Source organism: Okeania sp. KiyG1 (genome assembly GCF_014132355.1).
Lineage (GTDB): Bacteria > Cyanobacteriota > Cyanobacteriia > Cyanobacteriales > Microcoleaceae > Okeania.
Genome location: NZ_BLZO01000198.1, coordinates 1 through 57671 on the forward strand (window position 1 = coordinate 1; position 57671 = coordinate 57671).

A 57671-nucleotide genomic window follows, 5' to 3' on the forward strand; every position below is an offset into this window, starting at 1 on the left:
TGGTTCAACGATGGTAGTGGCAAATTTACTGACTCTGGGCAATCTTTGGGGAGGTCCCAGGGCAGAGGAGTGAGTTTAGTAGATTTGGATGGAGATGGCGATCTGGATGCTTTTGTTGCTAATTGGAGTAATCAGCCAAACAAAATTTGGTTAAACGATGGTAGTGGCAAATTCACTGACTCTGGCCAAGCTTTGGGGAACTCCAGTAGCCAAGATGTAAGTGTAGCAGATGTGGATGGAGACGGTGATCTTGATGCTTTTGTTGCTAATCAAGGTAAGCCAAACAAAGTGTGGTTAAACGATGGTAGTGGCAAATTCACTAACTCTGGGCAATCTTTGGGGAATTCCAAGAGCTTAAGTGTAAGTTTAGCAGATGTAGATGGAGACGGTGATTTAGATGCTTTTGTTGCTAATTATAATCAGCCAAACAAAGTGTGGTTCAACGATGGTAGTGGCAAATTCACTAACTCTGGGCAATCTTTGGGGAATTCTGCAAGCTGGGATGTGAGTTTAGCAGATCTGGATGGAGATGGCGATCTGGATGCTTTTATTCCTAATGATGCTAATCAGCCAAACAAAGTGTGGTTCAACGATGGTAGTGGCAAATTCACTGACTCTGGGCAATCTTTGGGGAGGTTCTATAGCCATGGTTCGAGTTTAGCAGATGTGGATGGAGACGGTGATCTGGATGCTTTTGTTGCTAATAGGAATAAGCAGCCAAACAAAGTGTGGTTAAACGATGGTAGTGGCAAATTCACTGACTCTGGGCAATCTTTGGGGAATGTCACTAGCTTAGGTGTAACTTTAGGAGATGTAGATGGAGACGGTGACTTTGATGCTTTTGTTGCCAATTATAATCAACCCAACAAAGTTTGGTTAAACAACCTAGATCAGTATATCAAGACTTGTGAGAATACAGCACCGAACAACTTAGTAATCAATGGCAGCTTTGAAACACCAAAAACCCCTAAAGAAGAAGATTATGTTTTTGTAACTCCTTATGGTTCGTATCCCAAATTAGTTCCTCCTGTGAAAGGATTGGATAATTGGGAATTAGTGGAAGGGCCTGGTATCATAGTTTATAACGATAATCTGTTTGTATACGATGGCTACAAATACTTCCAAGCCTACGATGGTTCACAATTGGTGCAGCTAGATAGTGACAATGCCACAACTAAAATTTCTCAGAAAATAGCGACCCAACCAGGGGATATCTACAAGCTAACTTTTGGATTTGCAGGCAGTGGCAAATCAACGACAGAACATGACAAACTGAATGTAAATTGGGGTTCGGAATTAGTGGAAGCACTGGATAAACTTGACAGTGATACTGAATGGGAGGTGAAAACCTACAACCTGCAAGCGAAAAGCACTGAAACTGTTCTCAGCTTTGATAATCTGAATGAGACAGCTAATGGTTATGGTGCTAATCTTGATGGAATAAGCGTGAACTTATGTCAGTAGTGATATCATGTCCGGTAGCATCGGTCTTGTATAGCAAAGGTAAGGAAGAAGGAAGAAGGAAGACGGAAGAGGAAGGAAGGCTACCCTCGCAAGAAAAAAACCATTATTTCCTGTAGATATTCACCTTTGGGTTTACACAAATGATATAAACGGACATGATATGATATTTGGCTAAAGTTTTGGAGCGATCGCCTTAGCTAGATCAAACAGGGCGATCGCTCTGCTCTACTGGTGTAACGCAGGTGATTTTGTGATATCAAATCCGGTAGCATCGGTGTAATTAGATGGGGAGATGGGGAGATGGGGAGTGTGGGAGATGGGGAGTGTGGGAGATGGGGAGATGGGGAGATGGGGAGTGTGGGAGATGGGGAGATGGGGAGATGGAGGGATGGGGAGATGGAGGGATGGGGAGATGGGGAGATGGGGAGATGGGGAGATGGGGAGATGGGGAGATGGGGAGATTAAGAAATATTTGGTAATGGTTGAAGATGGAACATTTTTTACGTGCCGAATTAAACGGATTTGATATGATATCATGTCCGGTTGAATAATTAGACTTTGCTGGAAGGAAGGCAGAAGGCAGAGAGAGGGTAGGAGGCAGAAGGTTTTCTCCCATTGTCACCTTAATTTTATACACGCTCCGATGCTACCGGACATGATATGAATTAGATTTTGTAGCGTGCATTATATTATGTCAGGTTGAATAGTTATAAATAAATGACGGAGGAGTCAGGAGTCAGGAGTCATATCATGTCCGGTTGAATACTTACACTTTGGAGGAGGTAATACCAATTTGATAAATGTTTGCTACAAATAGTTAGGCTATTTCTTAGGAGTCAACCCACCCCTCGCCCCTCCCCTCCCAACCCACCCCTAACCCCGACCGTGGAGGGGAGGGGAAGAAAGAAGAACAACTGGAGTTGAAGGAGAAAGTTTTTTTTATAACTAATTATCCGGACATGATATAAGAAATAATAAATAAGAAGTAATATCATGTCCGAACGCAATCGTTTGTGTAAACCCAAGGGTGAATATCTACAGGAAATTTAGATTTTTTTCTTGCGAGGGTAGCCTTCTTCCCTCTTCTTTCCTCTTCCCTCTTCCCTCTTCCAACTTTGGTCTTCCTTACCTTTGCTATACAAGACCGATGCTACCGGACATGATATAAGGAGTAAGAAGTAAATTCTAGTGGTCAATAGGAGTCAAGGATTCAGTCGGTAGACTACAGTAAGGAAGTTCCATGGAACCTCCCTAATAAAAGTAAAGATTTGTCTCTACTACTTGACAGATGTTACCTTCTTACCTGATTTGGAAATTATCCTCAGTAATAGTAGGCGCACCGTCAAGGATAGCAAACTGAGTAGAATCATCACCTGTATTGTAGAACAGACCGCCAGACTCTTCACTGTAAACAATGAAAGCACTAGAACTATCTACATCATCATCGTCGGTGACTATCACGAAATCACTATCAACGCTGAACCCAATTCCAGCAGCACTGTCAAGAGCAGTAAAGGTTGACTTATCTAAGAGGATCAGGTCGATCTCTTGAAACTCTAGAATAGTGTCAACACCAAAATCATCGGTGTCAAATTCCTGATTACTATTGTAGATAAAACGGTCAATACTAGCTCCACCAGTAATAGTATCGTCTCCGGGACCACCATTAATGCGATCGCGACCTTGACCACCATTCAGCACATCATTTCCATCACCACCAAACAAGAAGTCAAAACCAGGACGACCTTGTAGTGTATCATCTCCATCTTGCCCATATAGGAAGTCATTGCCACGACCACCAATTATTTCATCGTCACCAACACCACCTACTAAGGTATCCGCACCATTCAATCCCGAAATAGTATCGTCACCAGTACCACCATTGAGAGTGTCTGGTTGAGGAGTACCTACAATTAACTGGTCATTACCAACAGAGGTATCTTGAATAACGACTTCAGCTACTCGATTTTGGGCATCAACAATATAACCATCTCCTGGTGCTGGTGCCAACCAAGCCGTTATAGTTTCATCTCCTTCCAATTGATTATCAGGAATAGTTGTCCAAGTCACAGTTGCTGTAGTTGCTCCTGCGTCAATAGTAATGGTAGAAAGGAGTCCACTGCCTAATACATCGAAGTCTAGGTTAGAAGCATTAGTTAGCTCAGGAGGAAATAATACATCACCAAAATCATTAATTAGCTCAGGAGGAAATAATGCATCACCAAAATCATTATCAGTATTCGTTTCTAACCAATTCACTTGTAAACCTCCACTCGGAGCAGCTCTAGTTAAATTGAAGGTTAAGGTGTATTGGTCTTCATCTTCAGTTAGAGGTTGATCCCCCTGTCCAAACTCGATACTTACTATGGTAGGTGGGTTCAATACTGTTAAGTTCAGAAGTTCATCTAGGTCTATCTGGATAATCTCGTTATTATCAATATCTGGTCCCCGACCAATGGAGAAAGGATAGTTATTGTCATTGGCAACTAGAATAGTATCTTCATCAAGAACTAACACATTTTCAATGGTGACAAACGGGAAGTCAAAGGTAGTTTCGCCATCATCGTTGAGGTCATTGGGGTCGTCAATATTTAGTAAGTCTACAACTTCCTCTTTGGCAACAAAACCTTCGTCATCAACTTCAGAAATGTCAATCTTAAAGATTTTCTTGAACTGAGCGTCGTCCCCTTGCTCGCCATCCCTTTCAATGACTAAAAATTCAGTTTCATTGATGGGAGTAAAATCACCAATAGCATGACCAGCAACATCTGTGGGGTAGAAACCGACTAGACCTTCAAAAGAACTAGACTCAGGATCGAATTCATAGATCCGGAGGGCATTTTCTGGATCGCCTGCAACTGCACCCTCTAATAAAGGATAGAAAGTTTCGCGATCGGGACTGAATGCCATACCTTCATAACCACGGGTACGAGGTAAGTTAGGTTCATCAATAAATTGGTCTACAACTATACTACCTGTGGCAGGGAAGTCAGTAAAGAAACCATCTGCACCTATTTCGATGAGTTGCTCAAATTCTTCTCCTGGAGTCTGGGGTGTACCGTCTTCGGTCAGAGTTAGAAAACGCTCTTCATCCCGCAAGGTATAGGGGTGAACTTGTAAACCTGCATCGTGAGCATCCTCAATAAAGGAAGTAATTTCTCCTGTCAACTGCTCATCAATTTCTGCTTCTCCGTCTCCATCACCATCAACTGGAGTATCTAAAGAGTTGCGCAACAGAATATTATTTTTCCAAGGTCCTGCACCTTCTGCGTACAACTCGCCGATCGCTTCTAGAAGTTCTGGACTGTCAAGGTCTGCATAAACTGTATTTTCAGACAGAGGAGTATCTAGTGCATCTAGGAATTCTTGACCGTAAATATCTACTAAGTCGTTACCTTCAGCAACATTAAACCGGATGTCGAATGGGAAGGAGAAGGTATCAGTTGGATCTGCTTCATCAGTTGTATCCCCATAGAGTTGAACTAAAGGAATATCTCCGAGTTCTGCATTATCCAACTGTTCTTGTAAGTCAATTAAGTTGGCAAACTCAAATGACTGAATAAAAATACGGTCGGGGTCAGTGAAACCTGTATCTTGCAGGGTTTCAATTAGTGCTTCTTCTAAAGATAAGTCCTGCTCATCAAAGAAGGTGGGGTGTTTGGTTTCAGGATAGATACCAACCTCAAACCCAAAACCTTCCATTTCTTGTACCAACTCAATAACTTCCTCGAAAGTGGGAATTTCAAACTCACCATTGAAAGATTGGTCGCGGAAGTCACGAGGTTGAACGGCACGCAGTTGCTTAATTTCTTCCAGAGTAAAGTCTTCAGCAAAATAAGCAGTAGTTTCTACACCATCAAGGAGCTTTGTACTTTGACGTTCTGGACCGAATACTTCAGCAACGTTGGTGGTATCGTCCAACATGGGTTCGTGTCGGGCAATGAGAACACCATCGAAAGTCGTTACGAGGTCTGGTTCAACGAAGTCTGCACCTTGAACGATCGCTAGACGATATGCTTCTAAAGTATGTTCTGGGAAGTCACCACTTGCACCCCTGTGTCCGATAACTATTGGTGCGCTACCGTCGAGAGTATTAAAGCGGAAGTCAGGATTTTGAGGCGATCGTACTTCGTCGGTAACTATAACATCTCGAACGGGGTCCCCTGTGCGTGCGAAGTCGGTAAAGAAACCATCTGCTCCAATTTCGATGAGTTGTTCAAATTCTTCTTCAGGAGTCTGGGGTGTTCCTGTTCCTAAAGCTTCAAAGGAAATACTACCCTCAGCAACATAAGCTCCTCCTGTTGGAATAAGTAACCCTGTATCTGGGTCTGTTATAAAACGGACGTCAGAATCTTCTGAGAGAGGAAAACCAAATCCCACGAAACCAGAAGTATCAACTTCAGTATCAATTGGATCGACTGTACCACTTCCCTCAACAATATCTAGATCGTTATCATTCAAAAAGTCTTCTGATATAAACACACTGTTGAAGCTACCTGAGTCTGAACCACCAACTATTACAAACTCACCTGTTTCCTCATTCTCTTCTAACAAAAAGTTGTCAATGAAAAAACCTGCTTCTGTACCTGCTAAGTCAGGTTCACCTATTTCTTCTGCAAGTTCGGGAGCAACAAACAAGGGAATTGGTGGCGTAGTAACTATTCCTGTATTCTCGTCTAAGATTAAGTCTGCTGGAGTGAATGTAAAGTCAAAGAATGGTTCTAGATTATTACCTTGTTCGTCAGTTTGAGTGTTATCAATACGACTATAAAGAGCAGCATTTCCACCGGGACGCTCTATACCTATTAAGGCGTTGACAATTAATTGCGGACTATCAAATTCCTCAGTATTATTAGGGTTAAGAGTTAGAAAACGTTCTTCATCCCGTAAAGTGTAGGGGTGAACTTGTAAACCTGCATCGTGAGCATCCTCAATAAATGAGGTAATTTCTCCGGTTAACTGATCGTCAATTTCTGCTTCTCCGTCTCCGTCTCCATCAACATCTGTCTCTAGAGATTCGCGCAACAGAATGTTATTTTTCCAAGGTCCTGCACCTTCTGCATACAACTCGCTGATCGCTTCTAAAAGTTCTGCACTGTCGAGGTCTGCATAAACTGTATTTTCAGATAGAGGAGTATCTAGTGCGTCTAGGAATTCTTGACCGTAAATATCTACTAAGTCATTACCTTCAGCGACATTAAAACGGATATCGAAGGGGAAGGAGAACCCAGCTTCAGGATTAGCTCCTTCGGTAGTATTTCCATAGAGTTGAACTAAAGGGATATCTCCAAGTTCTGCACTGTCTAACTGTTCTTGTAAGTCAATTAAGTTAGCAAATTCAAAGGATTGAATGAAAATGCGATTTGGATCGGTGAAATTTGTATCTTGGAGGGTTTGAATTAAGGGTTCTTCTAAAGATAAATCTTGTTCATCAAAGAATGTAGGGTGTTTGGTTTCAGGATAGATGCCAACTTCAACTCCTGTTTCTGCTTCTACTTTTTGAACGAGTTCGATGACTTCTTCTAATGTCGGAATCTCAAATAACCCATCAAAACCAGGGTCGCGGGAGTCACGAGATTGAACAGCACGCAGTTGTTTGATTTCTTCTAGAGTAAAGTCTTCTGCAAAATAAGCTGTAGTTTCTACACCATCAAGTAACTTAGTACTTTGACGCTCTGGACCGAATACTTCAGCAACATTCGTAGTATTGTCCAACATGGGTTCGTGTCGGGCAATGAGAAAGCCATCAGAAGTAGTTACCAAGTCGGGTTCGATGAAGTCTGCACCTGCGGCGATCGCTGCTTCATAAGCTGCTAGGGTATGTTCGGGTAAGTCTCCACTTGCACCTCTATGGGCAATAACTAGAGGTTCTTGACTGTTAAGGGTGTTGAGTTCAATAGGGTTGGGTGTGGCAATTGGAGCTTCTAATAAAGTTCCGGTACTATCGAAGTGTAAGATATAAGGTCCGAATTCTTCTCCGATCCAAATATCGCCATTATTATCAATAACAAAAGACTCTATATCAAAGTCTGCTCCTGTTAAGAGGCGATCGTTTGTATCTTCATTGACAATATCAAAGGGTATAAGATTATCAGGATCTGCTAGTTGAATAAAGTCTTGAACCTCAACAGTAGCATCACCATCTTCTGTTCCAGCAAAGTCGGGGTCAACTTGATATAGTCTGAGTAAATAATCTGCACTATTTCCTTGAGAACCGAAACCGTTATCAGAGAGAAACCAATAACTGCTGCCATCTTCGCTATCGGGAGCAAATTGAACGCCACTAAAACCTTGGACTGGTTGACTGTCAAATGGTGTGGGTCGATTATTTGTATTAATGAAGTTCCCTGATGGGGGACCGTCTGCAAATGTGTCTGCTGGTAATACAGCAAATCCTGTTAATTCTGCCATTTGATTCTCCTCTCACCTTAAAATTGATGTTTTAGATTGATTTTCTATTTGGAAATTCGATAAAAAAAAAGTTTTATCTGAGGCATAAAAATACAGTCAAGAAATATGCCTTGTAGTTGATTTTTAGGAATCAATCTAAATCCAAATTTCTGAACAAGCTGAAATGTCTATTTGACTCTTTAAGCTTTGCTCTATAAAAATCAATTGGAAATTTTTACTAATTCCCAGCACATTTTATTGGGTGAAGATTAAATCAATATTTCAAAGAGGTTAAGAAAATATTTTTTTCGGTTAAAGAAATAAAATAAATAGTTTAAGTTACAAAAAAAACGTTTACCGAAATATTGTGGTTTAATACCATTTATCAAAAACTTTTCTACATTTTATTGAGCAGGGGACCCACCCTCGCCCCTCCCCCTCCTGGGAGGGGAAGTAGGGGAGTGGGGGAGTGGGGGAGAAGTAAAAAATAAGAATAATTAACATTAACTGGGCTATTTTTAGCAAAAAAGTAACTCTACCTGTTTTGATTAATTAAAAACTGAAATCTTACCCAAGTATAGCGTTACTTTTAGGAATTGGTTTAAAGCCTCCCCTTGATCGGGGATAATAAATAAAAATGTTCATGATTAGTCAATCAATTCCGTTTTAAAGGAGAGGTAATTCTAAATTCTAAATTCTAAATTCTAAATTCTTGAAAGAGGAAGTTATATACAAATTTTTAGCACTACTACTTAACTTAGTTATGAAAATTAAGTTATATAATGTCCGCTGGGGCGCGTTTGTGTAAAATCAAGGGTGAATATCTACAGGAAATTTACGTTTTTTCACACTTTTAAGCCTTCTTCCCTCTTCCCTCTTCCCTCTTCCTTCTTCCTTCTTCCTTCTTCCTTCTTCCTTACTTCACTATACAATACCGATGCTACCGGACATGATATTAGTCACTTAACATCACAATTTTTTTGCTAATTTTCATGGAAATACTAAATGATTTTTGTGGATTGAAATAATGACTGATTTTATAAATATTGATTTTTATAAATCAAGAAAAATCAGTATTTCAGGTGAATTTATATCAACCTACTGCCATAGTAGAGAAATTTTTTAATGTCTGACTATAGAAATTTGCACTTCAACTATCAGTCTGATTTTTTCTATCTTGAAAAACATAGAGATAACTTAACTTTTACCATTTCGGTTTGTACCAATCGTCACGAAAAAGTATACTCTTATATTTTAACTTATTGCCATCAATGAGTAAGTATTAAAAGAAACAATTTTCAATCTAATATAGTGTTTTTATTTGAGATATAAATCTAGATTGAGGTTTTTTCTAAGAAAAAAATAACGCCGAGTGAATACCTTATATCCTTGTGTTTACTACTATTTAATGCTGTTTTACCTCCTTTACTATTCCCTCCATACCTTTTTCATAGAACTTAGTCTCCACATCCCAGATAAAAACGCTATATTTGAAATTATTAGTAAATACATTTGTAAGCATTTCCTGCGGAATGCTGCCCAAACAGCTATTAGCAGTCAGCTCGAGGGCAATAAGACCTTACTTTTAAGGACATAGTTTAAATGAATATAGACTTTAACGACTTTTGTAGTAAGATTAATTCTAGCTCAATTAATACAGCTTTAAATCCACACGAAAAGCAATAGCTGATAGCTGACGGCTGAATGCTTACATACATTTTGGTATAAGAATATAGAAATCTTTATTACTAGAATAAAATTAGATTATTATAAACCATATTTTTCTAAAAGCGCAGCACCAAAAAAAATGCGTACCAAAAAAAATCCCTAAACCCCTATGCTTAACTAACGGCGCTACAGAATTTATAGAACTACATAAATATTCGTCTATTTCCTATTCCCCACTCCCCACTCCCTACTCCCTTTTCACTCAAATTTATTGTCAAACGCCAAAGAACATACTGCTATATTTATCAGAATTTTCTGATTCCCTGCTTCTTCTCTTGATGCACTACCAGGTACTTCTAAGTTCTTACAAAGGAGCTAACGTAGTTCGCTGACCCTAGGTGGTAAAACTATTCCATATTCCCTTCTTATAGCGGTTTTCAAATAGATAGACTACAGTGGCCAAAGTATTCTCCTACTGCCTACTCCCTGCTCCCTACTCCCTGCTCCCTAACTCAAAAGAATTGTGTCGTCTACTTAAATGAATTGCTATGAAAATAGAGAAAAAACGTAAATCTTTGAAAGAGCAAATTTACTATATTTTTGAACATTCAGACCATAAAAATCTTTTAAGTTTGCTAGATGATTTGCTAATTACTATTCTAACAAGCATTAGTATCAGTGCGTTTATTTTGGAAACTTCTCCCAGCTTTTCAGATATTTATTCTGAAGATTTAAAATTAGTCGAAATAATTATAACAGGATTGTTTACTTTAGAATATTTTCTTAGAATCTGGGTATGTACAATTAATCCTAAATATCGTCATCCCATTAGTGGTAGACTAAAATATATAATTACCCCATTATCATTGATAGATTTGATCGCTATTTTACCGTTTTATTTGCAAGTATTATTTCCCAGCTTGGAATTTATAAAATTTACATTGTTACTGCGTTTATTTCGCTTATTCAAAATCAGTAGATACTCTGAGTCACTGCGGACTATTATTAAAGTTATAGTTCTAAAAAGAGGAATTAATAGCTACATTGCTGGTAGTAATTTTTGTGTTAGTCTTTGTTTCAAGTCTCATGTTTTTTGCAGAACATGAAGCACAACCAGAAAAATTTTCTAGCATTTTAGAGACTATGTGGTGGGGAGTAGTAACTTTAACAACTGTGGGTTATGGAGATGTTTATCCTACGACGAATGTAGGCAAATTATTAAGTGCTGCTGTAGCATTTTTAGGTATCGGAATTTTTGGTCTACCAGCAGGTATAATTGCATCTGGTTTTGCAGAAGAAGTTCAAAAAAGAAGGGGAAAAAAAATAGTTCATCCAGTAGGAAAAGATATTAAAATAACGGCAGAAACTACATTTCCCTTAAACTCAGATGTCAGACATCATATACACCCAGACTTCAGACATCATCATACAAAACAAGAGCAAAAGCAGGCGATCGCTGACTATATTGAAGAATCATCCGAAATTATGAAACTTTGCATCGAAACAGCAAAGAAAAAGTACGGAAATTATTTTCAAAATGAGGAAATTATTAAAGATTTTGCTATGGTTCTTTATCAGGAAACAATGCGCAAATTTCATCGTTAAAAGTCAGGAAGGAGATGGGGAGATGGGGAGATGGGGGGATGGGGAGATGGGGAGATGGGGAGATGGGGGGATGGGGAGATGGGGAGTAGGACACGGGGACGCACCAGACGCGGGGACGGGTCGATTTGTGGGCGAACAGGCAAAGGTTTCGGCCATTTTATCTAAATAAATTTTCTTGAATTTCAGCAGAAAATTTCAGTATTTTGAGGCAAATAAGAGCAAATAACTAGGAGTTAACGAAGTCAGAAGTCAGAAGTCAGAAGCGAGTGTGTAATTCTGAGGGGAACTCAGAATGTAAGACACACTCAAGACAGTCAGAAGTTATTTTTGTAACGGGGATGCGTGAGCAACTCTCCAAAAATATTGCGCCTTAAAAGGCGGGGTTTTAGACCCATATTATTTTGATAAACTGAATATAAAAAGCTCCATTACCGTAAGCTATACTGACTTTTAGCTTTATGAGCGCAAACCCTAAATATTGAAGTAATTATAAACATATATTATGTAACTGGATTCTATGTGCAATTAACCGGATTTGATATAAGATCTACGACCTACGACCTATCACCTACCACCTTGTTAATAGACATCTCCAATAATAAAAAGAAAATCAATTATCCCACAGAAATTATCAATTCTTCCCTCCTGGGAGGGGCGAGGGGTGGGTCCCTACTCCCTCTTTTCTGGAGATGTCTAATAATCAATGGGTAAACCATAATATTCAAGAGTTGAAGTATCTTGAATAATATTTTGAGTAGAAGTATCTACTTGAATTTGACCAGATTGCAAAATCAAAGCACGTTGAGTTACTTTAGCAACCCAGTTTAAATCATGGGAAGCAATTAATATAATTTTTACTGGTAATTGTAAGATAATTTTAGCTAAATTTTTTCGCCATAAAGGGTCTAGACCATTAGTGGGTTCATCTAAGATTAAAATTTCTGGTTTTAATGCTAAAACAGCAGCTAAAGCAGCCAATTTTTTTTGACCTCCTGAAAGTTCATATACAGATCTATCTGCATACTTTTCTAAACCAAATTTTACTAACAAATCATTAGCAATTTCTGTAGCAATTTCTGGAGATAAACCATAGTTAAGCGGACCAAAAGTTATATCCTCTAAAATTGTAGGCATAAACAGTTGGTCATCAGGATTTTGGAAACAAAAACCTATTTGACGACGTACTTGAGATAAAGTTTTTTCTTCTAGGAGAATTCCTTGAATCCAAATTTCACCAGATACAGGTTTTTTTAAGCCGACCAAAGTTTCCATAAAAGTGCTTTTTCCTGTACCTGTAGGTCCTAACAAAGCGACTCTTTCTCCAGGCTTAATTGTCAATGAAAGACTCCGTAAAATCGGTTCATTTTGTGGATATTCAAACAATAAATCCTTAACATAGACACCAGCTTGTGGATAATCCTCTTGCATTTTATCGATGACTAATTATTAACAGTAAAAAATATATTTCTGCAATTACAAAACTAGCAGCAATTATTAAAGATAAGAATAGATATATTAAGTCTGGTCTATATTTAAGATTGTTTGTAGAACCAGAATATATTCTATTATTTTCATTATGCAACACATTGCCATAACCGCGCAACAACATTGCCTGATAAACTCGTTCTGCTTGTTGATAACTTCGCACTAAAAGACTACCTGTAAGAGCAGCATAAACTGATAAGTTTCTCCAACTAAATTTGTTTCGTTTAAAGCCTCTTAATCTAGTAGCTTTAAACATCATACTCAGTTGATTAGATATTTCAAAAATATAACGATAAGATAACAACAGTATATCGGTAATAATGGAAGAAATTCCCAACTGCCTCATCCCTTTTATTGTTGTTAAAAATGAACTTGTACCGAATAAAATTAAACAAGTAGTCATAATGGCAAAAAAACGACTAACAATTAATATAACTGCCAGACATCCTTCCTGGCGAATTGCCAAAAATCCGTATTGCCAAATAATTGTTTGACCAGACAAAAAAGGTAATAATACGATTACTCCTAACAAAAAAAATCCTGGATAACGTAATCGACTAATTAAAAATGATAAAGGTAGCTTTGAAACTCCATAAAGCAGAATAGTTACTAAAAGCATTAATGGAATTAAATACCAATTTTTAACAGTAGCAAAAGCAAACATTAATGCCATTAAACCAATAAGTTTATATCTCACATCCCACTGATGTATTGGAGAGTTTAAATTGGCATATTCATCTAGGGCAAATTTCATTACTATAAATAGGTGCTAGGTGTTATATTATGTCCGCTTGAATATTTATAAATAAGTAGGGGCAAAAGGCAGTTTGCTTGCTCATAACTATCGTTAACGCCCGTACAGGAGTAGGTATTCATTAATTGATAATGGATAATGGATAATTGATAATTACCTCTGGTTAAAACCTAGAGGATTGAAAATAAGGAAATATTATTTCTTTTTTTTCCCCTTAAAAGGGTCGGCTTTAAACCAGAATTATTTAATTATTAATTATTAATTATTCAGTAAGGATAATAGAGATATTTTTCCTGTGTCAGAGCATAGGTTTTTCCAAATTCCTATTATCAAAATAATTGGGTCGCGCAACCCCACCTTTTAAGGCGAAATATTTTTGGAAAGTTGCTCACGCATCCCCTACTTCCCTCCCTCCTGGGAGGGGTTAGGGTGGGTTGGGAGGGGTTAGGGGTGGGTTAACTTCTGACTTCTGACTTCTGACTTCTGACTTAGTTAACCAGACTTGATATTAGGTAGTACATTTTCAACAATTAATAGGACTCCTTTCATTAATGGATAATGGATAATGGATAATGGATAATGGATAATTACCTCTGGTTAAAACCGTTACGGAATTTAATATAAGGAAATATTATTTCTTTTTTACCCTTGAAAGGGTCGGCTAATCAAGCTGAATAATTATTAATTATTAATTATTCGGTAAAAATAACCTAAACAGTTTTTTGATGGAAGCTATATTTCACAATTTATTCCAGATAAAATTTGTACAACTGATTTTTACATAGCTCCATAATTAATTGTTACCGATAAATTATGGTCTAAAGCCTCCCTTTTTAAGGAGATAAAAAAAGAGAATATTCCATATTTTAAGCCTCCTTATTGCAAGAGGTATTGATAACTTATAACTGATAACTGATAACTGAAATGACCTCTCCTTAAAATAGATAATATTGGCATAATTGTTATTTTTCTTGATTTCTTTTTTAAAGAAGAGGGCTTAAATCTTACAGCAAATTCTAGCAAGGGAGAGGTACACCTAGAAGCGGGCAAGATGCTCGCACTAGAAACATTAAATTGTTAATTTATGTACTTCATAACTTCGGAAAATGCTGTAATTATTCGGTAACTTTTAAAAAATTTTCCTCACTTACCTAATACTTTATGTTAACTCTTATTTGCTGTAGACGAGAAAAGTTTACTGCTCTATCTAACACCTAACTTTGAAAGCAAAGAAACAAATAACAAAAGAAGGAAAAATTTGTAGTTAAAAATTTGACTAACTAATAGTTATTCAAGATTAATTTGAAGGATATAGTAGTCCAAGGAAAAGCGAGGAAATATCAAAAGCTTAAAACTCAGACAATGCCAGATTTTTCTTTCTTCCTTCTATCTTCTTCCTTCTTCCTTCTGCGTATAACCTATCAAATTTCCTCCCTCACCTATTTTCCATCACGATATTTCCTAATAAGAGTTTCATATAGAATCCGGTTATAATAGCTTATATATATGTTTATAACTCTATAATTACTTCAATCTCCCCTACTCCCTTACTCCCCTACTCCCTTACTCCCCTACTCCCTTACTCCCTTACTCCCCTACTTCCCTACTCCCCACCCCCAACTATACAAAAGTTCTAAGAAGGTAAAAGCTCTGGCATAACTCGACGCAAAAAACTGATAATCATTGCAGTTAAAATACCTTCTATTCCCATCAAAGGAATATGAGAAATCATTAATCCATAAATTACTCTCTGCTCTAAGACACTATCAAACCCAGAAGGTACATTTGTAATAATTATCGTAAAAAATATTAAACTAGAAACTCCAATAGCACTAGCTCCAGCAATAAATCCAAAAATACTCATAGATAAACTTTCCTTAATTCCATTTCCTAAAAGATGACGTAGCTGAAATATTTGATAAGCCAAAAGCGCAGGTATTCCCATAATTAAACCATTAATTCCTAAAGTAGTTAAACCACCATGTCCGAACATTATTGCTTGAAAAAATAGACCAACCAATATAGCTGGAAAAGCATAATAACCCAAAACAGTTCCTAACAAACCATTTAATACTAAATGAACACTAGCTGGTGGAATAGGAATATGAATACTAGAAGCTACAAAAAAAGCTGCTGTTAATAAAGAAGCTTTAGGAATGCTAGCTTGAGGATTTGGTAAACGATTAATTTGGCGTAGAGAATACCAGGTAATTAAAGAAGTAATCCCATAGCCACTAATACAGAGTTGAGCAGGTAAAATACCTTCTGAAATGTGCATTATTGAAGATTTAAAATTATCCCGATATAAGGTCAAATAATAATTAATAATTAATAATTAATAATTAATAATTAATAATTAAAGAATTCTGGTTTAAAGCCTCCCCTTTAAGGGAAAAAAGCGGTTGAGGGATGGATGGGTTTCCTAACCATATCCAATCAACCAAGACAGCGGTCGTTTTGCTTCGCATAACTACGTTAACGGCTGTCGCCGACATGTTTGCGAGCGCATTCCGCACCGAAAAAGCGCAGCTTCCCGAAGGGTGAGATGGATGGGTCTCCTGCTCTTATCAGAGCCGCTCCGCTAACGCCATATCCATGAGACCAAGAGAAGAAATAATATTTCCTTATATTCAATTCCGTAACGGTTTTAACCAGAGGTAATTATCAATTATCAATTATCCATTATCAATTAATGAACATTATTCTAATGTTCTTCTTGTGGTCGATCTTGAGTTTTAAATCGCCAAAAAAATAAACCAGTTCCCACAAAACCCCACATAGTACAACCGATCATTAATCCCTTTTGTAGCGGGTTATAATCATTAGAAATATTGCCTAAATACTTGTGATTGTTGCTGACATTATGATTATGATAATTGTTAGATTCATCTACTTGAAAAGGGATACTGACCAACCCACCATGACCAGCTTGACGCACCTTAATTTCCCAAGTTCCAGACTGAGAAGAATCAGGGGAAAAAATAAAATTTCCTTGCTCATCAGTTGTGTCTTTTAACCATACTTTACTTGGATCGACCGGAGCATAAACAGTGACAGAAGCATTAGCTAAAGGAGTGCCAGTATCGTAAGTAGCATTAATCTTAATTGCCTGAGTAATTTGATGTTGAATTTTCACTCCATGAGCTATGGCTTTTCCCTGTAAACCTACTGAAGATAAAAATATTAAAGGAATAACAAATTGCCATTTCATATTTTACCTATGGATAATTTTTACTTTAGCAATCTTGCCATTATTTACAATGAAATAGGATTTATTTTATAGAAAATCCCAAATTACTAAATTACCCAATTTAATTAGACATCTCCAGAAAAGAGTCAGTAGGAAGTAGGCAGTAGGGACGTTCCATGCAACGTCCGTACAGAGAAATAATTGATATATTAGTGTGAGAATTGATTTGATTTTTGATTTTTGGAGATGTCTATTGATTAGATTTCTTACAAGGCTGAAAGTCCAATAAATTATTAGTGCAGGATGGCAGAAATAACTAACCAGTTACAAAATCCGAAAAGCCTTACCAATCAATACTTTTGAGGGTGCCATTCGGAGCTTGGCGCTAGCCAATGCCATTTGCTTCGCATAACTATCGTTAACGCCCCTACGACTTTTGACTTCCGCGTAGCGGCACTAGACAAAAATTATCTTTGACTTTTTAATTTTTACTTACCAATGACTCATGGCAATGACCTTCACCTACATGACCCAAACTGGGTAAAATTGTCATTAACTTTTGATAGTCAGCAGGGGAAAGTTTGCTTTTCAATGTAGCCATATCTGCTTCAACCTTTCCTCCTTCGGCGATCGCTGCTAGAGGTGCAAAACCTAATGCTCCTGTATTAATTTCGTCATCTGAGGCGGCACTACCATCACCGAAAAGATGGTCAAAATGGAATGTTGTTTCCAATTCTGCACTATCTCCACCTTGGAGAATACCTTTGCGCTCATCTCCAACAAAATCTCCACAGGTAAATTCTAGCTCCTGGTCAACTTTTAGGATAAAAGGTATCGTCTGACCATCTTTAGTTGCAGTGCCATTCATTAATAAAGAATAACCCTGAGCTGGGCCAACCGTTGCTTTGAGCATTTTCCAAGAGATGGCATTGTAGCGACCTGGAGGTGCAGATACCTCGCTTACCAAAATAGCTTCCGCAGTTTCATCCCCCTCTGCCAAGTCTACTGTTTTAGTTTGAGCAAGAATGACTTTTTCTTTTGCCTCTGGTTTTCCTCCCGTTTCAGCATTATAGGGTGGGTCTGTTTGGTAGGCAGTCACTTCGACTAAATTCGCGTAGAGTTGGTCAAATGTCACTTTCCAACCATCTTTAGTAACGAAACCTTCTCTGACAAAGTCTTCTCCGTTGGCACGAAGCTTAAGAGTGCCTGGAGTATTGTCAGTTGTTTGGGTTTGCTCCGTCTCAGTTTCAGTTGTTTGGGTTTGACAACTGCTCAGTAGAACACTAGGAATGACAAAGGCCAATGTTGACCATATTAAAAGCTGTTTTCTCATCTTCATTACTTTTACAGTTGTATAGGATGTCGAAAGTAAGAAAATTTTAGCCATGGCATTTTGATTTACAGGGAATTATGGACATGAATGACCATTTCTCTCAAAATCTATGTTGCTTACTTTTTTGGCCTTCTTTTTTTACACATCTCTGTTATTTAGTAAACACTTTTTTACAAAAATTAACAATCCCTGGGGAGGGCATTATAGCCCTACGCGCAAGTCAGAAGTTAGAAGTCAAAAGTCAAAAATCAGAAGTCATCCCCGACACTCGTTTGAGTCTTTATAATTGCCCTAACCTATTTGCCTAGTGCTATATGTAGGGTTTACTGAATAAGTCTTATGGGTGAGGGTAGGAAACAGGAGACAACCCACCCCTCGCCCCTCCCCTCCCAACCCACCCCTCGCCCCTCCCAGGAGGGGAGGGGGAGACAGGAGAAATGGGAACGAGCGAGGAGATAGGAGTAAGAATTGTAAAAATGATTTTTCTGCCCAACTATGAGCCTAAAATACGCTCCTTTTTGACCTTGAGCAACCGAAAAGCTGGCACTTTTTTCAACCTAAAACAGCTAAAACCTTTATATATCAATGCTTTTATATTAGATAGGTAAGCCCTATGTAGAAAAAATAATAATTAAGTATTAAAAAGTTTTTTTTAATAAGGCATAAGGCATCCTCCCTTTCAAAGCTATCCCTTACCCATAAGTCTTAGAGGTATTGCAGGGTGGGGACGCACCCCTAACACCTCCCAGGAGGGGAATGTGGAGAGATGGTTATCAAACAGGATTGGGTCGCGCAACCCCACCTTTTAAGGCCAAATATTTTTGGAGAGTTGCTCAAATCCCCGTTACAAAAATAACTTCTGTACGGGTGGTTTCCGTTCCGGAATACTTCGTAAACGCGTAATTAGGAGCATTCCGTAGGAAACCACCCCTACTGACTTCATTAAAGTAGCAACGCTGCCAGAAATCAAATGGCGCACCCATTCCTTATTCACTTTTAGCCACCTCTGTCATTATTTATCTTTTAAAGATTTAAAAGCAATTTTAAATTTTGAGATAATAACTATTACTATCAGAAATAAGATGATAGAATTATGGCTTTAATAAAGATCAAATAAAAAAACTAATATGTAAAAAATTGTCAATATTTTTGAGACCCCCTACAATATTTAATTGTCTTAGCATTAGCCAAAAAACTTACTTAACTAATATGATGAATCACTTTCGTTTTCTATCCTTATCTGGAATCATTGCTAGTTTAATTGCCATGAGTTCCTGTGCAAATACAACTACTCCAACTGTAGATCCTAACGCTAGTCCTAATAGTTTAAATTCACCAGTATCTACTGCTTCTGACACCATGAGCAAAATAGATATAAATGATGCTTCAGACTCAGACTTAAAAAAATTAGCAATCAAGTTAAACATACCGGATCTACCAGAAAAAATAAAGGAAAATCGTCCTTACAAAGATATTAACGAATTGGCGGTCAAACAAGTCATCAGTCCTCAACAATTAGACTTTGTGAAGAATGATATAACTGTTGCAAAACCTACCCAAACAAAAGAAAACAATTAATGTAAGCATTTACTGCGGAATGCTGCGCAAACAGCCATTAGCTATTAGCTAGTCTCATAAGATCGGAACTACCTTATCAGTAATTAATTTTGCCAAAGGTAAAAGCAACCTTTGAAATAGAGAGAGTTTGAATAAAAGTTACTGCAAAAATCCTCTTCCCAAACCTTAAAAGTAATTATTCATTACTAATTGCTGAATGCGAGCCCATCCCGTAGGGAAGTTCTGACTGCTAATAGCTGAATGCTTACCCCCTACTAATATATTCCTTATTTCCTTAGTAGTAGTAGGGGTTGAAAAAACTTTTGTATTGAAATTATCTATAGAGAAAATTAATATCTTTCATCCTTAAATAAAAGTTAAAATCATGTATTTTGTTGATTAAATATATATAATTCAGAAGTGACAATTAAGCTGAAAAAACAAGAATTGATACAGTAAAATGATAGAACTTAATACAGAAAAAGCTGTAGAGTTATTAAACTCTATTATGGAATTTGAACTAGCAGGTGTAGTGCGCTATACTCATTACTCCCTAATGGTGACAGGACCTAATCGCATACCAATTGTACAATTTTTTCAAGCTCAAGCAAATGAATCTTTACTTCATGCTCAACAAGCAGGAGAAATATTAACAGGTTTAGAAGGTCATCCCACATTAAGAGTAGCTCCAATTGAAGAAACAAATCAACATTCAGTACCCGATCTTTTAAGGGAAAGTCTTAACCATGAAGCTAAAGCTTTAGAACTATATAAAAGCTTCTTGGGAACTGTAGAAAACGCAAGTATATATTTAGAAGAATATGCTCGTACCATGATTGGTCAAGAAGAGTTACATAATATGGAAATCAAAAAAATGTTGCGTGACTACAGTTGATTAATTTAACCTAGAGTAAATCTCTAAAATTATCATAGCAATCCATCTAAAAAATGTGAATATCTGCCCAGAAATTACATATTATTTAGGATTAAAGAAAGAGCAATCGGATTGCTTCATTTTTCCTAATACCAAAGAAAAAATATCAACTATTTTGATAAAAATTTTGTGATTATTTACCAAAAATAATCCGCTTTTTTATTGCTAAATATGGCGTTGGTTATTGGAGGTATTAAATCAGTAATCTAGGTAAATTTAAGAGTAATTCTTTGAATGGCAGGATTAGATATTGTCTTTACTTAATTGACCGAAAAGCACTTTTCTTTCTCCTGACTCCTGACTCCTGACTCCTAAGTAATTAGGGTTTGCTGAATAAATATCAAAGCATTGACTGATATTGGTTTTAGAATTTTTTGGTCTAAAAAAGTACCAGCTTTTCAGCGCAAGAAGCTCAAAAAGCTAGTATTTTGGGACGATTATGGCAGAAAAATCACTCTGACAATTTTTCCGACTACCTCCTCTATAATTCCCATTTCTCCTGTCTCCTGTCTTCCCCTCCTCCACCGGAGGGGTTAGGGTGGGTTGGGAGGGGGAGGGGCGAGGGGTGGGTTGTCTCCTGTCTCCTACCCCTACTAAAAGACTAGTGAAGCGCAAACCCTAATTAAAGTTAATATCATACAATAATTCACCAACGCCCTAAATATTTATTCATCTTCATTAGGTACAGAAGGAAAAGATTCAATCCACTTTTGATGAATACTCCAATCCAAAACAAGGCCAGCCACAGCAAAAGCCACTAAACTTTCTATACCCAAGACCATTAAAGGCCATAAATCAAGAAACGTATCCCCATAACTTAATCCCGCATCAATTTGTCCCAAACCTCTGACACTGCCAAAGGCCACCACTGCTCCGGATTTTAGATGGGGGTTACTATCCTGACGGATGATATAACGATAAGTCACGCCAAACAGAAAACCACTAATAAAAGCAATAGCGCCTTGAAACAAAAGATTCCAACCTAAAGCTATAATTTCTAAATCTGCCAATAACTCAAACTTATGGGCCAAAAATAGGCTGTTACCGAAGGCGATCGCTCCAGAGGTTAAAAATAGGGAAATACCAGCCATAGTTCCTGCTTTGAGAGATTCTATTCTTTCTTTGACATCCTCTCCGGCCTGAAGGCGCGGAGATTCCTACTGAACCGTAGCTCTTCGGTGGGTTGACGTTTCACAGGCTGCTGCTACCAGATGCGCTAGTCTTATGCTTGCCTCCACGTCCGTTTAATGTCTCGGACTGCCCGCCCGCGACTAATATATTTATTGCTGCATTCTCATCTCTGTCGTGTTTGGCACCACAATTAAGGCATTCCCATTCTCGCACTTGAAGGTCTAATTTGCCTCCACGAAAACCACAACATGAACATTTTTGAGTCGTCGCCTCCCAACGACTAATTACTCTCAAATCACGACCATACTTTTCTGCTTTTCCTTCTTACGAAAGTTCTAAATTGTCGCCAACCTAAATCAGATATAGCTCTGGATAATTTGCGGTTTTTTACCATGCCAGAAACATTCAAGTCCTCTAAAACAATTGTTTGGTTTTCACAAATTATTTCAGTGGATAATTTATGCAGAAAATCTGTCCTTGTATCTTTCAATTTGGCATGGAATTTAGCAACTCTAACTCTGGCTTTTTCATACCTTTTAGACCCTTTAGTTTTATTAGATAATGACTTACTTAACTTTCGATACTTCTTAATCCGTTTTTTCAATGGTTTTGGTGCATCAATCTTTGTACCATTGCTGAATGTTGCAAAGGTTTTAATACCTAAATCTATGCCTACTGAATTATCAGTTTTTGGTAAAGTTTCTGGTTTTATTTCTACTACAAAACTAAGAAAGTATCTATTAGCTGAATCTTTAATAACTGTTACTGAGCTAGGCTCACTAGGTAGTTTTCGCATAGCAGGCTACTTTCAGCTTTCCAATCTTGGCTAAATAAACTTTATCTTGGTGTACTTTAAACCCCCTCAAGGTAAACCTGGCAGTCTGCGCGTGATTTCCTGGTTTTAAATTTTGGAGGTTTTATGGATCTTGCTTTTCTCTGACCCTTTGTAGAACTGAAAAAGTTTTGTAGGGGCGAACGGCCGTTCGCCCCTACGGTTTAAATCATTCAATGATTGCTGTAATGGTACAACTGAAACCTCTGATAACCATTCTCTATCCTCCACCTTTTTAGCTTGAGTAATAAACTGTTTTTGTAGTTCAGAGTTAGCAGGTTTTTTCTGTCCTAATTTGTATTTTTCTTGACAGTAAGCTAGACTATCATTCCAGACAACGCGCACACAACCAAATAGCTTTGCTAATCGGTATTTTTGTCCCGGTGTTGGATAGATACGGTACTTAAACCTAGCTTTCATAGTATGACTTTAAACTAACAATACGATAACATAGTTATTGAAGAAAAACCAATTTAAAAGTCGCCCGCTTATGGGCGAGGCTTCAGACCCCATTTTTCGGTGAAGGTAAAATTTGATGAGTATTTGACCATATACTATATCTTTAATTATTGATTAGCATCAGTTTTTTGCCTCAATTAATCTTATAGCACTACAAAAATTGGTTAAGACATTTTTCAATAACGATCCCCCTAAATCACCCTTAAAAAGGGGGACTTCCGGCTTCCCCCTTGTCAAGGGGGTTAGGGGGATCTCCAGAAGTGTACCTCACGCTTACTGAGAAATGCTATGTAGTCAAAATACCCTAAATCAAATATTATAAAATTTGAAGTAAATGTTTACCTTTTTCTAAATGTAGTTATGGATATTTTGTCATTAGGCTGGGTTTCACTTTTAGTTGTGTTCGGCTTCTCTATTTCGATGGTAGTCTGGGGTCGTAACGGTTTCTAGAAACTAAGCATCGGTTTTTATAAACCTAATTTTTTTTGATGCGATCGCACTAAATAGTTTTCCTTAGTAATACCAGAGATGGGGTAGGTTTGTTGCCTCTCCCCATCAACCTTGGGAAATAACATTGTTTAACCAATAATATTATATCAGTTTAATACTATCTCCATTAACTTTTTCCGTCTTCCGTCTTCCGTCTTCCTTCTTCCTTACTCCTTCTTCAAAAATTATGCCAAACGTTCACAAACTAGAACAGTCCCCTTTTCTCCCCCTATAATGCGAAGCTCTTCATCTAAATAAAGCACTTCTAAACGACCTTTAGGCGATCGCTTCATTGTAAAAGAAATTTCTCCTGTTTCTGTATTCATACCTTGGGGTGGCACTAACCCAAACATCAACTTTAAAAATACAGACATTAATTGTTCTTTTAAACCTTTCTTTGATGATTTATCTTGACCAAATATATCTTTCCAAATTGATAAATTTTGAGATTTTTGTGGAGTTAAAGTTCCTCCAGTCAATTCGACTTGTAAGGTTTTATAAGCTTTCAGATATCTATTCTGAAATCTCCATCAACGGAAAATCTCAGGCATTATCTCAGTTAATCATGCAAATTCTTAGCCAAAAGCTAGACTATAAAGCTGAATACTGTGAAACCCAGGTACAGCAATCATTAGAGGTAATGACAGCTAGCCATAATAATATATATAAATCAGAGGAGGCGGCAGAAGCTAAAGGCCATATACAAAAAGCTATTCAACCTAATATTTCTGTGGGAGATTTTGTTGACCTAGATTGTGGCAAGATTTTCATCAGAATAGTTGCTATTTCTAAAGAGAAATTGAAGGGTGTTTGGGGCGCAAAAGGCATAATTGAGTTTTCGCTCTCAGAAATATGCAGAGTCAAGCAATATTTAGGGGAAAAGCATTTAGGGGAAAAATACTCATTGGTCTGGGAACGCTGATATTTTCTGCTTGAATATTTGGACAAACTTGAATCTTATGAAAGATTCAAGAGTTCTTTACTGGCCAATTTATTGACATTTTTTGATTGTCCAGCTTGATACGCTTTTTGATACGCTTTTTGATACGCTTTTTTATCCATTTTTCGTCCATTTGCTATCTAAAGAAGGCTGAAAGCTCGGAAACTCGTTATCTTTCTAGTAAGCGGGTAGGGGGAATCGAACCCCCATCATTAGCTTGGAAGGCTCTATATTCATTCATTTCTGTTGCTGCTATTGCGTTGTTCTGATGGTTAAGTTTTTTTAAACTGATAAATTTCATACACACTTTAATACTCATTTCTTGTTTCCTTTAAGAAAGAGCTTTAAATGTTTTATGAATGAAAAACAAGTCCATTTATTGGGGATGGCCAAAGTTGAGTCTTTTCAAAATCGCTTAAGAGTTCGCTTTCCTCGTAGCTTGTTTGGTGGTCAGCAAAAAACTCTTGCTTTGGGACTTCCAGATTTACCTAAGTATCGTGCGATCGCTGAGGCTAAAATTGAGGCGATTAATTCTGATATTGCTCTGGACCAGTTTGATTTTACGTTGGACCGTTACAGGCCACAACATAGACAGAAGTTGCATTTGGTTAGGGCTGAGGAGTTTAAGTCTCAAGTTTCTCTGCTGGAATTGTGGGATAAATATTATGAGTATGGGTTGCCTAAGTGGAAGGAAAGCACCCAAGTTTACTTAAAGACTTCAATTAGGCGATGGTTGGAGAAGGCTGAGGTTCAAATTGATTCTGTGGATAAGGCGCTGGAGTTGAGAAATTTTTTGTTGTCTCATACTTCTGAGTCTATGACTAAGCGGGTGTTGACTTGGATTAATGCTGCTTTTAATTGGGGGTTAAAGCGGAAGTTGGTGGGGGGTGAAAATCCTTATGAGGGGATGGCTAATGAGTTGAGGCACAATTACCAGAAGACTACGACTCCTTTGGCTTTTACTTCGGCGCAGAAGTTGACAATTTTGGATAATTTTGCTAACCACAAGGGAAATTGGAATGGTCGTGGTGTAACTGGGAAGGGTTATTGTCATTATTTCCCGTTGGTGAAGTTTTGGTTTTTGACTGGGTGTCGTCCTAGTGAGGGGATTGGGTTGACTTGGGGGGCGATCGAGTCTAATTATCGGTTTCTGTTGTTTGCTGGTGGGGCGGTGCAGTTGGTGTCGGGTCGGACTGTGAGTACCAATAGCAGTAAAAATAATAAGGTGAGGCGGTTTCCGATTAATGAGGAGTTGAGGGAGTTGCTGATAGGGATTAGACCTGAGTCTCCGGAGCCATTGGATTTGGTTTTTCCTAGTTTGACTGGCAAGGTGATTAGCTACAACAATTTTTGCCACAATGCTTGGCGACGGATGGTTTGTGAGTCTGTTAAGAAGTCCACGCCTTACTCATGCCGGGACACTTTTATTACTGAGCAGTTGAGTAAGGGCGTTAGTTCTACGATTATTGCTAAGTGGTGCGATACTTCGGTGAAGATGATTGAGACTCACTATTTTGATTCTAGTGTGATTAATATTTTGCCTCTTTGAAGTTGTTGAAAAGTTGAGGCGATCGCCTCTATTATTTTGTAGTTTTGCGTGGTTTTAGGATTCACGAACCTCTAAGGGGTTTGTGCAGTTTTTGACATACTCCCGACGCTCCCCTACGGGAGAGCGCGGGATTCTTCAGCCAGAGAAAAACTGACCGCAGTTTTAACAGAAGTGATGTCCTCCTCCTGTGTTGAAAACAATCCTATTTTTTGTATTAGGAGTGCTGAGTTATAGTCTCTGTCTAATTCCTGTCCACATTTAGCACAGGAATGCCAGCGTTCTGATAAACTTTTAGAGACTTTATTCAGACATTTCCAACAATGTTGGGATGTACCTTTTGGGTCTACTTTGATAATTTTTTGCCTAGTTTCCAGGCTACATACTCCAAAACCTGAACAAACTGCCCAAAAGCTGCATCTTGCAAAGATTTATTTAATCCTGACTTAGCTGATTGACCATTGGGCAAAAACTGACCATTATCACCCAATTTAGCTTTGCAACGTCTGATTAAATTTGCTATTTGCAGGTCTTCTAAAAATATCACCTGACAGTCACTAAATAAATGATAAGCCAGTTTGAATTGCCAATCCAAACGTTGTCTAGCTATTAATTGATGCAGTCTAGATATTTTACCTTTGAGAATTTTCCAACTCTTTGAATGTTTGTGTTTTTTAGCTAATCTCGCCTGAAGTTTAGACAAGCGATGCTCAGAACACCTGAAAAACTTCGGGACTTCTATAAATTCACCATCACTGGTAACAGCATAGTACAATAATCCTAAATCAATACCTTTTGAGTTATCTTCGGTGGGTTGAATTTCTGCACGCCTCAAAGGTACAGCTTGATCTTCTATCGTTAAGCTGATATACCATCCATCTGCCGCCCGTATCACTGTACCTGTTTTCACCTTGAATCCTATTGGTATTGAACGATTGTAGACAAAGGGGACTAAACCAATCTTTGGTAGATTTATACAAAAACGACCGTTGGCATTTTTGACTATGTTGGCATTTGATAGCTGAGGATAACTGAAAGAATTATAATAATGCCGACCTTTAAATTTAGGTCTACCACTGGTTTTACCCTTGTGATCAGGTTTGGTAAAGTTATCCATTGTTGTTTGCACACGCTGGATAACATCTTGCAACACCTGAGAGTGCATCAACTTATACTCAGGGAAAAGTTTTTAGTCCGTGCTAAATCTGCTAGTTGAACAGTCTCCCAAACAACATATCCATTAACTGTGTTCGGATGCTTATCTCCTTTCCTTGTTATCGGATTACCAAAAATGTCCTTTTTTCTACCATCTCGTGTTTGTACCCTAAATTCAGGGATATTCTGATAAATCTGGTCTACTGGCACCACTGAAACATTAAGAGGACAAGCATTTACTGGTGTGCGTGTTGCTTCAAACCAGTTTAGCCTTTCAGCTAAACGGTAATTATATTGCTTTCTGGCCATTTCTAACCAATTGGCTATAATTACCGTTTGACTTTTATGGGGTTTTAGCTTGTACTTGTATTTCAGTAACATGGCAGAATCTACCAGGATTTCTATATTAGTTATTATAATGGCTATGTTAGAAATTTTCAATAGCTATAGCAAACAGGATCTTATGAAAACCACACACCCTGGCCCGGCTCTCATCCCGACGCTCCCCTACGGGAGAGCGCGGGACTTCCCGCCGGGGAAGTTAACGCCTACTTTTTACAGGTGTTTAGTTCCATTGAATCCTATGTCCACATAGGGGGTTGATTGAAACTCAATACTAGGGGATGAGTGAGCTATTGGGTTAGTAAAAGATGCGTTTGGTAATGGGGGCATTGGCGTACTTGGCATATAAGCATTTGCATAGTAGGTCAAGATACGTCTAATCAACTCGTTTAAAGGGATGCTTTGCTGTGCTGCAATGACTTTCAATTTGTAGTGAATTGTGGGGTCTAGTTTAGTTCCTACTTCTTTTCCAGGTGGCTTTAGTTGTTGCTTTTTTCGTTTCATATATTTTGGGCAATGCTACAAGTCTTATTGTGACTTCTAATTCTAATAGTGTCCATTTTTCTTGAAGCTACCAAACTCCTACTGGAAGGTGAGGTGTATAGTGGGGTGTCTAGTGACTACTGTACACCTTACTAGACAGCAACTGTTTTTAGTATTAGCTGCAACACATTTTTGATTATCTAAGAACTGGAAGTGGGAGAATTTTCCATTTGGGAAGTTTAGAGTGGTAGTTAAAGGTAACTTAAGAGTGCTAGTAGTAATGATTTGTAATGTCTCTGAGAAAAGAATAATCAAAAAATCCTTGTAGCCCCCATTGGCTCGTAATTTATGGAAGAATCACTGCGAGAGCTTCTTACCTTCTTATGGAGTGCTGATAAGAATGAATTTTCATTTTATAGTCACCAAACAAGGTAGTAGGAGTGACTAGGGGTAATATTTTTACCCAAAAAAAAAGGAGTAAGGTATAGTGTCCATTTTTTTTGAAGTTATCAAGCTCCTGTTGGAAGGTGAGGTGTGTAGTGGGGTGTCTAGTGGCTACTGTAAGCCTCACTACACAGTAACTGTTTCTGGTATTAGCGATCGCTCCTACTCAGTTTCTAACTTAGTGAGATAGTCTTGTCCCTCTCTTCTGGTAAGTTTTTTAGACTATATATTTAATGTCCGTTTTTTGTGAGAATATTTGGCACGGAATTGTCCTTGATGATTATCCTTCACATAAAATCAAAAGGGATGGCCTTTCTCGATTGGCAGCTAAACTATACTATTTCTTCTTATTGATTTGGGTATGTCCTAGCTAGTTCTTAGAGCGTATTTTAATAAGCTGCAAGATTAATTAAATTTTTTGATAAAAGAGTAAGGGTTAACCCTTTATAGGTAAAACCACATCATACTTCCACAGCCTATACATGATTGTGTTGACTGATTGAATTTGCCAAGGCTTTAAAGTAATTTATGAGTTACTACCACTTTGATTTTAAATTGTCAAATCTGTATCAAATGGCCTGTTTCTCAAGCAAAGGTTCTGTATTGAGTGTGAGCTTTGAGGGGCAACAACTAGGTCAACTATATTGAATAAGCGATCGCTTATACTTATGAGATGCTACACAAGTCTGAGAAGTAAAATTACTTCCACTCAGGACTTCCACTACCATTTCCCAGTAATTTTCAGCTAGTTAATTTTGGAAGTTGGTAAAAGTGGAAGTAGGGAAGTTTTTCAACTTTTTGTGATGGAAGATGTGTTACATCTAAAACGTCAAGTTTATCTGATATTGCATTAAGCTTTTTGTGGCCTACCTTAAATATCAAATCTGGTCAACAGACTTGACACCCGATCGCCAACCTGTTAGATTAGCTACATCAACGAAAAAGGCTTTTAAAAAAAGCGGACTAATCAGGTGCTGGAAACACCCAATTAGCCCTAGCCCCAAAAGTTGACGATACCAACTCAAGAGGATAATAGAGATGCTATCTCACAATAATTCTGCGCGTCAAGGTAAAAGACGTGCTAAACGGCTTTTGGTTAAAGAAGCTCGTGCCAAAGCACCAGAATTTAAGCGCTATAGAAAATTTCAGCGTAACTTATCTTTACCTGATGGGTTCCCATCACCACGTTTCAAATTTGGGGACTTCGTTAGGACAAATGAAGGAGATGAGGGACAAGTAGTAGGAATGAGTTTATACCGACGTGGCTTGGATGAATATTGGTGGAACTATGAGCTGGACCTTTGCATTGAGTCTCCCAACTTCCAGCTTTACCAATGTGAAGAAATAGTCAGTCGAGAATTCTCATATCCTGGGTGGGATAGTCCTGCCTGCAACAATTGGCATGAATGGCAGCTTACCTTGGTGAAAAGATGTAGTAATCGTATTTGTTTAACAAATCAATTGTTTGATGAAATGTTTAGAAAATGTGTTGATATTCAGCAAGCTAAACACAACGCAAATTGTAATCATCAGTTGTTTTATGCAGCTTCTCAGCTTTCTGTGAAATCCTGGAAGTAATTTTAGATTAGTTTTTGATACGTCAACTTTAATTAGTTGACGTTTTTTTTGTACTATTACATGAGAGAAAGAAGGAATGTCTTTTAAATCATACAAAGAGATATTTTTAGAGATAGAGGAACAATATTTCAACGGAGTTCATAAGAACAGTAAGCGCAGGCGAAGCCGTAACAATATAAGTGATAATAATTCTTATAATCGCACTAATAAAGTCTATTTTGATAAGATTTTAAATCAAAATGAGTGTCCAACATTAGACTCGTTAAAAAGTGCTTTATATAGCTGGACTCCTGGCACAAAATCGTTCAAGAATGCCTATTACATTTATAAAAAGATAGCTTCAAAAGCTACCAACAGTCAAGAATTAATCAGGCTTTTTGATGGCATTGACACTATTCAAACTATATTTCAAGAGAAACAAAGCATTTCTTGGAATGAGTTTTACAATTGGCACAATAAATGCAGTCAAGACTGTCAAGAATGTGATGAACCGTGGTTATGGGTATGTGCTATGTGTGTTACTTATGGGTTAAGACCTTCTGAAATTGCAGCAGCACAAAATCTTTTTAAATCTTGGTCTCGGCGCAATACTACTATCAAAGCTATCAACAATCCTAGCAACAAAGATATGTTATTGGTAGTTGGAGAATTTACATATTTTGGTACATCTACTAAAACAGGGGCAAGAATCGCTCGTCCTTTAATACTTAACCAAAATATTTGGGATGAATTAAGGTTAAAACAGCCAAAATTACCAGTAATAAATAGCAATTCAACTAATTCTAAAACACTTGTAAATTTATTCTCTGGCCGATTTAGGAAGGCGCTGATAAGAATGAATTGTCCCATAACTCAACCTTATGCTTTTCGACATTTGGCTAATCAATTGGGTGAAAAGTATGGTGTACCTCAAGAGATAAGGGCTAGGTCATTGGGACATTCTGTGGCCGTTAATGATAGTGTTTATAAATCTCGGTCAAATCTAGAGACGGAGGTTGATTTACTACTAAACTTTTCAAAATCATATTCAAATGGACAAGAGTTTAGTCCATTTGATTTTGATATGGCTGTGGAGAAAATTAAAAGTATTAAAGCTATTTTGGAAGCTTGACATAGTTACCATTTGCTGCTTTTGAGGGGGATGCTGATCAAACTTGTCAATGTCAAGATTTTATCAGGGGTAAATTTCAAACTCCACACGTTTAACCCTTGTACACTGACTTGTACACTGACAAGTCTTCTTAAAATCCAGAAGCTTTATAGCGACTAGATTGCACCTGTCTAGTATGTCTATACTACAGCTTACTGCTGACAATTAGATGCTTTCACTCTTAAAAATCAGTTAATATCAGCGATGTAATCCTGTTAAGATTCAACGCAATGGTAGTAAGATACTTTTCCTAACGGTAGCAAGGTTCTAATTTAATTATCAAAAAAAATTTGCTTCCTTGGTGCGATTAGAGTTATGATTACAGTGTGTACCCAAAAAAAATGCTCGGCTACCAACCGAGCGTTAGAAAATTCCAATTTAAAAACCCAATAAACAAAATATTGCCTATTGAGGTTCAATATTTATATCTTCTCATTTATAGTAGGAAAACGCAACATTGTAGTGTAATGTCTGAAGTAATTATTTAGAGAGAAGTTTAACGGTTTATTGGGTTCATAGCTCAAAGATAAAAACTATGAACCACTACGATTTAGAAGATGGAAACTATAATAATACATCCTCTCATAATTATAACACTAATAGTAATTCTCACCATAATCAGGACAATAATGGTACAAGTCCCCAAAACTATCTAGAAGATAGTGGGCTGAATATTTCCCCCTACCATCGACAAGAATTTCACAAAAGTTTTGTCGATGATGAATTAATAAATCTCAACGTCCGCTCTATTGAAGGGTTTGAAGCGCAACAGCTTTACTTTAGCTATTGGGACGGCGATCGCCTTAACAACGGCGCTCCTGCTGGTAGATTATTGGAAAAAACAAACCATCTTTTGCATGGTTGTTGGTATATTTTTATAGTCACAGAATTAGGTTTAGTCCCACACTTCAAACCAGACAAGCCTAGAATAACTGACGACAGAAAGATTAAATATGAACAGATAAAAGGTTCAAGAAATGGTATTTTTCTGCCTAAGATAACTTATGGTCATGTAAAGTTGATTGCTGAAAGATTTAAAGTTAAAAACTATCCCCAAGGTGAGCTAAATGCTTACTGTGAGAAAGCTTGGAACTGGATAGCTGCTAACAAAAAAATCACGATTGCAATTACTGAAGGCTGGAAGAAAACAATGGCTTTAATGTCTGTTGGAATTCCAGCTATCGGACTCTCTGGAGTCTGGAACTTCAATAACTCCAGTAATGATAAAACATTAATCCCTACTTTCTATAAGTTCAAGGGTCATAATTTCTGTTTTTATTATGATAATGACAGTAAACCTAAAACTATTAAGCATGTAAATACTGCAATCATAAGGTTATCAACTGCTCTTCTAAAAGAAAGAATAGCAAAAGCAACTTATAGATGTCATTGGTCATCGACATCATCCAAAGGGATTGATGATTATTTATATGACCATGATGGTGATGAACAACATCTACTATATGAACCTATAACCTATGGCGAGAAGTCCGAGAAAATTGCTTCTGACTTGGTTGTGAATGTTCAATATTTGACCAACGAAAATCTAGAAGCAATCCCAGAAGTAAAAAAGGTGATAGCAGAAAACAGAATCATCCTTATGAAATCAGCAAAAGGGTGTGGCAAAACAGAAGTGATAGCAGATTATATTTATGAATGTCAGCAGTCTGGAACTAAAACGCTAGCACCAATTCATAGAGTGCAACTTATGACTGAACTTTCTGGGCGCTTTGGAATTGCGAACGCTAATAACTATATGAAATCACTAGATAAAGTATTTGGATTAGCAGTTTGTACCGATTCCATGCACGCAAACAGCAAGACTAAATTCAATCCTGATCATTTCAATGATAGCATTGTCGTAATAGATGAAATTGAGCAGGTACTTTGGCACACTGCAACAGCAAAAACGGAAGTAAGAAAACATCGTCCTGAAGTAATCAATAATGTCATCAAACTAATACAAAATGCTGGAAAATTTATTGGTAGTGATGCCGACCTTTCAGCAGCGACAGTAGACTTGATAACTGAAATCACAGGTCAAAAACCTTTCGTCATTGAAAATAAATACAAGCAAAAAGACGGGCACTGCATGATATATACTCAAGGCAGCCCATACAAAATTCTTGAGGATTTCTTAAAAGAAGCAGACAAAGGTAAAAACTTAATGCTTTTTGTAACAGGTCAGAAAGCATCTTCATTATTTAGTTCTATTAATATGGAGACAATGCTTAAAGCACGATATCCAGATGAGAAGATAATGAGAGTTGATGCAGAAACTGTTGCCGACCCTGAACGACCTGAGTACGAGTTTTTTAAAGATTTTGATGGTAATGTAGATAAACATAAACCAAGTATTTTAATTTGTACTCCTGTTATGGAGACGGGGATAAATGCAAAAACAAAACACTTTGATAGCTTCTGGGGACTTAATTGGGGAAATTTAACTGTTGACTCTTTCTCTCAAGCAGCGGGTAGGATTAGAGAGAAGATACCAAGATATATATGGAGTTCAAATCGACCATTAAATGTTGCAGGGAATGGTTCATGTTTTGCTTCACAACTAATTGCAAGTGCCAAGCAACAGCATGAACTAAATAAAGCTGTTATCAGCTATAAAACCAATCGTGGTGCTGACGACTTTGAAGTGTTTTCAAATGATAGCATTTTAAGATATTGGGCAAAGAAAGGCGCGATAATAAATGCGCAAGGAAAAGTGTTAAGGGAATCAGTGATAGCAAAATTTGCTAGCGACTATGAACATCTCAGTATCAACGATGAAGTGGTAGCAAAAAATGTAAAGATGGAAATATCTAGCTTACTAAAGACTACTAGAGAAGCTAATATGAACGAATTTTACTCTGATGTTATTGCTGCCGAATATGTAGGTGATATCACTTTTGATAAGTTGAGCAGTCAGAAAGAAAAGAACTATCAACAAAGATGCTGTGAAAGAAAAAATAAAACTATTAGAAAACTGTCTCCAGTGTCAAGAAAATCTGAACTATCTCCAGAAATTTTAGAGGCTGAAGACCGTGGAGACTTTTATCATATAATGCTTCACTGGCTATTGATTCAAGGATTAGAAATTGCTAGCAATATAGATGCTGAAAGACATCAGAAAGGTGAGTTTATTTTAGACAGCAATAGCAAGGTATCTTCTTCAAAGATTTTTTACTTTGAACAATTTGGCATTCAAGAAATAATAAATAACCCAGATAATGAATATTCTAATAGTCACCCATTAATCAAAAAAGTAGGGGCAAATATTAGAGCTGGTTTTAACCATCTTAGAGAATTAAAAGTTAGTATTCGTGACTTATGGAGCTTGGGTGGGCTAATTTTTGAATCAACTGATTGGGTATTAGTTAAATGGTGCTTGAGGCTTTTGGGTTTTGATATGAGACAAAGTCGCCGGACTGGTAAAAAACGATACTACTACCTAGTAGATAAAAGCAAGTGCCCCAGAGAAAAAATTACAAAATATTGGGATGAATATATTCCAGCTCCCAGAGAAGTCCAACAACTCAAACTACCAGATATAGAAGTAGGTGATTTGGTCGGAGCCAAAATCAACGATCGCTTTTTTGATATGTGCCAAGTCCTGGAAAAGATAGGGGACAAATTAAAAGTTTGTTGGGGTCTAGTAGATAAAAAAATTTTTGAACTTGGCCAAGACGTTGTTTGTAAGCTTTGGAAAAGGGGGCCAGACGGGGTGTATCCCGCATGGTCTCTCAACTCGTGATTTTGGCTTTCAGAATAAACTTGTGTTTTTTTTGTTGACTATACATTCAATATAAATCTCTGTAACTCTTTATTAGTAATAGTTTTAGACATTTATACATTTTCCAGTTGAAAGTTGTACATTTTTCAAGCTTCAACTACTTTCAGTTTTTATGGAGATTATCCTAAAATCCTGGCCTTAGTGTGACTAAATTTATGTTTATATCTAACTTGTAATTAGTCACATTTTTGATTGTCCAGATTCATACTCAATTCATACTCAATTCATACTCATTTCTATATAGATTTTTGTCCATTTTTCGTCCATTTGCTATCTAAAAGAAGGCTGAAAGCTCGGAAACTCGTTATCTTTCTAGTAAGCGGGTAGGGGGAATCGAACCCCCATCATTAGCTTGGAAGGCTAAGGTTTTACCACTAAACTATACCCGCACTTATTTAATAATAATAACACACTTTTCTAGAATTGCAACAAGTTCAGTAGAAAAAATTTTTAGATCGTATTTACTGCCATTTAAGCCTTAAATTATAGAGCCTCGAGTGACATACTCCCACACTAAGCTTGCGCTATAGTGTGGGCTTCTCGTTTCGCAGTCCTGCCATTGCATGGGACAAGCGCGTGCTTTAAGGACGTCTGGGCCCTGCCGCCCTATTTTTGATATTTATTGCTGCATTCACATCGCGGTCAATAACAACGCGGCAATGGGGACAAGAATGGATTCTTGTTGATAATTCTTTAGGGACTTTTTCACCACAATTTGAGCAATTTTGGCTGGTATTTTTGGGGTTCACTGCTATAGTTTTCACCTCCAGCATTTTCAGCTTTGACAGTTAAAATAGTTAGGAATTGTCCCCATCCAGCATCGTTAATCGACTTACTCAATCTGGTTTTTGCCAGCCCTTTAATATTTAAATTTGCCTTCGGCGCGCCGCTCCGCGTCTACGTGGGCAATAACATCGGCCTTTGATCATAATTCATTAGCTGTTTTAAAATGAAAGTCTTTACGCTGATCAGCAACTTTTTTATGCTGTTTAGCTACAGCAATGACCGCTTTTAACCATCTTTTGCTGCCTTTTTTCTTACGGGATAAACGTTTTTGTAGAGTCTTTAACCGATCCGCGAGATGAGCGATAATATTGAGGAATTGGAACCGATTCTCCTTCACTTGTTACCAAAAAGTCTTTCAATCCCATATCAATTCCCAAAGTATTTTCTGATGTTGGTTCGACATCAGAATTAAAATTAGGAACCGATTTATCTTCTAAGGATAGCGTGACATAATAGCCGTCAGCTTTACGACTAATAGTGACGGTTTTAATGTTAAAACCCTCTGGCAATGGTCGATGTTGAATTAACTTTACTTTACCTATTTTGGGTAAGTTAATCCTATTTATCTCAATGCAATCTTGCTTGATTTGAGCATAAGTAAAGCTATGGTAACGACCTTTTCCTTTAAACCTTGGTTTGCCTAATTTTTGGCCGTTTTTATCGATCTTAAACCATCTATCAAATGCAAGTTTTACTCGTTTAATACAATCTTGCAATACTTGAGAATGAATTAATCTGTATTCAGGAAACTTGTCTTTGGTATTGACCAAATCTTTTTTTTGAGAATAATAATCCGGGTTATCTCTGAGTTGAGGAATTGGTATTATGAAAGGACTTGCATTAACCGGACAGCGATTTTCTTCCCACCATGAAAATCTCTCCCCCAGTCGATAATTGTACTGTCTGCGTAACAAATCTAGCCACAATAGAATTGTGGCTATCTGATCTTTGTTGGGTCTTAATTTATATTGATACGCAGTCCGCATATTGCCCAAGTTTTGTGCTGAATTTTTATAATAACAGAAACTTTTTCATTATTATGTAAAACTCCAAAATCTTATTGTAAATTAATTGGACATCGAGTCCAATTAATTTACCGCCGATTCATCTCACGCTCCTCTTAAAAATTATGGCGTGAGGCTTCTCGGCGGTCTAGCTAACTACAAAACCTAAAACCTCTTCATCTATACCCTTCAACTTCAGATACCCATACTTTTTCACCTCTCGACTATCCACATAATTAGCAACAATCTGCGATACCAAAATTGTATTTGGCTCTGCAGCTTCCTGTAGCCTGGCCGCAATATTTACTGATGGGCCAATAGCTGTATAATCAGACCGCTCTGCACTACCAAACATTCCCACTACAGCATTACCCTGATGAATACCACAACGAAATCTCACTGGCGATGCCCCATTCTGGCCAATCAACCCCAGATTTTGCCACCGCTCATTTAATTTATCCAACGCTTTTAACATGGCCCTGGCTGAAGCCACTGCTCGTTGTACCTGCTCACCTGCTGTCAACTCTTCAGGGGAACCATAAATTGCCATCACAGCATCCCCCACAAACTTATCCACAGTACCACCATTAGCAAAAATAGCTTTTGTCATCTCTGCTAAATATTCATTCAACAACTCAGCTATTCTACGCGCTTGCAAAATATTCGACATCTGAGTAAAACCAACAATATCACTAAACAAAACTGTGACCAATTTTGGTTCTGGTGTTAAATCTAAAGCCAATTCTCCCTGTGCTGCACGTTGCACCATTTCTGGTGGCAAAAACCGCCTCAGCACTGACTCCGTCAAATAGGAATTCAACTCTTGCACTCTTCTTTCATTCTCTTTCAAAGCTAATAAATTATTAACTTCTGCCAAAAGTTCTCTATCATTAAAAGGTTTTGATAAATAAGCATCAGCTCCTATTTCTACCCCTTCAACTCTGGTGTCTTCATCTGCTTTTGCTGTTAACAAAATAACTGGAATTCCTCGCAGTTCTTTTTCTTCTCTAATCATTTTAATTAAATCAAGACCAGACACTATTGGCATCATTAAATCTGTAATAATCAGATGAGGATGATGAATTTGTGCAATTTCAAATGCCTCAGATCCATTCCTCGCTAATAATAAATTAAAGTTAGATTTATGCAGAATTCTAGAGACATACCTTCTCAAATCTGGGTTATCATCTACCACTAAAATAGTAGGGGGCGATTCGCGAATCACCCCTACTGTCGCATCATTACTATTAACTTGAGCAATATTTTCTGCTTGCTCTACTGCAAGCAATTCCTCAGCTTCTTCTAATTCTGCTTCTACATCTGCAAACTCCACAGCCAACTTAGAAGCATTAAATTCAGCAGTTTTCTCTACAATTCGATCTGTCGGTAAATGACTATTTCCTGTTTGTAGCCAAACTTCAAAAGTGGCACCTTGACCATAAACTGATTGTACATTTACTTGGCCATTATGAAGTTCTACTAATTCTTTGACTAACGCTAAACCTATACCACTTCCTTCATAAGAGCGATTTGCCGACCCTTCTGCTTGTCGAAATCGTTCAAATAAAAAAGGAATTTGTTCTTGAGGAATGCCAATTCCAGAATCTTGAACCCTTAATAGACAATTTTCCCCTACTGGCTCAACTGAAATAGTAATTGTGCCTCCAGCTGGAGTAAATTTCATGGCATTTGATAGCAAATTATAGATAACCTTATCAAATCTTCCTATATCCAGATAAACTGGCGGGCAATTTTCACTAAATTCTGTAACCAAATGAAGCTGCTTTTTCTGACAGTAGGGGGTAAATGATTCCACAATGTTGCGACAGAAAGCTACAAGATTACAGGGTTGAAAAGAAGGCTGCATTCTTCCAGCATCAAGTCTTTGCAAATCTAATAATTGATTAACTAATCTCAAGAGACGACGAGAATTACGCAGGGCGATCGCTCCTTGCTCTAGAGGTAAATCTCTGCTGGAATTAACTGCTTCTTCTAACAAACCGATCGTTAAAGTCAGAGGTGTGCGAAATTCATGGGAGATGTTTTGGAAAAATTCTGTTTTGAGATGGTCTGCTTCTATTAGTCGTTCAGCTTGTTGTCTGGTTGTTTGATATAGACTAGATTGTTGTACGGCGATCGCTGCTTGGGAAGCTACTGCCTCAGCTAGTTCAATTTCATAAGCTTGCCATTGATGTCGGTCGAAATTGTGCCGCAGAGAAATACTACCAATAATTTTACCATCAACAGTGAGGGGTACTACCATCAAAGCACGAGCATTAGAGCGTAAGGGAAGTTGAGATTCATTAAATTCCGGATTTATACTCAGATCGCAAACTGCTATTGTTTTTTTGTTTTTAGTAATTCCATTAAAACAGGATTACTATGAATGGGAACAAATGACTGAGGTAATTCTACTGTAGTTGACGAGCTATCGTTGTCAGAAATTTCTGCCCTACAAGTAGAGTTATCTAAAAGAGTTGAAGCTTCATTAGTAGTACTAATAGAGGGTTGAGTTTGGGCATCATATAATCCTACACATTGAACATATTCATCAGCTTCCGTCCACAAGGAGAGAACGCAACCATCTACTCTCAACGCTTTGCCTAACTCTTGAGTTATAGCAGCAAAAATATCTTGGGGATTCAGACTAGAGCGAATGGCAGTTGTAATGGTATTGACCAGAGCTTCTCTTTGAGCAAAACTGCTTAGTCGATCATAAGCACGAGCTTGTGATAGAGCTAGAGCAGCTTGCTCTGCAACCGTATTTAGGAGCTGTACTTCATGGTCTTGCCAGTTCCGGATCTCCTCACACTGATGCAGTGCCAAAACTGCAATGAAGTCTAATCGGGATAATAGAGGGACAATTAAACTAGAACGGATATTCCCCGCTTGATAAGCTTGTCGGCGTTGTTGCAGTTCTCTGCTTTCTCCCTGTAGCCTTTTATCAGTTTGGACATCTGAAATAATTTCTACATCAGTAGTTTCCCAAATAATATGATTCAAGATTTCTTTTGGTATTTCAGTAGGATGAGGATTGACTGATTGTTGAGACTCATATTCTTGATTTCGATAAACAAACCATTCATCTTCTCCATTACTATCTCTATCTTGAAAAGGGCGACAAACAGCTAAACTCACCTCAAACATTTGGCCAATAGTTTCCACTATTCTTTGGAGCATCTCCCGATAATTAGGAGCAGAGCGAATAGTATTGGTAACTGCGTATAGTAGAGACTTTTGTTGGAGAGCACGTTTTAGTTCGTCAGTGTGAGACTTGAGGACATTGTGAGTGTCAACTGCCTGTTTAACTAATCCTCTGAGTTCCTCTGCATTCCAAGGTTTAGTCAAATATTTAAAGACTTTACCAGAGTTAATTGCTTTTACGAGGTCTTCTACATCAGTGAAGCCAGTTAAAAGAATCCGAATAGTATCGGGGTATTGCTTGGCAGTTAAACTCAGGAATTCTGTACCACTCATTTTGGGCATTCGCTGGTCTGAAATAATTACAGCTACTTCCTCAGATTTTTCTAGAATTTCTAGAGCTTCCAGTCCACTTTGAGCACGCAACACCTTGTAGTCTTTGTGGAAAGTACGGTAAAGAAGGTCTAGGTTGTCTAATTCATCATCAACAACCAAAATTTTCGGTTTAAGTTTTTTTCTAGAACTCATGCACCGCTCTCCGTGCTTTCAAGGCAGTAATGATCGATTATTATTTAGCAACTTACAGTTTATAGATAGGACACCGTTATGCTGGACAACTTAATGCTAAATGTCCATTTACACCTGTATCATCAACTAAAAAGCAAATCACCAACTTTGGTACTTGCTTCACTGAAAAAAGTTGTTTCAATCACAGTGGTTATTATTAATAATTTACTCATAATCAAGTTAATTAAATTTAATTAAGTTAATAATCTCTATCGTGAAGTTCTCTCCCGTTAAATCGGAGATTATAACGGGAGCTTCTTAAGCAAAGAAGTTTCTTGCGAGTGCTGGCGCAACGCTGCGCGTTATATGTCGCGGAGCGAAACACAGGCTGACTAACGCCTAAGCCTCCACAAGCAGTCAAGATGATACCCACCTCGTTTAATGCTTTATTTAATATGTTAATTGCTGCATTCTCATCTCTATCTAAAACTGTTTGACATTTAGGACAATTCGGGAGTTCTAACTGATAAAGTTTTAGGCACTTTATGACCACAATTGCTACAATTTTGAGAAGTATGATGAGGATGTACGGGCGAATGGCCATTCGCCCCTACTTACATGAACACCGCGAACTGCCGCCACTGCATTCAACTTTTCAATAAAATTACCCCAGGCTACATCATAAATTGATTTTGATAGTTTAGTATTTTTAGCTAAACCTCTAATATTTAAGTTTTCCACTGCAATTAAATCATATTCTTTAACTAATTTATGAGCAGTCTTATAGTGGAAATATTCTCTTTGCCTGGCAATATGTTGATGTAATCTAGCTATTTTGTTTTGTACCACCCTCCAATTATTTGAACCTATTTCTTTTCTAGCTGCTTTTTTTTGCTTTCTTGCTAAATTAGATTGAGATTTTCTATATAATTTAGGAACAGAAACAGTCTCACCAGTATTAGTAGTTATAAATTCTTTTAAGCCTACATCAATACCTACAGCAGTTTTGATATTATTTGTAGGAATTAGACTGAGGAACTGATTTATCTTCTAAACTAAAACTTACATAATAACCATCAGCTTTTTTGGTTATAGTTGCAGTTTTGATCATAAACCCATCTGGTATTGGTCTATGAACTATGACTCGAATAGCACCAAACCTCGTAGTAATTATTTGTTTTCCATCAAATTTTATTACTGCTTTGGGATGATTAACTCTACTAAAACAAAATGACCTTAATTTGCCAGACTTTTTAAATCTTGGTCGTCCTGCACGTTTACCAGCTTTATCAGGTATTAGCCAACGTTTCCAAGCTTTATCTAGTCTTTGTAAGTTAATTTGTTGAACTTCTAAATATATTTCTTTGTAGTCAGGAAATAACTTTTTTGTCTGTAAGAGTGCTGATTGCTGAAAATAATAATCTGGTCTACTAGAAATTTCACCAATAGGACATGAAATTAATGAACAACGGTCAACTTGACATCTAGTTCTATTCAACCAGTCTAGTCTTTGACCTAGAGCATAATTGTAATGTCTTCTTAACAGTTCTAGCCAATAATCTATTTTGACTGACTGTTGACAAGTGGGCTGAATTTTGTAGCAATGAGTAATTATCATAATTTTTATACTACTCTTTAGCGCTAGATTTGAACAGCAATCGAAACCTATTTAATTTGCAGCTCGGCAATTCCCCTCCCGTTAAATCGCAGATTATAACGGGAGACCCCGAGACCGTATCAAGTTGGAGTTGATATTCAATTAAGATACAGTTGCTTAAAATGTTACTATCGAGTATTTTTACCTAAAATCAAATTAACTAAAGTTTTCTGAAATTCAGAAAATTTTAATTCTTTGGACTTTTAATTCTTGTTGTACATACTCAATGGTTAAGTTAAGTTAGGTGGGAAAATTTACCGAATAATTAAGGTTTAAAGTCTCTCCTTTAAAGGAGAAACAAGCGGTCGATCTTCGGAGCTTCCCGTAGGGTGGGATGGCGCAATTCGGAGCGACTCTGATAAGAGCGGGTCTCAGAGCCATATCCATGAGACCAAGAGAGAAAAAATTTTCCTTTTATTCAATCCTCTTCCTTTTAGGGAGAGGTAATTATCAATTATCCATTATCAACTATCAATTATTGAAAAGTACGTCCGAAGTGACTGGAAGGGAGTGGAAAGTTTGCACAGCATTCCGGACCGAAAGCAATCTCAAGGGTATGAGCTGCATCAACATTTCGTTAACTCAGATTTATTCACGCCTACCTACTTTAGTGGACTTTCAAGTTATAAACTAGCACCCTGATTAGTATATACACTAAAAGCTGTAGTAGGCTGCTCAATATCATTTTTTCATCTAAAATCACATTGCCTACAAAAATGACTTGATTTCTCACAAACCCTAAAATATTTTATTTTAGCTTTAAACTTTATAACCTTATTGCCTAATATAAGCTTTTGCCTTTTCCTAGATTTTTACCTAAATAACATGGGAGCATGAAAGCCATCGTCTTTTAAGCGATGGATGAAAGGTGAGGAGTCGGATTTTAAGGAGATGTATTTTATTTGACCGAAAAGCTACGTTGAAGGCCCCCGTGTTTTAACCGGGGATGAAAACAACCGAGTCGTTTAGACTAGACAACTAAAGTAGTCTTGTGTTATTATTACTCACGGGTAAGCCATCCAACTACCATTTCAAATGTACTCTTGTCAGCAAGTTTTAGTAAATAAAAATCCTGAATTAATTGCTATCTTAACATTCCTATGCGAACAGTCTCACAAGCTAACTAACATGGGAATATATTATGGTCGGCAATTATTTTTAAGTCTCACAAAACTCTGGGCAAGTTTGACGCAGGAATTAGTCTATAAACACAACTATCATTACAAAATTTTATATTCGCTCTTCAGCACAACAAATATTGAGAACTGTAGCTGAATCATTTAGGTCTTCAGGATGGTCTGATTATGGCCTATAATGAAGGTAAAATCTCAAACAGACCAAGGATTCCTAACTACAGAAAAAAAGGGGGAATGGCTACAGTTAGTTACCCCAAGCAAGCATTAAAACTTAAAGGTAATCAAATTAGAGTACCACGCTTGTAATACTTGTAAGCGCTGGTTTGGAGTAGATAGTTTTTTAATTCCAATGCCTAATAATCTAGCATTTTCTACTCTCAAAGAACTGAGAATATTACCGAGGAATAGATGTTTTTACTATGAAGCGTGTCTATGAAAAAGAAGTAATAGTTAAACCTCAATTAAATCAAGAAAATGTATTAGGAATTGACCATGGTGTAAATAATTGGTTGACCTGTGTATCGAATTTAGGTGCTAGCGCGGGTTGTAGATGGTAAACATCTCAAATCAATGAATCGTTGGTACAACAAACAGGTATCAACTATCAAAGAAAATCAACCGACTGGATTTTGGTCAAATAGGCTAGCTTCTATTACTGAAAAACGTAACCGCCAAATCCGTGACGGTATTAATAAAGCAGCCAGAATAGTAATTAATCATTGTTTAAAAAATACTATTGGTACAATTGTTTTTGGTTGGAATAAAGGTCAGAAAAATGAAATCAAATTAGGAAAGAAAAATAATTCAGAATTTGTACCAATTCCGACAGCTAGACTGAAAGAAAGAATAGCTCAGTTGTGCGATGAATATGGAATAATATTTATAGAAACTGAAGAAAGTTATACTTGTAGGGGCGAATGGCATTCGCCCCTTCATTTTTAGATGGTGACGATCTGCCTAATTATGGTGAAAAACCCGATGATTGGAAACCGTCAGGAAAAAGAATAAAGCGTGGTTTGTATAGAAGTAGTAATAATTGGTTAATTAATGCAGACTGTAATGGAGCTGCAAATATCATCACAAAAGTAAGCAGAAAGCTGTAGGGGCGAACGGCCGTTCGCCCCTACTTAAGCCGACTGTGTAGGGGCACAATGAAATTGTCCCCAAAGAGTGTATCTTTGGTCAGCTAAGAAGAAACGGAGCAACACGGATAAATCGCTGTTGCGTAGTATCTGCGCTTGTTTCCCCGTGACTTCAGTCCGGGGAGTAGTCAAACAACCTCAAGACAACTGCTACATTTATTCTAGGCTTTTATATAGAATTTAGATATAGCTAGTAAATTTATTGTGAACCCTTTATTTTTTTATCAAAGTTTCTACAGTCTCAAGCCCAAGAAAAATTGTCTAATGAATTTAGTTTTTTCATTCGGGTTGCTCAATCAAAGGATATCAACAGTATTACCGAAATTTTGACTAATAGTTTTTACTCCTGTCAAGGAATTATGGGTTATGTTCGTCCTTTTTTACGATTAGGTATTTACGAAGATTTACGCAATCGCATCCGTTCAAAAAGTGAGCATTATTTATGTATTGTTGCTATGGTTGTCGAAAATACTGAGTTTACCTGGGATGTATCTAATACTAGAGAACAAAATTTGGTAGGAACTGTGGAAATTGATGTGCGTTCGCGAAGTGGGATGGATGTCCTTTTGCTTAACTCTTGGCAATTAGATAATTTTGAGTATGCTTATTTATCAAATTTAGCTGTTGATGCTAACTATAGAAAATTAGGAGTGGCTCAAAAATTGTTAAGTTATTGTGAACATAAGGTATTAGGATGGGGTTTTTGTGAGTTATACCTTCATGTATTAGAAAATAATTATATTGCTCGAAGACTTTACGATAAAGCTGGTTATCAATTACAAGAAGTTGAATGGACTTTTGGTTCTCTACTATTTGGGCAACCTCGAAAGTTACTTTTGCGTAAATCTTTTTCAAAAGAGGGAGTAGGGAGTAGGGAGTAGGCAGAAATAATTGATGAAAATTAAATTGTTAATTATTAATTATTAATTATTAATTATTAATTATTCCCCCGCCATTTACTTACAACATTACCTAAATCTTTTGGCAACCAACTATCATATTGAGAATAGACAGGTAATCTTTTGATTAGCTGCCATCCTCGGGAGTGCAACACTTCTGCTAAAGCTTGATAATGAGGATGAGGATAATCAGGGTTTACTTCATCGTGAGGTCCAATTCCTCCTAAGTCACTCGCACCAGTTTCTAAACAAGCTAATAATATTTCCGGTTTTGTAACTAAATTAGGAGGAATTTGTAACGTAATAGTTGAGGGCAGAATTTGACGAGCGATCGCTACAACATTTGGCAACAAATTGATGTTGAAAGCTTCACCATTCCATATTTGTTGCTCGCCAGGACTGTAGGGCTGTAAAATAACTTCTTGAATATGACCCCATTTTTTATGAACATTAGCGATCGCTGTTAATGTTTCTTTCCAGTCAGTTACAGTTTCTCCAATTCCTAATAATAAACCAGTAGTAAATGGAATTCTTAGTTCGCCAGCTAATTCTAATTGTTGTAAGCGTAAATGTGGTATTTTACTAGGAGCATTTTTATGAACTTTTTGTAATAATTTAGGTGTCATCTGTTCCAACATTAATCCCATTGACACATTGACTTGTTTCAACTCTTTCATTTCTGCTCTACTAAGTGGCCCAACATTAGTATGAGGTAAAAATCCTAAAGATAGAGCTAGTTTACATAAGTCATAGATTAATTGGAACCAAGTTGGTCTATTTTGGCTGTTGGGATGTACTTCACCACTTAGAATTAAAATTTCAATTACACCTTGATTTTTTAGGGATAGTAATTTGGCTTCTGCTTCTGATAGACTCAGCCATGAACTTTTGCTTGGATCTGAGCGAAAATTACAGTAAGTACAATGATTAAAGCATTCATAAGTAGGAACTATTGTATAAGCAGGACTATATGTAACAATTCTAGACATGGGTGAAGTATTAAATTTAATTAGTCAAATTTTTGTCCAAAGTTGTGTTTACGGCAATATCATTAGTTTTCTCCACTGTTATCTCGACCCGGCAGCGATCGCCAAAATATGTGCGCCATATTATCATGTCACACCGATAGAATTTTGAATTAATAGACATAGGCGTGAAAATCCAAAATCAAATCAATTATTTACCCGTACTGGCGTGACACGCCTAAAACTGTGTAATAGATTTTTGTTTCTAGGTGTCTTTATCTCTCCATCTCCCCATCTCCCCACCTCCCCATCTCCCCATCTCCCCATCTCCCCATCTCCCCATCTCCCCATCTCCCCACCTCCCCATCTCCCCATCTCCCCATCTCCCCACCTCCCCATCTCCTCCCTACTCCCTTAATTTATAAGTATTCAACCATACATGATATAAGTTATTTTTTTATTGACTTTTAACATAAATATGATAATAAAATTCAAGTTTCATCAACAAAACTTATAACTTACTTAAACAACACTATACTTAACACCCCTTTACAAACCGAAATAAACTAGCTATATTATTAACAACGGCGCAGGAAAACAAAAAAACACCTGCACCACCGTACCTCGAAAATTTCATACATACATAACAGCAATCATACATACTATGACAACTACCTTACAACAGCGTGAAAACGCCAACGTATGGGAAAAGTTCTGTAGCTGGATTACCAGCACAGACAATCGTTTATACATCGGTTGGTTCGGTGTATTAATGATCCCTACCTTGTTAACAGCTACTATCTGCTACATCATCGCATTTGTAGCAGCTCCTCCTGTAGACATTGATGGTATCCGCGAACCCGTCGCTGGTTCCTTAATGTACGGAAACAACATCATTTCTGGTGCAGTAGTACCTTCCTCCAACGCTATCGGTCTACACTTCTACCCTATCTGGGAAGCAGCAAGTTTGGATGAGTGGCTCTACAACGGTGGCCCATACCAGCTAGTAATCTTCCACTTCCTCATTGGCGTATTTTGCTACATGGGTCGTGAGTGGGAATTATCCTACCGCTTAGGTATGCGTCCTTGGATCTGTGTTGCTTACTCCGCTCCTGTAGCAGCAGCAACAGCAGTATTCTTAATCTATCCTATTGGACAAGGAAGCTTCTCCGATGGAATGCCTTTAGGAATCTCCGGAACATTCAACTTCATGTTAGTGTTCCAAGCAGAGCACAACATCCTAATGCACCCATTCCACATGTTAGGTGTAGCAGGTGTATTCGGTGGTTCATTGTTCAGTGCAATGCACGGTTCTTTGGTAACTTCTAGCTTAGTACGTGAAACAACAGAAACTGAGTCTCAGAACTACGGTTATAAGTTCGGTCAAGAAGAAGAAACTTACAACATCGTAGCAGCTCACGGCTACTTCGGTCGTTTAATCTTCCAATATGCATCATTCAACAACAGCCGTTCCTTACACTTCTTCTTAGGAGCATGGCCAGTAGTAGGTATTTGGTTCACAGCTTTAGGTGTATCAACAATGGCCTTCAACTTGAATGGTTTCAACTTCAACCAGTCCATCATCGACTCCAGTGGTCGTGTAGTAAATACTTGGGCAGACATCATTAACCGCGCTAACTTAGGTATGGAAGTAATGCACGAGCGTAACGCTCACAACTTCCCTCTAGATTTAGCTGCTGTAGAAGCTCCTTCTATCAATGGTTAATTTTTGAGTTGATTGATTAAATTTTAGTTAGTCAAAAAACCCTCCCTTTGGGAGTGGTTTTTTGGTTTGTTTGATGGAAAATTTAGGATAAAGGTTATATCATTTTCGGTTGAATACTTATAAATAACTGTTGTGAGGAGTCAGGAGTCAGGAGGAGAGTCAGCAGGGAATAAAGGAGGAAAAGAGGAAATAATTGATAATTTCAGTATTTTTTTGGTACTATCGGTACTGTCAGTCCTTAAATTTTATTTATAACTGACCCGTCCGAACATGATATTAGATAAAATGAAGATTACTAATACAATTACCGATAAATTGTGGTTTAAAGCCTCCCCTTTAAGGGGAAAAATCAAAAAATTTTCATGATTAGTTAATCCTTCTATTACAGGAGAGGTAATTATTAATTATTAATTATTAATTATTAATTGTTGAAAAAGCCAATATTTGTTAGTTGCACAGCTCTGGCATTAATATTTGGGTCTTTCACTAAAGAAGTAAATGCACAAAATGTCACATCAGCTCCAGGAGGTAGTACAGGTTGGGAGCCTGTTTCTACTACAAATGAGTCAGATTGTGCAGCTAAAGCAGTACAGAAAATGAGCAGTTTAGTAGCAACAGGACTAATTAAAACTGTCACTGGTTCTTCTTCACGGTATGCAAGAGGAAATGCTGTTTTTAATATTGTCTGTCATAAGGATGGTAAGTATGTTCGGGTTGATATTATATGTTTTGGTAAGTGTGTGGATGACACTTATGACATTCGTTCCCAGATAGAAAAAATGCTGAGAAATGGTTGGTAAATCCAACCTTTATCTAAATTATCCAAAAAATAAAATTTTCTTAGAATTTAGTTTTTCCAAAGCTTCAAGTATTCTTGCTTTTAAATAACATATAATTGAACTACAAATAAGACTTAAACAAAAACACTATAGCAATTCCCAAAAAGCGTTTCTGTACAAAATTCTTTTGCTGCTGTGTAAACCAAAGGGTAAATATCTACAAAAAATTTAAGTTTTTTTGGACTTTTAAGTCTTCTGTTCTAGATAACTAAAGCCTTCTTCCCTCTTCAATTCTTCCCTCTTCCTTAGCTTTACCGAAAAATTGTGGGTATGCGCCTCCCCTTTTAAGGGGATAATAAGCGGTCGTTTGCGGAGCAGTCCGTTAGATGGGATGGCGAGGTCTCCTCGCCATATCCAATCGACCAAGAGAAGAAAAATTTTCATTATTAGTCAATCCTCTTCTTTTCAAGGAGAGGTAATTATTAATCATTAATAATTAATGATTAATTGTTGAAAATACCGATACTACCGAACTTGATATAAAAAGATAAAAATATAACTTTACCTCACGAGCTTGAGAAACGCTATATATTCAGTTAGTAATAAATTAAAACTATAACGTTATAGTTTTTCAACATCAAAATCTATGAAAAAACCAAGTTTTCAGGTTCTCCTACCGAAGTCCTGATTCAGTTTATGATAAAAAAAAGATACTAAATATATAAGCTGAATTTTTATGGAATCTGCTGTCAATATTCCCACTGAAGCTAAGAAACCAGAAAAATTGCCAGTTGTGCAAACTACTAATTTAGGCAAATTTTACCGCACTGGTTTTTGGATGAATCAAAAAATAGAATCTCTTAAAAGCTGTACTTTGACAGTTTATCAAGGAGAAACTTTTGGACTTTTGGGACAAAATGGTGCAGGTAAAACTACCCTACTTAAAACTTTATTAGGAATTGTACGCCCTACATCTGGATCGGGAGCTTTATTAGGACAACCAATAGGCGATCGAGTGATTAAAGAAAAAATTGGTTACTTGCCAGAAAATCCTTACTTTTATGAATATTTAACTGGATGGGAATTTCTAGAGTTTGTAGCAGGATTATTTCAAATACCAACATCAATACAAAAACAAAGAATTCCAGAATTACTTGACTTAGTGGGGTTATCCAAATCAACGGCTATCAGAAAGCAATTACGTCAATATTCTAAGGGAATGTTGCAAAGAGTTGGTATGGCGCAAGCTTTGATTAATGACCCTGAGTTAGTATTTTTGGATGAACCAATGTCAGGTTTAGATCCAATGGGACGTTATCAAATCAGAGAAATTATTATCTCGCTTAAAAAACAAGGGAAGACGATTTTTTTTAATAGTCATGTTTTGTCTGATGTGGAGAAAATATGCGATCGCATTGCTATTCTTGCAGAGGGAGAATTAATTTGTATTGGTACTTTAGATGAAGTATTAGGAACTAATGAAAGTTATTATGTCAAGGGTAAAAGTGGTAATCTGAAGATTCTTAAGCAATGGATACCTGATTTAGAATTTGAGCATAATTTTTGGCAAGGTCATTTGCAGGGAGACCCCAAAGAATTTTTAGTTAGTGTGGGATTAATGAAAGCTACACTAATGAAAATGAATATAGAAAGGCTTAGTCTAGAAGAGTATTTTATGCAGCAATTACGAGAAAGGGGTATTTTTTCTAGTAAGGAATAGATTAATATCATGTTCCGTTGAATAAGTAGGTAGACGGGAAAATTTATCACTATGTAACGAAAAGTTAAATCTGAGTTCTAGAGTTAAATTTAATGGGGGGTCTTATTCTTATTAGGACTTACGCATGAAGTACGAAAAACTAGGATTTGATATTGCTTCCCTGTAGGTCGCAATGACGAAAATATGTTGTAATGCCAATTTGATAAATGTTTGCTACAAATAGTTAGGCTATTTCTTAGAGTCAACCCACCCCTCGCCCCTCCCCTCCCAACCCACCCCTAACCCCGACCGTGGAGGGAGGGGAAGTCAGGAGTCAGGAGTCGTATGGGAATAACTTCAATACCAGTTTTGAGCTAGTAAATTCTATTTTTTGTCAAAGGAAGACCTCCTGTAAAGTATTTTTCTCATGCTTATTATTCGTAACATTCTTTTTTCATGCATGGTATAATGCATAAGTCCTATCTTATGTTTACTTCTCCCCTACTGCTCTACTCCCCTGCTAAATAAAATTTTGTTTGCTACTATTTAATGCTGTTTTCCCTTCTTTACTATTCCCTTTTTCATAGCACTTGGTCTCTACATCCCAGGTGAAAACGCTACATTTGTTCTCTATAAAAAGAGTTTCGTAATATTCTTTGATATTGATCGAACTATAAATTTAAAATAAATTAATCAAAACTTTTTTCTTAAATTTTTAGTAAGCATTTCCTACGGAATGCTGCGCAAACAGCAGTCAGCCATCAGCTAGCCTCCTAGGTCGGAACTACGTTATCAGCTATGTGTTATAAACTCATTATCATACTAGAAGGGAATTATCCACCAAGGGGAATTAAAGTTCATTAATTAAATTGCCCATAACCTAACCTCAGTTATTGTTTGAATATTTTCATGCATCTGATTGCTGAATGTTAATAGCTGAATGCTTACAATTTTTATTGTCTTTTTTCAACTTTCTAGCAATAGTAAATTCCCAAAAAAGTTGCCAGGCTTTCAGAGAAAAAAACTGCTGGTAATAACATATTGATAGCTGTTAATAATTGTTTTTGTTTGACAGCGACTATACCCCAATGCAGATTTATGTATTGCCGTATATATTCAATATCTGGGATTATATTAGAATACTTTTTATGAACTTTAGTATGAATTATTTATTTCATCAAAATATTAGTATTACAACGTTTTTTAAGGGGATTTTTTTTGTCATATACCCCGGTCCAAATAGTACGATAAACTAAGCATTGGTTGAGAAAAATAGCATCACCAAACTCAGCAATTCTAATCCAAGAATCAATATAATCGCAACTCCTTAAATTAGTATCCCATCCTCCAGATTCTAAAAAAGCATCCCGACGAAAAGCAACTTGAATAGGAGTACCAAATGGCACTAATTCTAGTAACATCCCATAGTGAATATCTTCTTGAAGAATATAAAATGCTGTTCCAGGCCCTGTTTTATAAGTACGACTAATTTCTACCTGATGAAAATTAACTTGTGTTACCTGACAAGAAAGAATTACTGCTTGAGAATGAAGAGTAATGGCTTTAGTCATTTCCTCTATAGAACCCCTAACCGTATCTTCATAAATATGCGCGTTTTTTTAGCCTTGAGTCAGGAGACAGGAGACAACCCACCCCTAGCCCCTCCCCTCCCAACCCACCCCTAGCCCCTCCCAGGAGGGGGGAAGACAGGAGGTAAGAGGGAAGAGGGAAGATGTGGGGAGAAATAATACAAAAAATTAAACACTCCTTCTTCATATTTTTCCTCAAAATTGATGTGCGAAAAGACTTGACTACCATAATTGTATAGTTCTCAAATGGGTTCTATACAATTAGCTGCCATATAGTTATCATCATCTAAAGATTTTATTCAATCTCCCTGAGCATTTTGTACCCCTAAATTCATTGTCGCTGCATGACCTTGGTGGGAAGAAGTACAATATTTAAATGATTGTAAAAGATAGTTAAGAATTAAATGTTTTGGCTAGTGTAAGCAAGTATGATGGAGTAGAAAGCTAAACCAAGATTAAATAAACATCCAGGAGTCAAGAAACGAATAAGTTAAAATCTAAGGATCTACCGCAGCAAGAAAAAAAGTTATTATCACAAGATTTATTGATATTAATAACTTGTGACTTAATTTAAAAAGTAATTTTATCTTTAAATTTAGGAGAAAAAATTAATGGCGATCGCTACAATTAATCCAGCAACAGGAGAAACACTAAAAACTTTTGAACCAATCACAGATGCAGAGATAGAAACAAAACTAGAACTAGCAATAACAACCTTCCGTCAATATCGTCAAATTCCCATGACTCAACGTGGGGAATGGCTATTAGCAGCAGCCGACATATTAGAGAAAAATGCTGAAAAATTTGCTAAAATAATGACCCTAGAAATGGGTAAAACTCTAAGTGGAGCCATTGCCGAAGCTAAAAAATGTGCCCTAGTCTGTCGCTACTATGCAGAAAATGCAGCAAAATTTCTCGCTGACGTACCAGCACAAACTGACGCAAGTAAGTCCTTTGTCCGTTATCAACCATTAGGTCCAGTGCTAGCTGTCATGCCTTGGAATTTTCCCTTTTGGCAAGTTTTCAGATTTGCAGCACCAGCTTTAATGGCAGGAAATGTAGGTTTATTGAAACACGCCTCTAATGTTCCCCAATGTGCTTTGGCCATTGAAGAAATATTTAAAGAAGCAGGTTTCCCAGAAGGAGCATTTCAAACCTTATTGATAGGTTCCAATAAAGTAGCAGGCATCATGGCAGATGACCGAGTCAAAGCAGGAACTTTGACTGGAAGTGAACCAGCAGGAATGGCTTTAGCAGCAATAGCAGGTAAATCAATTAAAAAAACTGTTTTGGAATTGGGGGGTAGCGATCCGTTTATAGTATTAGAAAGTGCTAATTTAGAACAAGCTGTGTCTACTGCTGTTACAGCTCGGATGTTGAATAATGGCCAATCTTGTATTGCAGCCAAACGCTTCATCTTGGCAGAAACCATTGCTGAAGAATTTCAACAGCGTCTAGTAGAAAAATTTGAGGCTTTGAAGGTAGGAGACCCTATGTTGCCAGATACAGATATTGGTCCTTTGGCAACTCCATCTATTCTTCAAGAGTTAAATTATCAAGTAGAAGTTTCTGTTGAAAAAGGAGCAAAAGTTCTAACAGGAGGTCATCTTTTATCTGACGGTCCCGGAAATTTTTACCCTCCTACTATTTTGGCGGAGATTCCAGTTGATTCTCCTGCTTATGAAGAGGAGTTTTTTGGTCCTGTTGCCTTAATATTTCGGGTGGCTAATATTGATGAAGCAATAGAACTGGCCAATAACACTCCCTTCGGATTAGGTGCAAGTGCATGGACTACAGATACAGCACAGACAGATAGGTTAATATCAGAACTAGAAGCAGGTGCAGTTTTTATTAATGGTTTAGTCAAGTCTGACCCCCGTCTGCCTTTTGGTGGGATTAAACGTTCTGGCTATGGTCGAGAACTTAGCAAAGAAGGAATTCTAGAATTTGTCAATATTAAGACAGTTTGGATTAGATAATTAAGTATTTGGCGATAAGATAAATAAAGTTAATCTTGTCTACCTACTTAATAGTTGTTAAGAGTTATAGCAATTACTTAAAATATTGTCATACTTAGATTTAATATTTCTCAATCCTAGAAGTTGAATTGATTGCTGAGTATGCAATAACTGTTATTCTTTTCAGGGTGATTTTTACAGTCTAAGCTATATAGTGCTGCTTCTAAAAGTTGGTCTTAGATGTGATATAAAATCTGTTTGTACAGTTATAAAAAAACCCGATCCTATAACTGAAGTAGTAGGGGTTTTACATAGAACCGACTTACATCTTCTCACTAACTATGGAATCCTAACTTCTAATACCATTTATTAGTCATTAAGTGCTACCCTTGGAAGGTAGTAAAAATCAGCATAAACTAGATACTATTTAGATGTAGAAAATTCAAGCATTGCAAATTTTTTGAGCATTGGTATAACTTCTAACCGTTAACTTTTAATTCCTGACTTCTAAATCATCAAATAACTAATTATCGGGATTTGATGGTAAGGTATTCGGCTGTCAGCTATTAGCTAGCCTCCGATGGTCGGAACTGCCGACTTCAGCTATTAATTTTGGGTCTGTGTAAAAGCAACCTTTGAAATTTAAAAAGAATAAAAAGTTACTGCCATGAGTCCCAGGACAAAACCTTAGAAGTAATTATTCATTACTAATTGCTGTTTGCGTAGCATCCCGTAGGGAAATGCTGACTGCTGATAGCTGTTTGCGCAGCATTCCGCAGGAAATGCTTACATTTGATGTAAGGTATGAGAGGATGTTTAGTAAGTATAGTTTTTGTATCTAAATAATTCAGAATAATTATCAATCTACCTTTAATGCTTTCCCTATTTCAGGAGGGTTTACTGGAAATTAGATGACTTTTTGATTACCTACTAAAAACTTTTAAAGCATCCCCTTAGATTCAATCTAAAGTAGGCAGGAAAAATAATTTTTATATCTACTACTCAGATATATTTTTACTTTATTTTGCCGGCTTTAACCAAATAGAAAATTTATTTCCCACAGATACTTAATTACTTGGAAAAAATTGAATCTCTATTCAATTTATTTTGACTCCGGAAAATAAGAAATAATCAATTATATAATTTTTGTTTGAAAATTAAGTATCATATTTCAGCCTGTAATTTAGAGAAATAATAGTCGAAATTACTTTTCGCTGTACCCGTAAATCTATCTTAATTTAAAAAAGCGTTTTGGCGGAATGCTCCGCAAACAGCAATTGGTGCACCCAGCATTTCCTAAGGTCATAACCCACAAACAGCAAGTGATTTATACTGAAACCGAGAGAAATGCAATTTAAAAGGGGATTACCCCGATTAAATTATCCGGTGCCTACAGGAATTTAAACCCAAGCTGATAGCTAAAAAGTGTTAGCCTAAACCTAGTTAAAGTTAAAAGTTTCGATTTAGTTTTCTACCACCTTTGATAAAAGGAGAAAAATACAAATGAACACTGCAGAATTATTGGTAAAATGCCTCGAAAATGAAGGTGTAAAATATGTATTTGGACTACCTGGAGAAGAGAATCTAAATATCTTAGAAGCTCTCAAAAACTCCTCAATTCAATTTATAACTACCCGACATGAACAAGGTGCCGCTTTTATGGCAGATGTCTATGGTCGTTTAACAGGAAAAGCAGGAGTTTGTTTATCAACATTAGGCCCTGGAGCTACTAATTTAATGACAGGTGTTGCTGATGCTAATTTAGATGGCGCACCTTTAGTAGCAATTACAGGTCAAGTTGGTACAGATCGAATGCACATTGAATCTCACCAATATTTAGATTTAGTGGCAATGTTTGAGCCAGTAACTAAATGGAATGCTCAAATTGTTCGCCCTAGCAATACACCAGAAATTGTCCGTAAAGCATTTAAAGTAGCTCAACAAGAAAAGCCTGGTGCAGTACATATTGATTTACCTGAAAATATTGCAGCAATGTCTGTGGAAGGGAAACCTTTGAATCGTGATAAGCGAGAAAAATCTTATTGTGCTTATCAAAGTATGACTGAAGCAGCAGTGGCAATTTCTAAGGCGAAAAATCCTGTTATTTTGCTTGGAAATGGAGCGATTCGAGCTAATGCAAGTGAAGCTGTAACGGAGTTTGCTACACAATTAAATATTCCTGTTGCTAATACTTTTATGGGTAAAGGTGCCATTCCCTACACTCATCCTTTATCTTTATGGACCACAGGATTACAACAACGAGATTATATTAGTTGTGCTTTTGACCAAACAGATTTAGTTATTGCAGTTGGTTATGACTTGATTGAATATTCACCAAAAAAATGGAATCCTCAAGGTGAGATTCCAATTATTCATATTGGGGCAAAATATGCAGAGATTGATAGTAGTTATATTCCCATAGCTGAAATAGTTGGAGATATTTCTGATTCTTTGAATGAAATTTTGCGACGCTCGGAACGCATAGATGAATTAAGTCCGACTGTCTCAGAAATTAGAACAAATCTTCGCTCTGAATATGAGGGGTATAGTAAAGATAATGACTTTCCAATTAAGCCTCAAAAAATAATTTATGATTTACGTCAAGTAATGGGGCCAGAAGATATTATCATCTCTGATGTTGGTGCTCATAAAATGTGGATTGCTAGGCATTATCATTGCGATCGTCCTAATACTTGTTTGATTTCTAATGGGTTTGCGGCAATGGGTATTGCTATTCCCGGAGCGATCGCTGCTAAGTTAGTCCATCCTGACCGTAAGGTAATAGCTGCAACAGGGGATGGCGGGTTTATGATGAATTGTCAAGAGTTGGAAACTGCTTTGCGGGTGGGTACTGCTTTTGTGACTTTGATTTTTAATGATGGTGGTTATGGTTTGATTGAATGGAAGCAGGAAAATCATTTTGGTAAGTCTTCTTTTATTAAGTTTGGCAATCCAGATTTTGTTAAGTTTGCTGAAAGTTTTGGTTTGAAAGGTTATCGAGTAGAGTCTGCTACTGATTTAATTCCTACTCTGAAAGAAGCTCTTGCTCAAGATGTTCCTGCTGTGATAGATTGTCCTGTTGATTATCGGGAGAATACTCGTTTTACTAAAAAGTCAGGTGGTTTAAGTTGTTCTATTTAGGGTTTGCTGAAAAAGTTTTTGGTGAAGGGAAGCAACTGTTGATTTGGCAAGAGCTTTTTGAGGTTTAACAGCAGTAAAATTTTCACGAGTTCTAGTTTGCTGAGGTACATCCAAAACTTGACTCAATCTAAATATAGGTTTTGTCATGTACCTCACTAGCTTGGAAAGCCCTATATTAGGAAGTTTTAAACAAAAACTTAGCTGTTCTCAAGCTCATCTAACACATTCTCAAATGGATTAGGACTAAAAAGGTCATCCATTCGGAAATTTTCAGCTTTTCCTTCTGCTTGCATGTGCTTGAGAACTGCTGCACTTGCATTTACTGCTGACTGCATTGCACCTTCAATCCAGCCTCCTTGAAAAGAGCAATTATTTCCAGCTAGATATACTCGTTTGTTCAATTGTTGGTATTGGTATACCAACTGACTTGTGGCATAGTATTGGTTGGGATAATTCATCTTAAAAGCACCGTAGATCATTGGCTCTTTTTGCCAAACAACAGAAGCGAGTCTGTCTCCAGCTTGATCTAGAGTAATAGAATCTAAAGCAAGAACTATTGGGTCATCTTGACCTAATGATCCTTCAATACCAAACTGATAGGCTTTCTTCAGAGCATAATCTGGATTATCTGGGTAAAGAGTCTGATGAGCCTCGTAATCCTGTATAGCCATAATCTTAGTAGAATCATCTCCCCAGTTGTAGCTGATGAGTACATTGGAAGCAGGATTATCAGGAGGATCGAGAAAATACATTTGTCGTGCCAGGGTATCTGTAAGAACGCATTTGATTGGTTCTCCACAAGGATCATTAGGAGGATGTGTTGGCCAAC

General features: G+C 37.2%; 55 protein-coding genes, 1 tRNA gene and 1 pseudogene (1 of these 57 running past the window's edge). 26 read left to right on the forward strand and 31 right to left on the reverse strand.

Features of this window, described 5'->3' with window-relative positions:
- The 3 genes from SAGCYANO_RS43085 to SAGCYANO_RS43090 all read left to right on the forward strand — a co-directional run.
- Nucleotides 1–1464 (forward strand): FG-GAP-like repeat-containing protein (locus tag SAGCYANO_RS43085; RefSeq protein ID WP_202225617.1); only part of this gene is annotated, 1464 nt, incomplete at its 5' end.
- Nucleotides 1455–1580, forward strand: a complete 126-nt coding sequence (locus SAGCYANO_RS48755) for a hypothetical protein (RefSeq protein WP_255502916.1) — start codon at nucleotides 1455–1457, stop codon at nucleotides 1578–1580. The genes SAGCYANO_RS43085 and SAGCYANO_RS48755, both read left to right, overlap by 10 nt.
- 176 nt (nucleotides 1581–1756) lie before the next feature.
- A complete protein-coding gene (locus SAGCYANO_RS43090) occupies nucleotides 1757–1990 on the forward strand; it encodes an isopentenyl pyrophosphate isomerase (protein WP_202225618.1) in 234 nt (77 codons plus the stop codon).
- A 773-nt stretch (nucleotides 1991–2763) separates the two neighbouring features.
- Here the strand turns inward: SAGCYANO_RS43090 and SAGCYANO_RS47125 are convergent.
- Nucleotides 2764–7875 carry a glycerophosphodiester phosphodiesterase family protein gene (locus SAGCYANO_RS47125; protein ID WP_237397270.1) on the reverse strand — a complete coding sequence of 1704 codons (5112 nt, stop codon included), beginning with the start codon at nucleotides 7873–7875 and terminating at the stop codon, nucleotides 2764–2766.
- A gap of 2195 nt (nucleotides 7876–10070) precedes the next feature.
- On the opposite strand from SAGCYANO_RS47125, the gene SAGCYANO_RS48760 reads away from it, so the two are divergent.
- From SAGCYANO_RS48760 to SAGCYANO_RS43110, 3 genes are read left to right on the forward strand one after another with little or no spacing between them, the layout of a single operon-like run.
- Nucleotides 10071–10628, forward strand: coding sequence for an ion transporter (locus SAGCYANO_RS48760; protein WP_255502917.1), 558 nt, complete (start codon nucleotides 10071–10073; stop codon nucleotides 10626–10628).
- On the forward strand, nucleotides 10609–11127 hold the full coding sequence (locus tag SAGCYANO_RS48765) for a potassium channel family protein (RefSeq protein ID WP_255502918.1): 519 nt from the start codon (nucleotides 10609–10611) through the stop codon (nucleotides 11125–11127). Before SAGCYANO_RS48760 ends, SAGCYANO_RS48765 begins: the two co-directional genes overlap by 20 nt.
- A 22-nt stretch (nucleotides 11128–11149) precedes the next feature.
- Nucleotides 11150–11296: a hypothetical protein gene (locus SAGCYANO_RS43110; protein WP_202225619.1), complete on the forward strand. Its 147-nt coding sequence runs from the start codon at nucleotides 11150–11152 to the stop codon at nucleotides 11294–11296.
- Nucleotides 11297–11820: 524 nt separating this feature from the next.
- Here the strand turns inward: SAGCYANO_RS43110 and SAGCYANO_RS43115 are convergent.
- The 6 genes from SAGCYANO_RS43115 to SAGCYANO_RS43140 all read right to left on the reverse strand — a co-directional run bounded on the left by SAGCYANO_RS43115 (nucleotide 11821) and on the right by SAGCYANO_RS43140 (nucleotide 18883).
- Nucleotides 11821–12555 carry an energy-coupling factor ABC transporter ATP-binding protein gene (locus SAGCYANO_RS43115; protein WP_202225620.1) on the reverse strand — a complete coding sequence of 245 codons (735 nt, stop codon included), beginning with the start codon at nucleotides 12553–12555 and terminating at the stop codon, nucleotides 11821–11823.
- Nucleotide 12556: 1 nt separating this feature from the next.
- Nucleotides 12557–13366 (reverse strand): cobalt ECF transporter T component CbiQ, encoded by an 810-nt coding sequence (gene cbiQ, locus SAGCYANO_RS43120; RefSeq protein WP_202225621.1) that lies wholly within the window; start codon nucleotides 13364–13366, stop codon nucleotides 12557–12559.
- Between the two features lie 1633 nt (nucleotides 13367–14999).
- A complete protein-coding gene (cbiM, locus tag SAGCYANO_RS43125) occupies nucleotides 15000–15644 on the reverse strand; it encodes a cobalt transporter CbiM (protein WP_202225622.1) in 645 nt (214 codons plus the stop codon).
- Between the two features lie 426 nt (nucleotides 15645–16070).
- Nucleotides 16071–16577 carry a carboxypeptidase-like regulatory domain-containing protein gene (locus SAGCYANO_RS43130; RefSeq protein WP_202225623.1) on the reverse strand — a complete coding sequence of 169 codons (507 nt, stop codon included), beginning with the start codon at nucleotides 16575–16577 and terminating at the stop codon, nucleotides 16071–16073.
- A gap of 460 nt (nucleotides 16578–17037) precedes the next feature.
- A complete protein-coding gene (locus SAGCYANO_RS43135; protein ID WP_237397271.1) occupies nucleotides 17038–17943 on the reverse strand; it encodes a DUF4382 domain-containing protein in 906 nt (301 codons plus the stop codon).
- A gap of 790 nt (nucleotides 17944–18733) precedes the next feature.
- On the reverse strand, nucleotides 18734–18883 hold the full coding sequence (locus tag SAGCYANO_RS43140) for a hypothetical protein (RefSeq protein WP_202225624.1): 150 nt from the start codon (nucleotides 18881–18883) through the stop codon (nucleotides 18734–18736).
- Nucleotides 18884–19098: 215 nt separating this feature from the next.
- Here SAGCYANO_RS43140 and SAGCYANO_RS43145 point away from each other — a divergent pair, with 215 nt between their 5' ends.
- Both SAGCYANO_RS43145 and SAGCYANO_RS43150 read left to right on the forward strand, forming a co-directional pair.
- Nucleotides 19099–19467: a helix-hairpin-helix domain-containing protein gene (locus SAGCYANO_RS43145; RefSeq protein ID WP_202225625.1), complete on the forward strand. Its 369-nt coding sequence runs from the start codon at nucleotides 19099–19101 to the stop codon at nucleotides 19465–19467.
- A gap of 439 nt (nucleotides 19468–19906) precedes the next feature.
- Nucleotides 19907–20341 (forward strand): bacterioferritin, encoded by a 435-nt coding sequence (locus SAGCYANO_RS43150; RefSeq protein ID WP_202225626.1) that lies wholly within the window; start codon nucleotides 19907–19909, stop codon nucleotides 20339–20341.
- 704 nt (nucleotides 20342–21045) lie between these two features.
- Here the strand turns inward: SAGCYANO_RS43150 and SAGCYANO_RS43155 are convergent.
- The 4 genes from SAGCYANO_RS43155 to SAGCYANO_RS49845 form a co-directional block, all read right to left on the reverse strand.
- Complete coding sequence (locus tag SAGCYANO_RS43155; RefSeq protein ID WP_202225627.1) at nucleotides 21046–21471, reverse strand: hypothetical protein; 426 nt, start codon at nucleotides 21469–21471, stop codon at nucleotides 21046–21048.
- Nucleotides 21472–21571: 100 nt separating this feature from the next.
- Nucleotides 21572–21805: a zinc ribbon domain-containing protein gene (locus SAGCYANO_RS49835; protein WP_202225628.1), complete on the reverse strand. Its 234-nt coding sequence runs from the start codon at nucleotides 21803–21805 to the stop codon at nucleotides 21572–21574.
- Between the two features lies 1 nt (nucleotide 21806).
- Nucleotides 21807–22307, reverse strand: coding sequence for a transposase (locus tag SAGCYANO_RS49840; RefSeq protein ID WP_307786328.1), 501 nt, complete (start codon nucleotides 22305–22307; stop codon nucleotides 21807–21809).
- Between the two features lie 105 nt (nucleotides 22308–22412).
- The gene (locus SAGCYANO_RS49845; protein WP_307786329.1) at nucleotides 22413–22763 is read right to left on the reverse strand and encodes a helix-turn-helix domain-containing protein; all 351 of its coding nucleotides are present in this window, start codon (nucleotides 22761–22763) and stop codon (nucleotides 22413–22415) included.
- Nucleotides 22764–23162: 399 nt separating this feature from the next.
- On the opposite strand from SAGCYANO_RS49845, the gene petN reads away from it, so the two are divergent.
- Nucleotides 23163–23252: a cytochrome b6-f complex subunit PetN gene (gene petN / locus SAGCYANO_RS43170; protein WP_124144543.1), complete on the forward strand. Its 90-nt coding sequence runs from the start codon at nucleotides 23163–23165 to the stop codon at nucleotides 23250–23252.
- A gap of 224 nt (nucleotides 23253–23476) precedes the next feature.
- Here petN and SAGCYANO_RS43175 read toward each other — a convergent pair whose 3' ends face one another.
- Nucleotides 23477–23770, reverse strand: a complete 294-nt coding sequence (locus tag SAGCYANO_RS43175; RefSeq protein WP_237397272.1) for a PAP/fibrillin family protein — start codon at nucleotides 23768–23770, stop codon at nucleotides 23477–23479.
- An 86-nt stretch (nucleotides 23771–23856) separates the two neighbouring features.
- Between SAGCYANO_RS43175 and SAGCYANO_RS43180 the strand changes: the two genes are divergently transcribed.
- Nucleotides 23857–24213, forward strand: coding sequence for a hypothetical protein (locus SAGCYANO_RS43180; RefSeq protein WP_202225629.1), 357 nt, complete (start codon nucleotides 23857–23859; stop codon nucleotides 24211–24213).
- A gap of 187 nt (nucleotides 24214–24400) precedes the next feature.
- Here SAGCYANO_RS43180 and SAGCYANO_RS43185 read toward each other — a convergent pair whose 3' ends face one another.
- On the reverse strand, nucleotides 24401–24550 hold the full coding sequence (locus SAGCYANO_RS43185; protein ID WP_202225630.1) for a hypothetical protein: 150 nt from the start codon (nucleotides 24548–24550) through the stop codon (nucleotides 24401–24403).
- 36 nt (nucleotides 24551–24586) lie between these two features.
- On the opposite strand from SAGCYANO_RS43185, the gene SAGCYANO_RS43190 reads away from it, so the two are divergent.
- Nucleotides 24587–25780, forward strand: coding sequence for a tyrosine-type recombinase/integrase (locus tag SAGCYANO_RS43190; RefSeq protein WP_202225631.1), 1194 nt, complete (start codon nucleotides 24587–24589; stop codon nucleotides 25778–25780).
- Nucleotides 25781–25893: 113 nt separating this feature from the next.
- Here SAGCYANO_RS43190 and SAGCYANO_RS51220 read toward each other — a convergent pair whose 3' ends face one another.
- The 4 genes from SAGCYANO_RS51220 to SAGCYANO_RS43210 form a co-directional block, all read right to left on the reverse strand.
- On the reverse strand, nucleotides 25894–26208 hold the full coding sequence (locus SAGCYANO_RS51220; protein WP_202221236.1) for a zinc ribbon domain-containing protein: 315 nt from the start codon (nucleotides 26206–26208) through the stop codon (nucleotides 25894–25896).
- A complete protein-coding gene (locus SAGCYANO_RS43200) occupies nucleotides 26124–26942 on the reverse strand; it encodes a transposase (protein WP_237396266.1) in 819 nt (272 codons plus the stop codon). Before SAGCYANO_RS43200 ends, SAGCYANO_RS51220 begins: the two co-directional genes overlap by 85 nt.
- Nucleotides 26942–27313 carry a helix-turn-helix domain-containing protein gene (locus SAGCYANO_RS43205; RefSeq protein WP_202221228.1) on the reverse strand — a complete coding sequence of 124 codons (372 nt, stop codon included), beginning with the start codon at nucleotides 27311–27313 and terminating at the stop codon, nucleotides 26942–26944. The genes SAGCYANO_RS43200 and SAGCYANO_RS43205 overlap by 1 nt, the downstream gene beginning before the upstream one ends.
- 174 nt (nucleotides 27314–27487) lie before the next feature.
- Nucleotides 27488–27778, reverse strand: coding sequence for a hypothetical protein (locus SAGCYANO_RS43210; RefSeq protein ID WP_202225632.1), 291 nt, complete (start codon nucleotides 27776–27778; stop codon nucleotides 27488–27490).
- Nucleotides 27779–28244: 466 nt separating this feature from the next.
- Here SAGCYANO_RS43210 and SAGCYANO_RS43215 point away from each other — a divergent pair, with 466 nt between their 5' ends.
- From SAGCYANO_RS43215 to SAGCYANO_RS43230, 4 genes are all read left to right on the forward strand, one after another.
- On the forward strand, nucleotides 28245–28391 hold the full coding sequence (locus SAGCYANO_RS43215) for a hypothetical protein (RefSeq protein WP_202225633.1): 147 nt from the start codon (nucleotides 28245–28247) through the stop codon (nucleotides 28389–28391).
- An 848-nt stretch (nucleotides 28392–29239) separates the two neighbouring features.
- Nucleotides 29240–29779, forward strand: coding sequence for a hypothetical protein (locus tag SAGCYANO_RS43220; protein ID WP_202225634.1), 540 nt, complete (start codon nucleotides 29240–29242; stop codon nucleotides 29777–29779).
- 76 nt (nucleotides 29780–29855) lie between these two features.
- On the forward strand, nucleotides 29856–30890 hold the full coding sequence (locus SAGCYANO_RS43225; RefSeq protein ID WP_202225635.1) for a recombinase: 1035 nt from the start codon (nucleotides 29856–29858) through the stop codon (nucleotides 30888–30890).
- An 871-nt stretch (nucleotides 30891–31761) separates the two neighbouring features.
- Nucleotides 31762–34674: a plasmid replication protein, CyRepA1 family gene (locus SAGCYANO_RS43230; protein ID WP_237397273.1), complete on the forward strand. Its 2913-nt coding sequence runs from the start codon at nucleotides 31762–31764 to the stop codon at nucleotides 34672–34674.
- 357 nt (nucleotides 34675–35031) lie between these two features.
- Here the strand turns inward: SAGCYANO_RS43230 and SAGCYANO_RS43235 are convergent.
- From SAGCYANO_RS43235 to SAGCYANO_RS47145, 9 genes and pseudogenes are all read right to left on the reverse strand, one after another.
- Nucleotides 35032–35102, reverse strand: a tRNA-Gly gene (locus SAGCYANO_RS43235).
- 192 nt (nucleotides 35103–35294) lie between these two features.
- Entirely contained in the window at nucleotides 35295–35477 is a 183-nt protein-coding gene (locus SAGCYANO_RS51225; protein ID WP_375340110.1) for a zinc ribbon domain-containing protein, read from the reverse strand.
- Nucleotides 35419–35553: a hypothetical protein gene (locus SAGCYANO_RS51230; RefSeq protein ID WP_375340117.1), complete on the reverse strand. Its 135-nt coding sequence runs from the start codon at nucleotides 35551–35553 to the stop codon at nucleotides 35419–35421. The genes SAGCYANO_RS51225 and SAGCYANO_RS51230 overlap by 59 nt, the downstream gene beginning before the upstream one ends.
- A gap of 85 nt (nucleotides 35554–35638) precedes the next feature.
- The gene (locus SAGCYANO_RS51235) at nucleotides 35639–35836 is read right to left on the reverse strand and encodes a transposase (protein ID WP_375340111.1); all 198 of its coding nucleotides are present in this window, start codon (nucleotides 35834–35836) and stop codon (nucleotides 35639–35641) included.
- Entirely contained in the window at nucleotides 35751–36485 is a 735-nt protein-coding gene (locus SAGCYANO_RS51240) for an RNA-guided endonuclease InsQ/TnpB family protein (protein ID WP_375340112.1), read from the reverse strand. Before SAGCYANO_RS51240 ends, SAGCYANO_RS51235 begins: the two co-directional genes overlap by 86 nt.
- 166 nt (nucleotides 36486–36651) lie before the next feature.
- A pseudogene (locus SAGCYANO_RS43245) lies at nucleotides 36652–40172 on the reverse strand (response regulator).
- Nucleotides 40173–40410: 238 nt separating this feature from the next.
- Nucleotides 40411–40755, reverse strand: coding sequence for a hypothetical protein (locus tag SAGCYANO_RS47135; protein ID WP_237397274.1), 345 nt, complete (start codon nucleotides 40753–40755; stop codon nucleotides 40411–40413).
- Nucleotides 40710–41198 carry a transposase gene (locus SAGCYANO_RS47140; RefSeq protein WP_307786333.1) on the reverse strand — a complete coding sequence of 163 codons (489 nt, stop codon included), beginning with the start codon at nucleotides 41196–41198 and terminating at the stop codon, nucleotides 40710–40712. Before SAGCYANO_RS47140 ends, SAGCYANO_RS47135 begins: the two co-directional genes overlap by 46 nt.
- The gene (locus SAGCYANO_RS47145) at nucleotides 41164–41769 is read right to left on the reverse strand and encodes a helix-turn-helix domain-containing protein (RefSeq protein ID WP_237397275.1); all 606 of its coding nucleotides are present in this window, start codon (nucleotides 41767–41769) and stop codon (nucleotides 41164–41166) included. Before SAGCYANO_RS47145 ends, SAGCYANO_RS47140 begins: the two co-directional genes overlap by 35 nt.
- Before the next feature lie 1343 nt (nucleotides 41770–43112).
- Here SAGCYANO_RS47145 and SAGCYANO_RS47150 point away from each other — a divergent pair.
- From SAGCYANO_RS47150 to SAGCYANO_RS43260, 5 genes are all read left to right on the forward strand, one after another.
- Nucleotides 43113–43250 carry a hypothetical protein gene (locus SAGCYANO_RS47150; RefSeq protein WP_237397276.1) on the forward strand — a complete coding sequence of 46 codons (138 nt, stop codon included), beginning with the start codon at nucleotides 43113–43115 and terminating at the stop codon, nucleotides 43248–43250.
- 113 nt (nucleotides 43251–43363) lie between these two features.
- A complete protein-coding gene (locus SAGCYANO_RS47155) occupies nucleotides 43364–43501 on the forward strand; it encodes a transposase (protein ID WP_237397277.1) in 138 nt (45 codons plus the stop codon).
- A 13-nt stretch (nucleotides 43502–43514) separates the two neighbouring features.
- Nucleotides 43515–43886, forward strand: coding sequence for an IS200/IS605 family accessory protein TnpB-related protein (locus tag SAGCYANO_RS47160; RefSeq protein WP_237397278.1), 372 nt, complete (start codon nucleotides 43515–43517; stop codon nucleotides 43884–43886).
- A complete protein-coding gene (locus tag SAGCYANO_RS47165) occupies nucleotides 43862–44047 on the forward strand; it encodes a hypothetical protein (protein WP_237397279.1) in 186 nt (61 codons plus the stop codon). Before SAGCYANO_RS47160 ends, SAGCYANO_RS47165 begins: the two co-directional genes overlap by 25 nt.
- Nucleotides 44048–44343: 296 nt before the next feature.
- Entirely contained in the window at nucleotides 44344–44967 is a 624-nt protein-coding gene (locus tag SAGCYANO_RS43260; protein ID WP_237397280.1) for a GNAT family N-acetyltransferase, read from the forward strand.
- A 56-nt stretch (nucleotides 44968–45023) separates the two neighbouring features.
- Here the strand turns inward: SAGCYANO_RS43260 and cofG are convergent, their stop codons facing one another.
- Nucleotides 45024–45974: a 7,8-didemethyl-8-hydroxy-5-deazariboflavin synthase subunit CofG gene (cofG, locus tag SAGCYANO_RS43265; RefSeq protein ID WP_202225637.1), complete on the reverse strand. Its 951-nt coding sequence runs from the start codon at nucleotides 45972–45974 to the stop codon at nucleotides 45024–45026.
- Here cofG and SAGCYANO_RS43270 point away from each other — a divergent pair.
- Nucleotides 45973–46122, forward strand: a complete 150-nt coding sequence (locus tag SAGCYANO_RS43270) for a hypothetical protein (protein WP_202225638.1) — start codon at nucleotides 45973–45975, stop codon at nucleotides 46120–46122. The two genes, cofG and SAGCYANO_RS43270, sit on opposite strands and share 2 nt — an antisense overlap.
- Nucleotides 46123–46157: 35 nt before the next feature.
- Here the strand turns inward: SAGCYANO_RS43270 and SAGCYANO_RS47170 are convergent, their stop codons facing one another.
- On the reverse strand, nucleotides 46158–46349 hold the full coding sequence (locus tag SAGCYANO_RS47170) for a hypothetical protein (RefSeq protein WP_237397281.1): 192 nt from the start codon (nucleotides 46347–46349) through the stop codon (nucleotides 46158–46160).
- 265 nt (nucleotides 46350–46614) lie between these two features.
- Between SAGCYANO_RS47170 and psbA the strand changes: the two genes are divergently transcribed.
- From psbA to SAGCYANO_RS43290, 3 genes are all read left to right on the forward strand, one after another.
- A complete protein-coding gene (gene psbA, locus SAGCYANO_RS43280) occupies nucleotides 46615–47676 on the forward strand; it encodes a photosystem II q(b) protein (protein WP_202218252.1) in 1062 nt (353 codons plus the stop codon).
- 425 nt (nucleotides 47677–48101) lie between these two features.
- Nucleotides 48102–48476, forward strand: coding sequence for a hypothetical protein (locus tag SAGCYANO_RS43285; RefSeq protein WP_237397282.1), 375 nt, complete (start codon nucleotides 48102–48104; stop codon nucleotides 48474–48476).
- Nucleotides 48477–49191: 715 nt separating this feature from the next.
- A complete protein-coding gene (locus tag SAGCYANO_RS43290; RefSeq protein ID WP_202225640.1) occupies nucleotides 49192–50175 on the forward strand; it encodes an ABC transporter ATP-binding protein in 984 nt (327 codons plus the stop codon).
- Nucleotides 50176–51323: 1148 nt separating this feature from the next.
- On the opposite strand, the gene SAGCYANO_RS43295 is transcribed toward SAGCYANO_RS43290, so the two are convergent.
- Nucleotides 51324–51725, reverse strand: coding sequence for a hypothetical protein (locus SAGCYANO_RS43295; protein WP_202225641.1), 402 nt, complete (start codon nucleotides 51723–51725; stop codon nucleotides 51324–51326).
- 629 nt (nucleotides 51726–52354) lie between these two features.
- Here SAGCYANO_RS43295 and SAGCYANO_RS43300 point away from each other — a divergent pair.
- The gene (locus SAGCYANO_RS43300) at nucleotides 52355–53722 is read left to right on the forward strand and encodes an NAD-dependent succinate-semialdehyde dehydrogenase (protein WP_202225642.1); all 1368 of its coding nucleotides are present in this window, start codon (nucleotides 52355–52357) and stop codon (nucleotides 53720–53722) included.
- A gap of 1482 nt (nucleotides 53723–55204) precedes the next feature.
- On the forward strand, nucleotides 55205–56842 hold the full coding sequence (locus SAGCYANO_RS43305) for an acetolactate synthase large subunit (protein ID WP_202225643.1): 1638 nt from the start codon (nucleotides 55205–55207) through the stop codon (nucleotides 56840–56842).
- Here SAGCYANO_RS43305 and SAGCYANO_RS43310 read toward each other — a convergent pair.
- Both SAGCYANO_RS43310 and SAGCYANO_RS43315 read right to left on the reverse strand, forming a co-directional pair.
- Entirely contained in the window at nucleotides 56825–56989 is a 165-nt protein-coding gene (locus SAGCYANO_RS43310) for a hypothetical protein (protein ID WP_202225644.1), read from the reverse strand. The two genes, SAGCYANO_RS43305 and SAGCYANO_RS43310, sit on opposite strands and share 18 nt — an antisense overlap.
- A gap of 50 nt (nucleotides 56990–57039) precedes the next feature.
- Nucleotides 57040–57671, reverse strand: partial view of an FAD-dependent oxidoreductase gene (locus tag SAGCYANO_RS43315; RefSeq protein WP_202225645.1) — the 3' portion only. The gene runs 1420 nt beyond the window's last position; only the last 632 of its 2052 coding nucleotides appear in the window; the start codon falls outside the window, past its right edge — the gene reads right to left on this strand; the stop codon is at nucleotides 57040–57042.

Excerpts from the sequence above, each read along its gene's own strand:
- SAGCYANO_RS43310 (WP_202225644.1), bottom strand. The coding sequence starts at position 56,989 with ATGACAAAACCTATATTTAGATTGAGTCAAGTTTTGGATGTACCTCAG.
- SAGCYANO_RS47145 (WP_237397275.1), bottom strand. The coding sequence starts at position 41,769 with ATGATAATTACTCATTGCTACAAAATTCAGCCCACTTGTCAACAGTCA.
- SAGCYANO_RS43290 (WP_202225640.1), top strand. The coding sequence starts at position 49,192 with ATGGAATCTGCTGTCAATATTCCCACTGAAGCTAAGAAACCAGAAAAA.
- SAGCYANO_RS47170 (WP_237397281.1), bottom strand. The coding sequence starts at position 46,349 with ATGGGGAGGTGGGGAGATGGGGAGATGGGGAGATGGGGAGGTGGGGAG.
- cofG (WP_202225637.1), bottom strand. The coding sequence starts at position 45,974 with ATGTCTAGAATTGTTACATATAGTCCTGCTTATACAATAGTTCCTACT.
- SAGCYANO_RS43135 (WP_237397271.1), bottom strand. The coding sequence starts at position 17,943 with ATGGCTAAAATTTTCTTACTTTCGACATCCTATACAACTGTAAAAGTA.
- SAGCYANO_RS43305 (WP_202225643.1), top strand. The coding sequence starts at position 55,205 with ATGAACACTGCAGAATTATTGGTAAAATGCCTCGAAAATGAAGGTGTA.
- SAGCYANO_RS43185 (WP_202225630.1), bottom strand. The coding sequence starts at position 24,550 with ATGAGTATTAAAGTGTGTATGAAATTTATCAGTTTAAAAAAACTTAAC.
- SAGCYANO_RS43190 (WP_202225631.1), top strand. The coding sequence starts at position 24,587 with ATGAATGAAAAACAAGTCCATTTATTGGGGATGGCCAAAGTTGAGTCT.
- SAGCYANO_RS47150 (WP_237397276.1), top strand. The coding sequence starts at position 43,113 with ATGGCCTATAATGAAGGTAAAATCTCAAACAGACCAAGGATTCCTAAC.
- SAGCYANO_RS43130 (WP_202225623.1), bottom strand. The coding sequence starts at position 16,577 with ATGAAATGGCAATTTGTTATTCCTTTAATATTTTTATCTTCAGTAGGT.
- SAGCYANO_RS47125 (WP_237397270.1), bottom strand. The coding sequence starts at position 7,875 with ATGGCAGAATTAACAGGATTTGCTGTATTACCAGCAGACACATTTGCA.
- SAGCYANO_RS43225 (WP_202225635.1), top strand. The coding sequence starts at position 29,856 with ATGTCTTTTAAATCATACAAAGAGATATTTTTAGAGATAGAGGAACAA.
- petN (WP_124144543.1), top strand. The coding sequence starts at position 23,163 with ATGGATATTTTGTCATTAGGCTGGGTTTCACTTTTAGTTGTGTTCGGC.
- SAGCYANO_RS48755 (WP_255502916.1), top strand. The coding sequence starts at position 1,455 with ATGTCAGTAGTGATATCATGTCCGGTAGCATCGGTCTTGTATAGCAAA.
- SAGCYANO_RS51240 (WP_375340112.1), bottom strand. The coding sequence starts at position 36,485 with ATGCGGACTGCGTATCAATATAAATTAAGACCCAACAAAGATCAGATA.
- SAGCYANO_RS43180 (WP_202225629.1), top strand. The coding sequence starts at position 23,857 with ATGCAAATTCTTAGCCAAAAGCTAGACTATAAAGCTGAATACTGTGAA.
- SAGCYANO_RS43155 (WP_202225627.1), bottom strand. The coding sequence starts at position 21,471 with ATGGCTGGTATTTCCCTATTTTTAACCTCTGGAGCGATCGCCTTCGGT.
- SAGCYANO_RS43300 (WP_202225642.1), top strand. The coding sequence starts at position 52,355 with ATGGCGATCGCTACAATTAATCCAGCAACAGGAGAAACACTAAAAACT.
- SAGCYANO_RS47160 (WP_237397278.1), top strand. The coding sequence starts at position 43,515 with ATGAATCGTTGGTACAACAAACAGGTATCAACTATCAAAGAAAATCAA.
- SAGCYANO_RS43295 (WP_202225641.1), bottom strand. The coding sequence starts at position 51,725 with ATGACTAAAGCCATTACTCTTCATTCTCAAGCAGTAATTCTTTCTTGT.
- SAGCYANO_RS48765 (WP_255502918.1), top strand. The coding sequence starts at position 10,609 with ATGTTTTTTGCAGAACATGAAGCACAACCAGAAAAATTTTCTAGCATT.
- SAGCYANO_RS48760 (WP_255502917.1), top strand. The coding sequence starts at position 10,071 with ATGAAAATAGAGAAAAAACGTAAATCTTTGAAAGAGCAAATTTACTAT.
- psbA (WP_202218252.1), top strand. The coding sequence starts at position 46,615 with ATGACAACTACCTTACAACAGCGTGAAAACGCCAACGTATGGGAAAAG.
- SAGCYANO_RS43110 (WP_202225619.1), top strand. The coding sequence starts at position 11,150 with ATGGGGAGATGGGGGGATGGGGAGATGGGGAGATGGGGAGATGGGGGG.
- SAGCYANO_RS43200 (WP_237396266.1), bottom strand. The coding sequence starts at position 26,942 with ATGCACTCTCAGGTGTTGCAAGATGTTATCCAGCGTGTGCAAACAACA.
- cbiQ (WP_202225621.1), bottom strand. The coding sequence starts at position 13,366 with ATGAAATTTGCCCTAGATGAATATGCCAATTTAAACTCTCCAATACAT.
- SAGCYANO_RS43210 (WP_202225632.1), bottom strand. The coding sequence starts at position 27,778 with ATGAAACGAAAAAAGCAACAACTAAAGCCACCTGGAAAAGAAGTAGGA.
- SAGCYANO_RS47165 (WP_237397279.1), top strand. The coding sequence starts at position 43,862 with ATGGCATTCGCCCCTTCATTTTTAGATGGTGACGATCTGCCTAATTAT.
- SAGCYANO_RS43145 (WP_202225625.1), top strand. The coding sequence starts at position 19,099 with ATGATGAATCACTTTCGTTTTCTATCCTTATCTGGAATCATTGCTAGT.
- cbiM (WP_202225622.1), bottom strand. The coding sequence starts at position 15,644 with ATGCACATTTCAGAAGGTATTTTACCTGCTCAACTCTGTATTAGTGGC.
- SAGCYANO_RS43090 (WP_202225618.1), top strand. The coding sequence starts at position 1,757 with ATGGGGAGATGGGGAGTGTGGGAGATGGGGAGTGTGGGAGATGGGGAG.
- SAGCYANO_RS43115 (WP_202225620.1), bottom strand. The coding sequence starts at position 12,555 with ATGCAAGAGGATTATCCACAAGCTGGTGTCTATGTTAAGGATTTATTG.
- SAGCYANO_RS47155 (WP_237397277.1), top strand. The coding sequence starts at position 43,364 with ATGAAGCGTGTCTATGAAAAAGAAGTAATAGTTAAACCTCAATTAAAT.
- SAGCYANO_RS43270 (WP_202225638.1), top strand. The coding sequence starts at position 45,973 with ATGGGTGAAGTATTAAATTTAATTAGTCAAATTTTTGTCCAAAGTTGT.
- SAGCYANO_RS43220 (WP_202225634.1), top strand. The coding sequence starts at position 29,240 with ATGCTATCTCACAATAATTCTGCGCGTCAAGGTAAAAGACGTGCTAAA.
- SAGCYANO_RS49845 (WP_307786329.1), bottom strand. The coding sequence starts at position 22,763 with ATGAAAGCTAGGTTTAAGTACCGTATCTATCCAACACCGGGACAAAAA.
- SAGCYANO_RS47135 (WP_237397274.1), bottom strand. The coding sequence starts at position 40,755 with ATGGCCATTCGCCCGTACATCCTCATCATACTTCTCAAAATTGTAGCA.
- SAGCYANO_RS43150 (WP_202225626.1), top strand. The coding sequence starts at position 19,907 with ATGATAGAACTTAATACAGAAAAAGCTGTAGAGTTATTAAACTCTATT.
- SAGCYANO_RS43205 (WP_202221228.1), bottom strand. The coding sequence starts at position 27,313 with ATGTTACTGAAATACAAGTACAAGCTAAAACCCCATAAAAGTCAAACG.
- SAGCYANO_RS49840 (WP_307786328.1), bottom strand. The coding sequence starts at position 22,307 with ATGCGAAAACTACCTAGTGAGCCTAGCTCAGTAACAGTTATTAAAGAT.